Genomic DNA, 55,053 nt, shown 5'->3' on the forward strand with positions numbered 1-55,053 from the left:
ATTTGCTTGGTTATTTGCCATGATTGGTTAAGAAATTAGTGTTCTAAAAATTTAGCTATAACAAATATAGTAGGTTTTTACCTCAAGATAATGTCTTGGTTAATTATAAAAAGACTCCTCTTTTAACAAATTTGAAAATTTACTTCTTAATAGCTAAATTGATTAAGCATTTCTTTAAGCTCTCTTTCCAATGAGGAATAGCAATTCCTAAAATATCTTTAATCTTGGTTTTATCTATAACGCTATATAAAGGGCGGTTAGCTGAGGTCATAAAGTCTTTAGCTTTAACAGGTAGAATCTTAGTCTTAATATTGCTATAATCAAAAATAGTAATCGCAAAATCAAACCAACTTGTAATACCTTCATTACTATAATGGTATAACCCAAAGGCTGTCTTTTTTTTCTCTATGATAACTATGACAGCTCTTGCTAGGTCTCTGGCATACGTAGGAGTGCCCATTTGGTCTGAAACAACCCGTACTTCATTTTTCTCACTAGCAAGTCGAAGCATTGTTTTAAAAAAATTATTCCCATATTCTGAATAGAGCCATGAGGTTCTTATTATAAAATAGTCTTCTAATACCTCAGCAACTACCTTTTCGCCTTTGAGTTTTGTTTCACCATAAACATTTAAAGGTTTGGTCTCATCCGCTTCAGTATAAGGCTTTGTTTGTTTTCCATCAAACACAAAGTCCGTTGAAATATGAATTAGAATAGCTTTATGCTTCTTACATACATTTGCAAGATTTTCCACTCCATGAATATTGAGCGCCTCAGCAGCATCTTTATCTGTTTCTGCTTTATCTACCGCTGTATATGCAGCACAATTAATACAATACGAAATAGAGTTGTTTTCGAAAAAAGCTTTTACATCCTCCTCTTTTGTAATATCTAATTTATTCTTATCTGTAAAAATGAAATTCAACTCTTTTGAACTTTGCACAACATCTTTAATACACCTCCCCAATTGCCCATTGCCACCGGTTACAAGTACGCTTTTCATAATCTAGCTTCGCTTAGAATAGGTAAGTTCAAATCTCTCTCTGAGGCTTTAATTTTATCCGGTTCAATTCTCCAATCAATATTCAAGGTAGGGTCGTTGTATATTATCCCTCCTTCACTACTCTTATTATAGTAATTATCACATTTGTAAAAGAACTCTGCTGAGTCTGATAACGTTACAAATCCGTGACCAAAACCTCTAGGAATAAATACTTGTTTCTTATTACTATCACTTAATTCTATTGCAATGTGTTGGCCAAAAGTAATAGAGTCTTTTCGCAAATCAACTACTACATCTAATACTTCTCCCTGCAAAACACGTACTAATTTTGCCTGTGCATGTTCGCCTATTTGATAATGGATAGCTCTAATGACTCCTTTTGTTGAAAAGGATTGATTGTCTTGTACAAAATTGATCTCAGCACCGATTCCTTCATCAAAAACCTGTTTGTTGTAAGATTCAAAAAAAGAGCCTCTTTTATCCTTAAAAACATCTGGTTCTAAAACGAAACACCCCTTCAGTTTGGTTTCTGTAAAAGTCATTTGTTCTTATTTAAAATACCTAATAAGCTTGCACCGTAACCACTTTTCGCTAAAGGCTTAGCCAAAGCTCGCAACTGCACTTCATTAATATAGCCCATCTCAAAAGCTGCAGCCTCTATTGCTCCAATTTTTAACCCTTGGCGCTCTTCAATTACCTCTACAAATTGGGAGGCCTGCATTAAAGATTGGAAAGTTCCCGTATCCAACCATGCAGTTCCTGCATCTAAAATGCTGACATTAAGTTTATTCTCTTCTAGATAAGCTTTATTAATATCTGTTATTTCCAACTCTCCTCTTTGGCTAGGTGAAATCTTCTTTGCAATTTCTACTACGTTATTATCATAAAAATAAATTCCTGGTACAACGTAATTGGATTTAGGATGCTCCGGCTTTTCTTCAATACTTATCGCTTTACCATTTTCATCGAATTCAACGACACCATACCTTTCTGGGTCATTAACACGGTACGCATAGATAACACCTCCATCCGGGTTAGTATTAGATTGTAAAAGTTTATTTAACCCAGAGCCATAAAAAATATTATCTCCAAGAATTAAGGCAACTTTGTCATTTCCAATAAATTCTTCGCCAATAATAAATGCTTCTGCCAGTCCATTTGGTTTCTCTTGAGCAGCATATGAAAATGAGCAACCATATTTTTCTCCATCACCGAGCAAGTCTCTAAACAATGGCAAATCTTTTGGTGTAGAAATTATCAAAATTTCATTAATTCCTGAATACATTAAAGTGGATAAAGGATAATAAATCATCGGCTTATTATAAATAGGCATCAATTGCTTACTTATTGATAAGGTAAGTGGATGTAACCGAGTTCCAGAACCGCCAGCTAAAATTATTCCCTTCATTTTTTACTTATTAAAACCTCTTTATTTTACTATTCCTATAAGTACATTTTTGAATAGTATTCTTGATACTCACCTGATGTTACATTCTTTAACCATTCTTTGTTTTCTAAATACCAATCAATTGTTTTTTCAAGGCCTTCCTCAAAAGTGACAGAGGGTTTCCACCCTAGTTCTGTGTTTATCTTACTGGCATCTATTGCATATCTTAAATCATGCCCTGGTCTATCCTTTACAAAACTTATGAGGTTTTGAGATGTCCCAGCAGGATTATTCAATCTACTATCCATCTTGTCACAGAGCAGTTTTACTAAATCTATATTCTTCCATTCGTTAAACCCTCCAATATTATAGGTTTCTTGGTTGGTTCCTTTGTGGAATACTAAATCTATAGCTTCTGCATGGTCTTCTACATATAACCAGTCTCTTGTGTAGTTTCCATCTCCATATACTGGCAAGGGTTTTCTTTCGATTATATTATTGATAAAAAGGGGAATCAATTTTTCCGGGAAATGATTTGGACCATAATTATTAGAGCAATTAGAGATTACATAAGGTAAGTTATATGTTTCTCCATAAGACCTAACAAAATGGTCTGAACTAGCTTTTGATGCTGAGTATGGCGAATTAGGATCGTAAGGTGTTTTCTCAGTAAAAAGACCTTCACTTTCTAAAGACCCATATACCTCATCCGTACTAATATGGTAAAAACGTTTACCTTCAAAATTGCTTTTCCATAAATCTTTTGCTGTATTTAAAAGATTTACGGTGCCAAAAATATTGGTCTTGACAAAAGCTAATGGGTCTTTTATAGAACGATCAACGTGAGACTCTGCAGCTAAATGAATTATTCCGTCAAACCTATATTTCTCAAAGACCTGGTTTACAAAAGATGTATCAACAATATCTCCCTTTATAAAAGTATAGTTATTGGCGCGCTCAATGTCTCTTAAATTTTCTAAGTTGCCCGCGTAAGTGAGCTTATCGAAATTAAAAATATGATACTGAGGGTAATTTTTTACCAGTCTTCTAATAACATGAGACCCTATAAAACCTGCTCCTCCTGTTATAAGTAAATTCATAAAAAAGATTATAGTGTTCTTAGAGTCTGGCCAAAAATCTCATTTTAAATCATAAACATAGACCGTGTTAGTTGCCGAACACTTGCTCTAAAATTTTATCCGTGATTAAGTAAGTTGGTTTTACTCCTGTGGTGCCAAGTCCTCCGGAGGCTAAAGTACTACCTGTCTCCAAAGGATTATCAGATGCATAGTACGCATATCTTACTTTGACCTCTTTACTTATGCTTTTCCGTATTTGGGAAGCCGATTGAATCGCTTTTTGGTAATGCACACCCTCCATTTCCAGTCCGATTACGTTCCAAGTGGAATCGTAAAAAAACTGCAGAATATCCTTATTCTGTAGAGAGGTTCCTAAAACGGTTACCATAGTACCTTCCAATACTTTTAAGCCATGCCCTTTAAAGTCTTCGGCACATAGTGCGTTCTTGAAGGGATAGTTATCTGCTGTGCCCTCAAAAATATGGGCGGAGGGAATCATCAAATCTCCTTTACCTCCTTCTAAAATACCCGCTTTACCCATTATAGAAACCGAATCAACGTTTAAAAATAATTTCTCGCCAGCAACTTCATAAGGCTTAAGCAACTCATCGATAGTTTCGTAAGCCTGCTCTCCAAAGGCGTAATCCATTACAAATATAACAGGTTTTTCTGCCTCAGGTCCGTCCTCAGAAAAATTGTAACAACAGGCTGCCTTTGCCACTTTTGCCATATCAAAAATTTGAACATCAATGTTTGCTCCAGATTTATCGTCAATATAAATCATTCCATTTTTAGTGGCCATTTGCGTCACTTTCTCCCTTAAATCTTTATTTGCAGAAGAACTAAGTGTTTCATAAATGTCGAGGGAATCGGTATTTGGAAACTCTTGTTTCAACGCCTTTTTGGCGAACAACGAATTCATAACACTGTGCATGTTGGCACTGATAATATGAAGCGGCCTATGGAATAATCCGTTTTTCTTAAGCGTTTCTTTTATGGTATCTGCCCATCTTTCACCATGAATATGATGTCCTATTCTTTCGCGAAGAAGCGGCGTAAAGGTAACTGTTCTCTTATCACCTGTCGTTTCTTCTTCTATGGCTAATTTACCCAACCAATACACAATATTCAAAAAGCGATCCGGTCGGCTTTTGGACTTTAGTTTATCATGGATATCAGAAACCTCATCAAAAGACCTTCCTAAAATATTGGCCGTATGGATAAGGGCAACTTCTCTTTCAGCATTCGTTTTTTCCGGTTTGAGAATAAATTCTACCAACTTTTCCCAGTCGCGTACGGTTGCTTTTCCATCCTCTATTAATACTCTGTCACAAATCTTACCAGATTCAACATAAAGAAAAGTCAAATGGGTAAGAATGTCGTAAATATCAGAACGCCCCCTGGTAATTTCTATATTCATTTGCTCATCATCGATACGATAGCAATTTCTTCTTCTTTTTGGAGGAACTATCGGTTTTAGATGCGATTTGGAAAAGCCTTCATCTGAAGTTAGATTGATGAAACGGCACTCTTCAATGCCTATCGGAAGTCGCTCTAAAACGTAAATAAGTCCGTTCAATTCTGCTTTTTCCTCAGCAATAGTGCCATAAATTTCAGGTCGTAACGAAAGTAAAGCATTGCGGAGTGCATTACCCGAAACTCCTGAAGGTTTATAAAAACCTCTATTGAGCAAATGGCGCATGGTAATGTACAAGCGCTCAATAGCGTTTGTGGATTCTTGAGCTCTAGTTGTTTCTTTGATTTTTGTACCCATATCGACTTCTTTACAAAAGTACATGGAAATTCCTTGAAAAGTAAATGGCTGACTTTAGTTTATGTTGTGAAGGGTTGAATTGCATCCGCTACTTTTCTATCGTTAGCCAAGCGTTGTACTTTATTTTGCCCCCCCAATTTGCCTAGTGTTTTCATATAATTTTGAAAACCATCTTTAGAAACTTGTGTTACTTTGAGTTGCTGCAGAATTTTACCGTCGATCAAATCAAAATAATAACTGTTCTGTTTTTGCATTGAAGTATCTAAAATGGAACAGAATTTTTCTAGCTGAGTGGGTGGTTTTTCAAACTCGACAAACCATTCATGATAAGGCAGGCCTTCCTTTGGTGTAGTTTGTGGTGCTACCGTGAATTCATTTACTTCGGCATCAGTTTCTTCAATGGCCAGTCGCATCGCTTCTTCTACTTCTTTAGCAATTACATGTTCGCCAAAGGCTGAAATAAAATGTTTAATCCTGCCAGAGACTACTATTTTATAGGGTTTTAAAGAAATAAACTGAACGGTATCTCCTAGATTATACCCCCATAAACCAGCGTCGGTGCTAATAATCATAGCGTAGTTAACCCCTAGCTCTACATCTTTGATAGTAAGACGTTGAGGATTTTCAGTGTAAAAATCATCTGCCTTTACAAACTCATAAAATATCCCTGAATTGAGTAAAAGCAACATTCCCTTTTCTTTTTGGGAATTTTGATAGGCAAAAAACCCTTCACTTGCGGGGAATAGTTCGATACTATCTACCTTTCGGCCAATCAAATTTTCAAACTTTGAGCGATAGGGTTCATAGTTGACACCACCATAAATGAACAATTGAAAATTTTCAAACAACTCGCCTACCTTTTTACCAGTTTTTAAATTTAACTTTTCAAAATACATCTGAACCCAAGATGGTATACCGGCTATAACGGACATATCTTCCTTTTCGGTTTCCTTGATTATCTCATTGACCTTGGTTTCCCAATCTTCAATACAGTTGGTTTCCCAACTGGGCAGTCGGTTTTTCTGCAGGTAGCTCGGCACATAGTGCGCCGATATGCCCGAAAGCCTCCCTAATTTAATGCCGTTCTTATCTTCCAGAACCGGACTGCCTTGCAGAAAAATCATCTTACCATTAACAAAATCTGCGTTACCCGTTTCATGTATGTAATTTAGAATGGCATTTCTGGAAGCTTCTACCTGATTCTTAATAGATGATTTGGTAATGGGAATATATTTAGCGCCAGAAGTGGTACCGGAAGTTTTTGCGAAATAAATAGGCTTACCCGGCCAAAGCACATCTTCTCTGCCTTCTATAATTTTTTCAACATAAGCCTTAAGCTCCTCGTAATCTCTTATCGGCACCTGCCTTGTAAAATCTTCATAGGTTTGAATAGATTCAAAATTATGGTCTTGGCCAAACTGAGTGGTTATGGCAGCACGTATAAGATGATCAAAAACCTGTTTTTGGGCTTTATGCGGATTTAAAATCCAATCGGTATTTTTTTTTGCTATTCTTTTGGCGAAGAGCTTCGCGGCAAATGCTTTAAGCGACATAGGTATCAATTAAAGTCGATATAATCTTGCGGATTCAAAGGTTTTCCTTTCTTCCAAAGCTCAAAATGTAAGTGAGGCCCCGTAGTTAGTTCGCCCGTATTACCAACACCGGCAATTACCTCTCCTGCTTTTATGATATCACCTTGCGATTTGCTCAGCGAGCCATTATGCTTATACACAGAAATTAAATCTTCTTTATGTTCTACAATAATAACGTAGCCCGTATCTGAAGTCCATTCGGCAAAAATAACGGTGCCGTCCGCTACCGCTTTAACGGGGGTATCCTTTGTGGCTGAAATATCGGTAGCATAATGTTTTTTCTGTAAATCATACCCTTGGGTTACCGAGCCGTTTATAGGTGAGAAAAGAACTTCTCCAGCATTTCCGGTATTTCGTTCAAAAAGGTTGTATTTATCTTCAAGCTCCACTTGTTCCCGCAGGGCCAAGTCTTCTCGAATAGGCTTTAAATCGATTGTAGAGGGGTCGAGCTTAAACTGTTCAAACAAAGAGTCTCTATTGATTTCGTTATTCTCAATATCACCACGTAGCACGAGCCGAACGTTTTCTAAATACTTATTGGTATATTCTAAAACTGCTACCAAAGAATCGGTTTTATAGGTCAGCTCCGTTGCCTGCCTTTTTAGACGTGTAGAAGAATAGCCAGGAATGTACTCTCTTAAAGGCGTAAATGCCACTAAGAGCGTTGTTAGCCCAATCAAAATAATGATAAACAATGTGCCAGTGACGAACACATTTAGCCTGCTTAATTTGAAGGATATTTTCTCTTCAAAAGTACTTTCGTTAAGTATCACCAAGCGGTACTTATGCAGTAGCTTCCGTTTTATTTCTTTGCCTTTTTTTTGCTTTTTGGCCATAATACACAAATATAATCTTAGATTTTAACATGGGCAGTATCCATCTAAAATTGTGAAATCTTTAGCAAATCTCTAAAAATCAATGAATACTGCAATTCTTAACGTAATTTTACGTTATCAAAAATAGGTGCATCTTCTTTTTTTGTACTTTTGAAATCTATTTAAAATTTAAATTCATGATTGCTCAAAATATATTTCTTGGTTTAGTTGGTCCTTGGCAGATAGCCATTATTGTTTTGTGTATTCTTTTACTTTTTGGAGGAAAGAAAATTCCTGAATTAATGCGCGGACTTGGTAGCGGTATCAAAGAATTTAAAGACGCCTCCAAAGAGGACGAAAAACTTGAAGACAAAACGAGCGAAAACTCTTAAACTTCAAGCTTCCCAAGTATACTCTAGATACACTATTTTGTGGGTAACATCGATTGAAAACATCTTTAAATCAAGATTCACCCCGTAAACCTTCGTTTTCACAACAAAAACTAATTCCTTTAAGCATGATAGCGTACTTTCGACGTTATTACTACAAGACTTTTGTGTTAAAATCACAAAAAAATGCAGTAGTCGAACTAAAGTGAATCATGATCAGAATTAATTTCATATTTGTTTTCTTGATAACATTTGCCCTTAATGCGCAAAAATTATCGGAAGACACCCTTGCCAGCATCCAAACAGATACCACAGACCAAATCGTGTCCGAAGGTGAAGATGCTAACCCCAAAACCATTTCTGATACTAAAGAAAAAAACAAGCTTGTTAGAAAAGCCGATGGCCTTTTTGATAAGATGTGGTATGCCGAAGCAGCCAAGTATTATGATCTGGCCATCGAAGAAAGTGAAGGAGAACCATCGCAATACTTACTTTCAAGAGCAGGAGATTCTCACTATTTTAATTCGAACATCAAACAAGCTTACGAGTGGTACAATAAGCTTTACAAGAACTACGAGAATGAAATCTCAGATAATACCCTTTTTAATTATGTACATACTTTAAAAGGCACCGGAAGAAAAAGAAGGGCAAATCGCGTAATGGCCGTGCTCAACAAAAAAAATGAACGAGAATTAAGAGAAGATGCCGCAAGCCTAAAAGAAACACTTGAAGAAGATTCAAGATTCGACCTTAAGAATCTTAACATAAATTCTAAATACTCTGATTTTTCGCCAATGTACTATGGCAAAGACAAATTGCTATACACTTCTGCTAAGGACACCTTGTTTTTAAATACCAGAAAGTACAGATGGGACAATCAGCCTTATTTAGATCTCTATACAGCAAAAGTCGATTCTGCTAAAAACGATGCTTCAGGCACCTATCGCTTTTCAAAAAATGTGAACACCAAATATCACGAGGCATCTGCCTGTTTTTCTCCTGATAAAAAAACCATCTTTTTTACAAGAAATAATTACGGAAAGAAAAAGAAGATTAGAAGGGATAAAAAAGGGGTAAATCACCTAAAGTTATATATGTCAAAAGAGATAGATGGCGAATGGACAGAAGCGGTAGAACTCCCTTTCAATAGCGATAACTATTCTACAGGCCACCCTGCATTGACCGTAGATGGCAAAAAACTCTATTTTGTTTCTGATATGCCCGGAGGCTACGGTGGAACTGACATTTATGTCGTAGATGTATTGGAAAACAACACTTTTTCTGAACCTCGAAACCTAGGATTAGCCGTAAACTCTAACAGAAAAGAAATGTTCCCCTTTATTACGGATGAGGCGCTATATTTTTCTTCGAATCGAACAGAAGGCTTAGGAGGTTTGGATATCTATAAGTCTGATTTTAGTGCGGAAGGTTTTGACAAAGCTGAAAACCTTGGCGCTCCGTTTAACAGTACAAGAGACGATTTTTCGTTGATTATTGATGAGAATACGGAAAAAGGCTATTTTGCCTCAAACCGCCCCGGCGGAAAAGGAAAAGATGATATCTATTCTTTTACCCCCACACGAAAAGAAATGCCTAACTTAAATGAAATCTCTGGATATATTGTTGATAGAATTACCGGAGATTCATTGCCAAATGCCATGGTATCATTATATGACAACGAAAATGTGCGTATTGGTGAGATTAGAACCAATGAAAACGGAAGTTTCCGATTTAACAACCTTAAATCAACAACAGATTATACCCTACAGACCATTTTAGACGGTTATTTTGAACAGACTACACCTATCGTCACAAAAGACAACGAGGTAATAGATTTTGTACAGCCTATGAAGCGCCTTCAAGAAATGATTGTGGTTGAAGAAGGTGTTAAGAAGTTGAAAACTGAAATGATATTCTTTGACTTTGATCGCTTCAATATCAGAACTGATGCATCAAAAGAACTTGACAAGCTGGTTGAGGTCATGACCGAATATCCAAGTATGGTTATAAAAATTGAATCTCATACCGATGCCATTGGTAATGCGGCATACAATAAATACCTCTCTGGCAAGCGTGCAACATCTACCAGAGAATACCTTATCTCACAGGGTATTGATGCCTCAAGAATTGAAAGTGCTATCGGTTATGGTGAAGAAAGGCTACTTAACGACTGTGGCGACGGGGTACGATGCGGTAGAGACAAACACCGACTCAACAGACGATCTGAATTCATTATCGTAAAAATGTAAAAACAATAGAACACCTTTATAAACAAAGCCACCTAAGCAGGTGGCTTTTTCTTTTAAACTATTAGAACAAGTCCTTTTCTAGAAGAAAATCATTTTATCGAAGAAGACCATCGTTGAACGGCATTGCGAAAGAATCCTCTTGACGATGCAAAATACCCATTCATCTATATGTTAAAAAGTGCCTTGTATTTTATCCTAGTTTAAGTTCGTTTTGTCTTTTTAGTTATACTAAAGTTCATGGTTAGTCTAATCTTTGTGTTGTACACGAACATAAAATGACTACTTATGAGAAAATTATTACTTATTAAAGAGATTTACTTAGAAGGATTTAGAAATTTAGGAAGCATTATGGTCAAGCACTATTTCAAATTGTTTTCTTGGTTTTGCTTTGCCATGTTTTTTGTGGTACTATATGCTTTCATATATAGAATACTAACTGGTTTCGCCTTTCAATAGTAAAGACAAGATTTTTTATCATGTTAAGGTAACGTGAGTTAAACGCAATGTTTAGCTACGACTGGTTATTTTCAAATTTGAGGGTTTTTATAATGGCCTCCAGTTCCAATAAATCATCGCGTTTATTGGCAGAAGGCGCGAAAATAAAACCTTCGAGTATCAGTTTTCTTTTATTGGCCTCATCGTTGATGATATAAGTCAGAAAAGGGCCCGCCATTGGGTATCCGCTAATTTCCCAAATACCTCTAACTTCGGCAGCTTTAAAGCCATTCACTTCTGCCGGGAAAACGTATGGGGAAAAGGCCTTTTCCGTTATCATAAATGTGCCATCATATGGGCCAGGCACATATTTCTTGCCTATAGAATCACGCATTTGTACGATATCTTGAACAAATGTAGAGTCGTTGCTAAAAGCATTCCAAGGCATGGCGTATGCAATAATATTCATATTGCCTTTTAAGATCTGTCTATCGATCCAAACGAAGTTTTCTTCATGCTTTCCTACGCGATATACCGAAGGTATGTCCAATTGAATACCAAGTTCATCTTTTAGGTCGGTTTCGTTGTTCAAAGACTTTTTAAAACGCCTTTGTGCCTCGCTTATCTCATTGTTTTTAAAAGCCGCTACCGCCTTTTGAGCCACCGCTTCTATGTTTAAAAGCAATTCGTCATTGGTTCTACCCTTGACTACCGCTACTTTTTGCGGTACCGAGTATACATTGGACTTTACATGACCAATCGATAAAGTGTCTTTCTGTACGAACAATACTGATCTTGAATGACTAGTGGCCCCTCTAAAAACCTGAGGAGGTATCTGTGTAAGAGAGAAAATCGCTTCACTTTGCGGAACGGCCAATACGCGATCTGCAAATACTTCACGTACTTTATCGCCAACTTCGCCTTGCCAAAGGTTATTGTCCATTACAACCATTAACGAGTTTACCGCTCCGGTAGAAGGTGGCAGGTATCTTTTATTCTCTGAATTATTTTTGCAAGAAGTGAATGCCAAAAGGGCAAACAATAGCACTGTTCCTAGTTTTTGCATCATAATTCTAAAATAATCAATTTATACAAACCGATTGTATTAGAATGAGTGTAATGCACTTTTTAGTGAGTATTAGGAGTAAATTTCCTTGTTTAATATAAATCGTTAGTTCGAACCTTTCTCAAAAAGGGAGAAGTATCAAAAACAGGTTTTCATCTTCCAAAATTCTATTCTCGATACGATTTTTTTTTCATTTCATTCTAAAGATCACTCGAATTGACGAATTCCATCAAAATGTTCTAATTCAATCAAGATGAGCAATTACACAACCTCAGCTTTGTGCCCGGCTTGAGATTGTTGCCCGTAAGACCGTTCCACTTTTTAAGATTATCGATTGAAATTCCGGGATACTTCCTAGAAATGGTCCAAAGAGAATCTCCGGATTGTACTACATGGATCTTAGAGGGGTCTTTTGGTAATGCCCCAACAGGTTGAGCTGCTGCCTGTTTTGTTGCAGTACTCGCCACTTTGGTCGTGACCGGCTTTCTGGGATAAATCGTTAGGCGTTGACCGACCCTTAGGTTATTGCTTCGAAGGCCGTTCCAGCCTTTGATCTGGCTTACCCCTACACCATAGCGTTCGGCTATTTTACCTAGATAATCGCCACTTCTTACTTTGTATCGTACCCTATCATTACTTGTAATGAGTTGAGGCAGGGGTTTCTCTACGGTTTCCAATTCTTTTTTGGCATAGGCATAAATAGCCTCCTCATTGTTTACAAACTCGCCAACATGCTTCATTGGCAAGCGTAAAGTGTATGTTTTGCCTTCAACTTTAGGAATTATATTTAGTTTGTAAGCCGGATTCAAAACCACTAATTCTTCAACCGAAATACCGACCATTTTTGAAATTTGGTCAAATGTAATCGTGTTCTTTACATGTACAGTATCGGTTTCAAAATAGGCGCGGTCTGCTTTTTTAGCTTTTAGCCCGTGTTCTTCGGCATACTCAAAAAGATACATTGTTGCCAAAAAGGCTGGCACATAACCTGCGGTTTCACGAGGTAGGTTCTGTCTAATGTTCCAATAGTTCTTATACCCCCCTGAACGTCTTATGGCTTTGTTTACATTGCCCGGGCCGGAGTTGTAGGCCGCCAGGGCCAAATCCCAGTCATTGAAAATATCATATAGCTTTTTCAAATATTTGGCCGCGGCAGTGGTCGAGTTGATAGGGTCACTACGCTCGTCGACATAGCTGCTTACATCTAGCTTGTACATTTTGCCCGTGCCGTACATGAATTGCCAAAGCCCAGTAGCACCGACCCTAGATTTTGCTTTTGGATCCAATGCAGATTCTACAATGGCCAAGTATTTCACCTCTAAGGGTACATTATAATTATCCAATTCTTGTTCAAAAAGCGGAAAGTAGAACTGACTTTTTGTTATCATTCGCTCCATAAGGCCCCGCTTTCTTGAGAGAAAAGACTTGATAACACTTTCTAAGGAAGGGTTATAGGCAATATTAAAAGGTGTTTTTTCATTAAGCCTTTTTAGACGGGCTTTTAAGGTGTCCGTAGATAATTCGGTTATATCCTCGTCAGCACTGTTTGGATTGGTTACCTCAGCATACATTTCATTAAAATGCGATGCGTTTTTGTATAGCTCATCCATCCAAAGGCTATCATATCTATAAGCCTCTTCCAGGTCTTGAAGCTTACTTTGTTCTGATTTATCTTCGACCGCCGGAATATTCAGCACGGTCTTCGCCGTTTCCTTTTCAGCAATGGGTGCTTTTTTCTCAAGATTTGCCAAAAGAGAGTCAACTGCTTTAACCGCAGTTGTATCTGTTTGTTGGGCATTCACTGTTATCGCAGTCAAAAACAGTAAGACCCAAAAATGAATTTTAATTCGTTTCATTTCGGTCATAGTTTGTTCGGGACTAGCGAAAATGCAGTTTTTTATTGAAAAAATAAAGGATTATGGGCAAAACCATCAAAATTTAGGATAAAGTCCGTTAATCGATAAGGTCTTTACTAGCCTAATATTGCGGCGATACCGGGTAGTGTTTTACCCTCTAAACTCTCTAACATTGCCCCGCCACCAGTAGATACATAACTTACCTTGTCTTCAAAGCCGAATTGTTTTACCGCAGCAACCGAATCTCCACCACCAACAAGTGAAAAAGCCCCATTTTGGGTGGCTTCGTCAATAGCGTTACCAATGGCAATGGTTCCTTTTGCAAAACTTTCCATCTCAAAAACACCAACAGGGCCGTTCCATAATATCGTTTTTGACTTTAGAATCACTTCTTTAAAGTTTTCTAATGTGGCCGGCCCGGCATCTAAACCTTGCCAACCATCTGCGATAGTGTCTACAGGGCTAATCTGAGTATTTGCGTTGGCGTCGAACGCATCGGCCGCTATAACATCGACGGGCAAATGGACTTCTACCCCTTTTTCGGCGGCCTGTTTTAGAATGTCAAGCGCTAATTCCATTTTATCATCTTCACAAATAGAATCACCCACTTTTCCGCCTTTCGCTTTTACAAAAGTATAGGTCATTCCCCCTCCAATAATTAGGTGGTCTACTTTGTCCAATATATTTTCGATAATGGTAATTTTAGAAGACACCTTAGCGCCACCCAAAATTGCAGTAACCGGTTTTTCGCCAGTGGCCATTACCTTTTCGATGGCTTTGATTTCTTTGGCCAATAAATACCCAAAACACTTATTTTCGGCAAAATAATTGGCAACTACCGTTGTTGATGCGTGTGCTCTATGCGCCGTGCCAAAAGCGTCGTTCACATACACATCTCCATATTTAGAGAGCTGTTCTGCAAATTCAGCATCGCCATTGGTTTCTTCGCCATAAAAGCGAAGGTTCTCTAACAATAAAATTTCGCCACTTTCTAAATTAGCATACGCTTCATCTACTTTTTCACCAACGCAGTCATCGACAAACTTTACTTGTACCCCAATGATATCAGAAACAGTGTTGCAGATATGGCTCAAAGACATATCCTCGTTCCGCTGTCCTTTTGGCCTGCCTAAATGACTCATTAAAACAGCGCTACCACCATCTTCTAAAATCTTCAAAATTGTAGGCTTTGCCGCTTCTATTCTACTAGTATCAGTTACATTAAATTCTGCATCTAAGGGAACATTGAAATCTACACGGGTCAGTGCTTTTTTATCTTCAAAATTGAAATCTTCCAGTGTTTTCATGAGTTACTCGGTTTGAATGCCAAAAGTAAAGATTTCTTTAGGCTTTATGATGTTAGCAAATCACTAAATTTTCTCGTTTTTGTGGTTTTTTACATACGTTCAATTGAATTCACTTTTTAGCTATTAACAATCCAAAACACTGAAATTGAATGGCTTTTGTTAAAATGAAGAGCCTATTGCCTTATATTTGATGCTAGCACTTCCCCAACAATCAACCAAAAACCAATGTTTAAATTCTTCTGCGGAATTCAAGAAACCATACTAAGTCATTTCGATATGAGGAATCCCGATAGCTATCGGGAGACGATTGAGAAATCCAGATTTCTCACGTTGGCAAACTCGGTTCGAAATGTCCAAAATAACCAACTAACCATATGCTAAAATTCTTTAGAAAAATCCGTCAAAACATGCTTTCAGAAGGTAAAACTACCAAGTACTTTAAATACGCCATTGGCGAAATACTATTGGTTGTCATGGGAATCCTTATAGCACTACAAATTAACAACTGGAATGAAAACAGAATAAATTCTAATAAAGAAACTGCGATTTTAGCAAACATTCATAAAGAGTTTCAACAAAACCGAAAACAGTTAGATTCTGTTGTAGCTCAACATAGAATTTCACATAACAATAGTACAAAGATTATAAAGTTATTTCCAATAAAATCAAAGCCTAAACCTGCAGTTTTAGATTCCTTAAGTTTTCAACTATTTTGGTCATTTGCAGGCGCTACTTTTAATCCTTCACAAACGAGTATTAACGCACTTGCGAGCACCTCATCTTTTGATATCATTAAAAATGAAACCTTACGCGATTTATTGATTTCTTGGAATGATTTGATTACTGATTATCAAGAAGAAGAATTACGCTCAAGAGATTATATAATAAATCAATATGACGCATATATGTCTAAACATTTTGATTGGAATTATAATTTTAAAGATGAGCGAAATAATTTTGATGCATTACAAACTTTAGAGTTTGAATATTTAGTAAAAAATAATCACGATTTAGTTAATCAAATATTAGTTTCTAGTGGAGAATTGAAAAAAGTACAAGAAACATTAGATAACATTATTGAGCTTTCAAAACCCAATAGTAATGATTAAACTCTTCCGAAAAATCCGACAAGAACTGCTTCAAGAGAACCGGTTCAGTAAATACCTCATCTATGCCATTGGTGAAATCGTTCTTGTCATCATTGGTATACTAATAGCACTTGGTATCAATAACCAGAATGACCAGAGGAAAAACAATGCATCAGAAGCTACTTACTATTGCAAGCTCTTAGCGGATTTTGAAGCAGATATAATACTTCGTGAAGAACTTAATTTAAAGGCAGACGAAAGGGTTAAACTTAGTAAGGAACTTATGCTAGAATTAGCATCAGGAGAAAAGGACAAGAGCTTTTTGGTTAATAAATTTTTGAAAGCGTACAGAACAGACACCTACTTGCCCAGAAATATTACCTATCAGGATTTAGTGTCTTCAGGAAACATTAAACTATTAAGAGATGAGCGCATTAGGAATAGCCTGCTTGAGTTTAATAGCCAATTAGACGACAAGCTCATCATTCTTAGGGAAAATAGAGAAGAACTAATTAATGAGATTTTTAAGCTCATAAACACATCCATTGATTTTGGCATTTACGAATTTGATTATGTCAATGACTTAATTGGTGCTGAAGTTGTGGCTACTCTTCCAAAAAATGATTGGCACAAAGACCCAAGTAGTGGCTATTACAAAAACTTACAAAAGGTGTTGATTTTTAATGTTGCGATTGCAGATAGGCAAAAACAGCATTTTGAAATTATAAATACGCTAATGGAAAAACCTTACAAGTTATTAAGTGCTAAGTGCGATGCAGAATAAAACAATCCATGATTAAATTTTTTAGAAAAATCCGTCAAAACATGCTTTCAGAAGGTAAAACTACCAAGTACTTTAAATACGCCATTGGCGAAATTATACTAGTAATGATTGGTATTTTACTAGCCTTACAAGTAAACAACTGGAACCAAAACCGCATCGAACAAAAGGAAGAAAAAGAGGTGATTGCAAAATTGCATGCTGATTTTAAAGAAAATAAAAAGGTTTTAAAAGATTTTTTGACTGAAATTAAAAGTCAAGCGAATACTGAAAAGAAACTAATGAGTTTAATTGGAGTATCAAAAGAAGAACTTTATAAACATAATTTAGATAGCCTATTCTATGTAGTTTTTAGTGCAAGTGAATTTGCTTTTGCTGATAATACTATTAAAAACATTATGCAAAGTGGAAAATTAAACCTTCTAAAAAAAGATACTATTACTGACTTACTTTATAAATGGAATACACTATCTGAAATTAGAAAAACACGCATGGGCAAATTAGATGCTTGGGCAAATGAACAGTTTATACCTTACTTATTAGACAAAGTATCCTTTAAGCAAATGGATATGAATAGTAATTATTCTTGGTCTGGAAAATCTAAAGTAAAACCAGATTACTATCCATTGTTTCAAGAAATAGAATTTGAAAACTATTTAGATAATCATCTTTGGTTTAATCAACAAGTTATAGAACGTTGTGAAGAAACAGATAAACTTATTGACCAAATAATTGATGCTACAAAACAAAAGGCCAATGATTAAATTCTTTAGAAAAATTCGCAAAAAATTATTGCAAGAAAATCGATTTTCTAAATATCTACTTTATGCAATAGGCGAGATTATTCTCGTGGTGATTGGTATTTTGATTGCATTACAAGTGAGCAACTTTAACGAACAAAGAAAACAGCAAGAACAGGCAATTCAACTTAAAAAAGCCTTGCAAAGCGAATTAAAGGCAGATATCGAATTGATGAATCTTGATTTAGAATATATAGAGAAGGAACTAGATTTAAGCAATTCTTTAGCGAAAAGGTTATCTAGTGCCACTGCTACTTCAGACACATTGATACAAATTGTTAGACACGAATACAGAACGGGCTTCAATGGTTCGAGAACATTAGACAAAACAACATTTAATTCATTAGAATCAACCGGTAAGATTAATTTGCTTAAAAATGAAATAGCAAATGAAATCCAAAAATATTATAGAGACAGGGACTTGTTTATCGGCGTTAATAATACCAACGTAGATATTTACTACAATCTACTGGAATCTTTTATGCTCAAATTCCCTGACGACTCTTCTGCTATTACAGGGCCACTTCAAGATGTATATTGGCAGAGTGTAGATACAAAAGCACTTAATAGTATGTTTAATGGTTTATTAACATGCAGGTTGTTCAATTTAAATGTAAGAAAACAGATTCTAAATAAGTCCTTAGAAAAAACACAAAACCTAATTAATCAATTAGATTAAGACATACCAATGATTAAATTCTTTCGGAAAATTCGTCAAAACCTGCTCATGGAAAACAAAACAGGTAAGTATTTTAAATACGCAGTTGGCGAAATTATCCTCGTAGTAATTGGTATTCTTATTGCGCTACAGATTAACAATTGGAATGAGGATAAAAACCAACAAGGTGAATTAAAAATAGCCCTTGCACAAATTCTGAATGACCTTAAGCAGGATAAAGTTCAATTAACCGGATTTCAAAAAGGCGACACAAAAAGGTTCAACTATCTTACAAAACTTGCCAAAAAAGAATATGGGACTATTGGTTTAGATTCTGTTTTTTTGATTTTAGATAATTATTTCTACTTCTATAAAAGCAATAATTCTTACTCAGGTTTAAAAAATAGTGGACTCTTTGCTTCCATGGCTAATCATGAATTAAAAGCTGATATTACTAGCTATTATGAGCAAACATATGAACGGCTTCGTGTATGCTCGGAATATGGCGAAACATTCACAAATGATAATGTAATTCCCTATATGCTAAACTGCAATGTTGACCATGATATGGCTATGAGGGTAGATGGGACAACAATAAAAAATGAACTAGACAATCCGGTACTTATTAAATTGATAAAATACCAACGAAATGTAAAACTATTTGAGCTTAATCTTTTAAAAACTGCCATTGTTGAGAATGATGGGTTACAAAGAACCATTGAAATTGAATTAAAAGAACTTTAAACACATTTATGCTAAAATTTTTCCGTAAAATCCGCTCAAATATGCTCCCCTCCATGGAGGGGCCGGGGGTGGGTTTTGAATTCAGTAGTATTGATACCCACACCTTAATCTGCTTCGATATACCCAGCCAACGCCTCCCAAGAGGGGAAAACTTAGAACTATGATCACACTCTTTAGAAAAATACGCCAACGCTTACTTTCAGAAGGCAAAACAGGCAAACCTGCCTTGCCGGCAGGCAGGTACTTTAAATACGCTATTGGTGAAATAGCACTTGTCATGATAGGTATTCTTTTAGCGTTACAGGTAAATAATTGGAATGAAAAAAATTTACAAGCTAAAAATTTTGACCTTATACTCGATGCGCTCGAAAATGAGCTCATAGAGAATATAGAAGAAGCAAATTTTGAAATACCTCTTTTTAGGGCTTCTCTCTTAAAAATGGATAAAATCTTATCAAATGAAGTAACCAAAAATGATTTTATGATGGATTCTGGTTTAAGAAATTTGATAAGAGAGGACAAATTTGACTTTAACTTGGATGATATTAATGCTTTAGTTAAAAATCAAGAAAATTTCCCAGAAAAATTTAAAGTTTTAATACCAAGTTTAAAGAAGATTTTGAAAATTGAAAGGCGTCATAATATTTTTGAAACACAATATCAAAAACAATATTCAAATTATACACAATTTCTTATTACCAATCAGTCTTGGTATGGTAAAATTTCAAATGAAAGAATTGATTCTCTCCAATTAAAAGAAGAAGTCGAATTTTACCTAAACAATTTCTCATACAAAAATTATTTAAAAGCATATAAATGGAACATGAGTGATTTAGTAAGAGAAGGTATTAGTATAAAAAATGCATGTCTTACCATTCTTGCAGAAATAAAAAGGATAAGGGAAAATTATAAAAAAGATGAGATAGTTAAACTATTTACCAAGTATAATATGCTTCCATTTAAAGAAAAAACGTGTAACCATCCTAAAAACAATGATGAGTATGAAAGACAGGTTCATCTTCCCTTTTACAACAGCACAAATAGAGAGATTGAATTGAAATGGCAAAATTACGATAATAACGTTGTTAGTATTTTAAAGTTGAAACCCGGAGAATTAATGGTTAATGCTGCAAAAAATAGAATTCGAGAAAAAGTTGTGGTGGAATTACTTGTTGAAGGTAATTGTATTAAAAAATATGAAGGTATCGAAAATGGTTTCATACTAATTGAATAGTATTATAATGATTAAATTCTTTAGAAAAATCCGTAAAAACCTGCTTTCAGAAGGCAAAACAGCTAAATACTTTAAATATGCCATAGGCGAAATTGTGCTTGTGGTTATTGGGATTATGATTGCGTTGTCAATCAACAACTGGAATGAGGACAGAAAAGAAAGGGCTCAAGAGCAAGAATTACTTACCCAGTTACAATCAGAATTTAAAAGTAATCTAGAGCAATTGGACCAAAAAATTGAGATGCGCAAACAGAAGATTTCCGCGTCATTAAAATTACTTCACAACATTGACTATCCAGAAACTCGAGATACGGATTCTATTATAATATACATAGGACATACAGCAGTAAGTCCAACCTTTGACCCCATTGTTAATGATATTAATAGCTCTGGAAGAATACAGTTACTGCAAAATAGAAATCTAAAAGAGCGTCTGGCTCGATGGACGAGTGAAGTCATTCAGGTTACCGAAGAAGAGCAGGCCTGGATGCTTGTTAGAAATAATGAATATATGCCTATGCTAGCTCAAAAAGGTATTTTAAGAAATCTTTTAAATCGATATTGGAAAGACAATGTTCTCGCATCTTTCCATTTAGATAAAGGCACAAAAACAGAGATTGATTTAGGAAATTCTGCAAAGAAAATAGAGGTGTCAAAATTATTGGATGATGAACAATTTGAAAGTCATATTGCGCAATGTGCTTCTTATGCAAAAATAGCCAATAGTCAGGCAATGAGTTTACGACAGCGTATTGTAGAAATGCTTGATTTAATAGAACAAGATTTAAACGAATGATAAAATTCTCTCGCAGAATCCATCCTATTAAATTCCCCTCTTGGGAGGGGACAAAGGGGTGGGTACAACGATGAGAAAAATCATCCCATACAACCCCAAACTTATTGCCTACGCTAAAGAACTGCGCAAGCATATGACCCTTGGCGAAATTGCCCTGTGGTGAAACATAAAACCGATTTGTCATTCCTGCGAAGGCAGGAATCCACAAAGAATAAATAAGTATAATGCATAAAAATGTTCATCAGTATTACTTATACATACTATCAAATAAGTATAACGGAACATTATACATTGGAGTTACTAACGATTTAGAGCGTAGAATGTTCGAACATAAAAACAAACTTGTTGAAGGCTTCACTAAAAAATATAGCCTTAATCGATTAGTTTATTTCGAAACCTTTCAATACGTCAATGATGCGATTAAAAGGGAAAAGAACATGAAAAAATGGAAGCGTCAATGGAAAAAAGATATAATTGAAGCAGAGAACCCTACTTGGAGCGACTTATCAAAAGATTGGCCTAATTTTAAAGATGTATAAAATGGACTTGCAAGTGGATTCCTGCCTTCGCAGGAATGACAAAAACACTAAACTATGATTAAATTCTTTCGGAAAATCCGTCAAAAACTACTCTCTGAGAACAAGTTCTCAAAGTACCTACTCTATGCTATAGGTGAAATCATTCTCGTCGTCATTGGTATTATGATTGCTTTGCAGTTTAATAATCGTAATGAACAACGCAAACACGTACAAGTTATTAACGAAACCATTACAGCCATTGAAGAAGATCTTGTCTATAACTTTAAAAATACTACGCGTACACTTGAATTCTATAAAATTCAAGATAACATACAAAAAAAAGTACTGTATAAGCAGTACACCATAGATGACTACAGAGCAAATGATTTAATAAGTACGGTTACTGCCAATTGGAGGGTACATTCACCTAAAACTGAGAATATAGAAGCGCTTTTAAATAAAGAGGAATATGCATCAAAAGAATTCATGCCTATAATTGATGCCGTAAAGCTACTTGTAACTAGAAAAAATTTTGCAGACCAGGCTTGGGAAACACTTTATAGCAATCTCGACAAAAATGTTGAAATACTTACCCAACAAGTTTCTATGGTCAAACTCGATAGTGTATCATTTGAACAGCGTTGTAACTATATGTTAAACAACACTGAATATCAAAAAATAGTAGAGTTAAATTGGGTGCGTACTCAGGAATATTATGATTTACTCTCAAGGTTTAGAGTCCAGAATGTTGCGCTTTTAAGTACCATTAAGATGGTTAGAGAAAATTATGGATGTCAAGAATTAGCGCGTTTATATAATTCTTTAGGTATGAAACCCTTTAAAGAGGTTGATTGCAAAACACAAAATATCACAAATAATAATGAACTAAGAAGAGGCTATTTAATAGGAAATTTAAGTGATAAAGAAATTACGATAAAGGTCATGAATGCTGGTAAGGTCGGTGATTCCAAAACTTTAAACCCTAATGAATTTTCAGATACCAGACCAGAATATGCTGGTTTAAATGGTGACTATACTATAATTATAGAGCAAATAGATGAAAATGATACATGCATCAACAAGTATATAGCCGTAAACAAAGGCTATTTATTAATTGAATAGATGATCAAGTTCTTCCGTCATATTCGTCGCTCACTAATCCAAAAAAATCAAATGGGAAAATATTTTAAATACGCCATTGGCGAAATTCTATTAGTGGTCATTGGGATTCTCATTGCCTTACAGATTAATAATTGGAATGAAAACAGAAAAAATGAAACATTTGAAAACGAGATTCTGACTCAAATAAGAGCAAATCTCATTAAAGATAAATTAGTATTAAATAACTATACTACTAATGCCGAAAACGCAGTTTCATCACTTGATAAAATTTTAGCAGAAGATTCATCAATAACAATTAACGACAGTATTAAATATTGGCTAGGTGATGTTGTACGGTTCGATAGATTTAGGGCATTAACCAATGCTTACGAAGTACTTAAATCTAAAGGCATAGATAAAATATCCAATAACCAACTTCAATTTCTCCTCGGTATGTATTACGATGATCAAGCGGTTGCGGCTAATATAGCATGTTATGACCTAGAAAAAATGTTCAATAATGATTGGATACCCATTCTCAAGAAAAATGTGGTAACACACAATTTTGGAAAATTAGTCGATTTACAAGATTACTCAGAGTTAAAAATTGGTGGCGAAATTAGAAACCTTTTAATCCTAAATCGAGATAACTGGAGTGGCAGTAATGGCAGACTCATAAAAGTCTCGACCCTAATAGACAGAATTATAGAAATTATAAACAACGAGTTGAATGATTAAATTCTTTAGAAAAATCCGTCAAAACCTACTCATGGAAAACAAAACAGGCAAGTATTTTAAATATGCCCTTGGTGAAATTATCCTTGTGGTTATAGGTATTCTTATTGCACTTCAGATTAATAATTGGAATCAAAACCGGATTAACAATAAACAAGAACAACAAATTTTATTACAACTAAAAAGTGAGTTTGAAGAAAACTTAGAAGAATTAGGCAGAAAAGACAATATGCGTGAGAAGATGATTAATTCTGCGGAGCAGCTCTTCAAAATAAAAACAGAGAATAGTCTTTCTGAATTTCCTCTCGATACTATTAGATTTTATATAGCTTGGACCTATAATACCCCAACTTTTGACCCCGTATTGGGAACAACAAATGAACTTTTATCCTCTGGAAAGCTTTACCTCATTACTAATAACGAATTAAAAACAAGACTTACCAATTGGTCTGGTCAAGTAGATAGATTAAGAGAATATGAGCAAGATTTGAGACAATATAATATTAATAATTACGACCCTTTTTTAACGCAAAACTTTTCTATTAAAGATTTATTTGAAGGTGTTTGGCAGGAAAAACAATACTTTTTCAGTAAAGAAAATAGAGTTAAATCAGTCCATGAATATATTAAAAACCAAGAGGTTGATGACTATATTTTTAACATCCTATCTCTTTGTGAATGGACCAAAAAAGAATCAAGGGTAGTTAGAACTTACACAAATGAATTTTTAAACTTAATAAGTCAAGAGCTTTCAAAATGATTAAATTTTTCAGACATATTCCCAAAGCCCTCTCCTCCTTTGAGGAGAACCAAAAGAGGTGGGTAAAACAAAATTTGATGACTCTTTTAGAACCCACCCCTTAATCCCCTCCCAAGAGGGGAAAATTTAGAACTATGATTAAATTTTTTAGAAAAATTCGGCAAAACCTCCTTTCAGAAGGCAAAACAACCAAGTACTTCAAATATGCGCTTGGTGAAATTCTACTTGTGGTTATTGGGATTCTTATTGCCCTTCAGATTAATAACTGGAATGAAGTTAACAAAAAAGACGCTGAAGAGCGAGAGTACTTGGTGAATTTATTAAGTGAATTTGAAGCGAATCAAGAAGAATTAAAAAGAATTAATTCCTATCACAGATTTGTAAAATTAAAGACAAAAGAACTGTCAGATTTAATAAATCCTGATCCGAAACAAATTTCTTTAAGTAAGCTTGATACTTTGATGTGGGCAGTAGCTTTTATACCAGAATTTAAAGCTCTTAACGCAATGATATCTTCAGAAAAACTTGAAACGATTAATGATTATCAGCTCAAAAATGAAATTGCAAATTGGAGATTAACTTATGAATTGTATAGCTATAGTTTAAAGTTAACTTATGACCAATTTAATAGTCATATTTATCCATTTTTGACAAAAAATTATCAATCAAAAAATTTCAAGCATTCTATATTAAAAGATGACCAAAGCTATTTTCCAGTTAATCAAAAATCAATTTTATCAAATCCAGTTTTTGAGAATCAAATTAAAATAAGGAATATAAATGCAGAAATGATTTTTCAACGGGCAACAAAATTAATTGATATACAGCAAAGTATAATTAATGATATTGAACGGAAATTAGAAAAATAACAAAAGTACGACCACTAACTAATGATTAAATTCTTCCGCCATATCCGTCGTTCACTAATTAACCAAAACCATATATTTTGTCATTCCTGTAGAGCTATGACACTGAGCGGAGTCGAAGTGAAAGCGACGAGGAATCTCATTTGAGATTTCTCATATCCATTCGAAATGACAAAAAAAAACAAAGATCATGATTAAATTCTTCCGTAAAATTCGCAAATCACTACTTGACCAAAACAAAACAGGCAAGTACTTTAAATACGCCATTGGCGAAATTGTGCTTGTGGTTATTGGGATTCTGATTGCGTTGCAGATTAATAATTGGAATGAGAACAGGAAAGCCAGACTAACTGAGGTTACTAAACTCAACAAACTTCTCGAAGATCTTAAACTAGATTCTATTGCTTTCGACTCAAATCTTAAAGTGCTATCAGAAATAAATAGCTTACACCAACAACTTTATAATATTGGTTACAAAAACTCTAATGAGCCATTAACTGAAAACCCAAGAAGCATTAGACGTTACGTAACTTTTGAAGCACCGAGTTTAAAAACGTCATCATTATTAGTAAGTCAATTAAATAATGAGACGATTAGAAAAGAACTTATTGATTATAATGAAGATTTAAACTTAGGAGTAATCGAAATGAATGAGTTTATTAGTATCGTTAAAGATAAAATTAGACCCTATTTAGGGCTAAAGGAAGCTTATAATTTAGAGAGCCAGTTTGAGACTCTAGATGCCGACAAAGTAAATATGATAAGTAAAGAAGATCTTATAAAAATTAGCAAGAACACTGATTTTCAACAAATTTTATTTGAAGCAAATTTTAAATTAAAATCCAACATAAACGGAATTAAGAATAGAAGTTTAACACTTAATAACAGCCTACGAAATTTAATAGAAACTGAACTAAAAGCCTATTAATGATTAAATTCTTTCGAAAAATCCGTCAAAACCTTCTCATGGAAAACAAAACAGGCAAGTATTTTAAATATGCCCTTGGTGAAATTTTACTTGTGGTCATTGGGATTCTTTTGGCACTTCAAATAAACACCTGGAACCAACAGCGGATTGAAGACAAAAAAGAAATAGAATTACTGACTAGTTTAAAAGAAGAATTCCAATATAATTTAACTTCGTTGGACGAATCTATCAAGGTTAATAATAAAGTCAATCAATCTTGTGCTGCTCTTACTCAAATCATACGATTAAATTCATTGGAAGAAAATCCTGACTTGGTCGATGAATTATTGATTAACATTGGTGCTTTCAATTCTTTTGATGCCATAACTGGGGTTTCTAGTGAAATAGTGAATTCGGGAAAATTAAGCATTCTAAAAAACGGGGCAATCCGGGAACAATTGGGTAATTGGTTGACCTTAATTATTGACTGCGAAGAGGATATTCTTTTTAGATCAGATAATTACACCATGAATTTAATGCCATTTTTGATGGAGCGGTTTCCCCTGGCCAATGGTGAGCTCACCAAAAAATTGCCTTTTGATAAGAATAACTATTTGAAGACTTACAAAGAAAAATCACCTTTCAGGTTTAATTTACCAAAAGAAGATTTAATGGAATTCGAGAACCAAGTATGGCATCATAAGCATAATCACGATTATGTAGTCATTAATGAACTGAACCTAAAAGATTTTATTTTGTCCACCATAACTATGCTTGAAAAAGAGCTGGAAAAACAATAACCGTAACCAAATTCTTCTCTAAAAACCTGTTACACTAAAACGTATATTTGCTTTATGCAGTTTAAAGAGGTCTTAGGGCTTGGCCATTTAAAAAAACACTTGACCACAACGGCAGAAGCTGGCCGCATACCGCATGCACAATTGTTTGTAGGTGCAGAAGGGACAGGAACACTTTCTTTGGCTATCGCCTATGCGCAATATGTTCTTTGCCAAAATACCAATGGTGAAAACGATGGCGAAAATCAAGTGTGTAACGCCAAATGCGCTTCTTTAACCCACCCTGATCTGCATTTTGCTTTTCCGGTATCTAACTCCGATAAGGTGAAAAGCCACGCTGTTAGCGACCACTATCTAGAAGAATGGCGCAAGTTTGTAAAAGAACAACCTTATGGAAATCTATTCGATTGGTACCGTGCTATCGGCATAGAAAAAAAACAAGGCCAAATTGGGGTTGATGAAGCCCAAGATATCGTTAAAAAACTTTCTTTAAAATCGTACGAAGGAGGCTATAAAATTCTCATTGTTTGGATGGCCGAGAAAATGAATATCGCAGCATCAAACAAGCTTTTAAAACTCATTGAAGAGCCACCAAATAATACGGTTATCATTTTTATAACGGAAGATCAAGAGCAAATCATAAATACCATCAAATCTAGATGTCAAGTCATTCATTTTGCTCCGCTACCACAAAGCATAATAGCAAGTGAATTAATGAAAAAAGGGCTTGCCGAGGCAGAAGCAAATCGTTTGGCACACGAGGCAAACGGAAACTTTAATAAGGCTCTCGATTTAATGAACAACGATTCCGAAGATTTGGTTTTCGAAAAATGGTTTGTGCAATGGGTACGCAGTGCTTTTAAAGCTAAAGGAAATAAAGCTGCTATTCATGAGCTTATTAATTGGAGTAATGAGCTAGCCAAACATGGTCGCGAGGTTCAAAAAAAATTTTTACACTATTGTATAACCATCATGCGCCAGGCAATGCTAATGAACTTTAATGCTAATGAACTAGTATATGCCAAGATACATATGGACGGATTCGATCTAAAAAAGTTTGCCCCCTTTGTGCACGAAAACAATATTCAAGACATCACAACAGAATTGGAAGAGGCTATTTTTCACGTGGAACGTAACGGAAATGCCAAAATAATTTTTACCGATTTATCTATAAAACTAACTCGGCTTTTACATACCAAAGCTGCATAAAAACCAACAACTATGGATTTGCATTTTTATAAAAACGCAACAGAAATTGTATTGCTTATTTTTTTAGTAATTACTTTTTTACAAAGTGGAATTGATAAAGTCAAAGATTGGAAAGGCAACCTTTCTTGGTTAACAGGTCATTTTTCTAAATCGCCATTTAAAAATTCTGTGCCTTTATTACTCGGTATTATTACTGTTGTTGAAATAGCAGCTGGAATTCTTTCTATAGCAGGAATAATTCATTTACTACTTCATGACAATAAAGTTTTTGCCCTTTATGGAGCTTTAACCTCTTGTTTGGCATTGTTAATGCTTTTCCTGGGACAACGAATTAATAAAGATTATGTGGGGGCTCAAACTATTGTTATCTATTTAGTGCCTACTGTTTTTCTATTGTTTTTGTTGCAGTAGCATCTTTGTGTCGTCATTCCTCCATGTCACCCTGAGCGAGGCCATTGAGCCTGTCGAAATGCAGTCCAAGGGAAAATGGAAACGAAATAAAAAAGCCCCAACATTTTGTTGAGGCTTTTTATGCTTTTGCGAAGTCTTTTACTTCTTGTAATTGTCGTTTAAAATCTTAAGGATTTCATCCGTAAGGTCTTGTGCATCAGTTCCATAGAGAACGCTTCCTCCATCACCACCACCTAAAATATAAGTGTAGCTGTTGGCTTTTCCATATGCCTTAATTTGTTCTTTTACTTTGCTCACAACAGTGTCCATTTCTACCTGGCCGGCTGCTTGCATTGCTTGTTCTTCTTGCTGCAATTGCTGCCCCATAAATTGACCTCTTTGTTGAATTAAGCCATACTCTTCTTGTGCCTTCTTCTGAGACATGCTCTGAGCTTTGGTTTGGAAAGCTTGAACCTCTATTTGAAAAGCCTGAGAAATACTATCCCTTTTTTTAGTTAATGCATCTGCTTTAGTTTTAAACTTAGCCTCAATGTCTATCTTTTCTTGATAGCCATCCATTAACTTTAAGTTATCTACATAACCTATTTTATTTTGTTGACATGCAGCCATTAAAACAACAATTACAACTACTGCTAATTTTTTCATCTGTCTGATTTTAGATTCGGCAAAAATATAAAAAGCGATTTCAAATTCTTGAAAGTTTATGATTTTATTGTTTTTGCTCTAAAATAGATTTTATCTATTTCTTTTTTAAATTATAATTTATTCTGCCTATTGATTTTTGACTTATTAAACAGGCCTATTTTGCATATAATTTTATTTGACATAGCAATAAGTGCCCATAATAACAAAGCGCTCTTAAAAGGCTTTAAACGTCTTTTTTAAGGATATAAATATGTGAAGAGTATTCTTTAGAGCCATTTGCCTTAAGGTTAGATTTAAGACCGATCCAAAAAGCCTTTATCATGCGCTGTCTTCCGGATTTGTATTTTTCAGAAAGCAGGGAAACATAAAACGAATCAAATAACATTGGCTTACTTTCTATAAGTTGTAATCCGTGAGGCTTAAAAAGTTGCTCGATTGATTTTTTAGAAAAATGCCAAAGATGTCTTGGCACATCAAAAGCCGCCCAAAAATTACCATAATATTTTGCATCGTATGATTTAAAATTGGGCACGGCAATTACCATAGTTCCGTTTTCATCTAAAAAAGAAACAATGTCCTTGATTTGTTTCTCAAGATTGGGTAAGTGTTCCAATACGTGCCAAAGGGTAATCACTTCAAAACTTTTACTTTTTAGTTGCTCTAGGTTAGAATGAAGATGTATTCCTTTTTCCTTTGCTCTAGCCCTAGCATTTGTATTTGGTTCTACTCCTTCAATTTGCCAGCCATGATTTTTTGCAACGACAAGAAAATCTCCAGTTCCCGCTCCAATATCTAAAAGTGTTTTTTCTGAACTATTAAAAGAATTTAATAACGAAACCTTTTTCTTTAAACTATAGCTTTTTACAATTTGATAAAGCTTATCAACTAAAGTCTTTTTAGAATCTGTATGAGAAATATACGCCTCGCTTTCATAATACTTTTCTAAGTCTTTAGGCTCAGGAAATGTAACCAACATATCGCGCTCTTCATCATGGCGTAATTCAAACTCTTCTTGAGAAACAGAATAGTCTTTAGTTTTTAAATAAGGTTTCATTATAATTATGCGTAGAAAGGTATTCCTCTTTTATCGCCCGAAGATAAGATAAAACTTCGGCTCTTGAAGGGGAGTTTTCATGTAAACAATCCTTCTCCGTAGCACTAAAAACCTCAATAGCGATATACCAATTGCCATCTCTTGTTGCATAAGAATCTGATAACATGGGCTCACTATCTGAGGCTACCAAAGCGACATCTACTGCCATAGTCAAAAGATTCAGTGATTTATCTGGTATCTCTACCTCGTAAAATGAAAGAAAGTATTCGTTATCATCAATCTTAAATGGCACCTCTACATCAACATAGTAATCTTCAAGTTGATACTTGATGTTAATATAGTTGTAGAAAGCGTCGGCATCTTTTGGGTCTTCAAAAGCGAACACTGTTTTTTCGGGCAGACCTTTTTTAAAGCGCTTTCCTTAGGTCAATTTGTAATCAGAAATCGTTGGTGCAATACGCAGCGGGATGCAGGCGTTAAAGAACACCAATCCTAACACTATGGCGATGGCTTTTCTCATTTTGGTTTTTTAATTAGTTGAAATCACTAATATCAAAAACTAGACCAAAACAATGTTCCACGTGGAACACCTCTTGATTAGAAACGAGTTTCTACACCAAGAAGCTCGCCCAAATCATTGGCCTTGGTTTCTGCCAAAGACCTAGATTTCGTTCTTAATAAGGTAAAATACTGCCTGCCTCTAAAAATTCTTACGACATAATTTTGCTCGCTTAATTTGCCGTTCATCGCTGCAACCGGACCCCAATCTGAACCTTTAGAACTGCTTGTAGAAAATACCGTCACATATTCTGGTTCAATACAATGCAACTTCCATTTAAATAGGCTCAAGCCAAACAACTTGAGATGTTTTTTGTGAATATAATCTTGCCTAATTTCAAAAGAAATTGAATACGATAGCAAAATTAAACTGATGCAGGCCATCGTAACAACGGGCTCTAATTCGTTTATGTTTTCCATGGCTGCAAGCACCGCTAATACGCCAAAACTTATGCCCAGTATTTTCACAGTAAGCGGTTTCTGCTGCCTAAAAAAGATACTGTTAATCATCTGCCCAAGAAAACCAACAAGACACTGATATCGGATGGTGAAACACCACTTATCCGCGAAGCTTGAGAAATCGTAACCGGTCGAATTGCCTCTAACTTTTCACGAGCTTCGTATGACAATGATTTCAATTTTCTATAATCAAAATCTTCTGGTATTTTAATATTTTCTAAGCGCAATAATTTATCTGCGTTGTTTTTTTCCTTGGCAATATATCCTGAGTATTTTACCTGTACTTCTGCTTGCTCCAAAACCTCGGTGTCCAAATTATGTTCAGCCACAAAATTGGAAACAGCATCTAATCGCAGCATATGGTCCATAGTCACATTAGGTCGTGAAAAAACCTTGAACATTTTATCAGATTGCTTTACCGGAGAAGATGAAACCTCTTCAAGAATTGGATTGATTTCCTCTGGAGTAAAACTCGTGTTTTTAAAAAACGCAACAAACTTATCGGAGTTCTTTTCCTTTTCTTCCATCCTTCTAAGACGTTCTTCTTTGGCCAAACCTAGCTCATAACCCTTTGGAGTCAATCTTAAATCTGCATTGTCTTGACGTAACAAAGTTCTATACTCGGCTCTTGAGGTAAACATACGATAAGGTTCTTCTGTGCCCTTTGTGATTAAATCGTCTATTAAAACCCCTATATAGGCCTCATCCCTTTTAAGCATAAAAGGCTCTTTCTCATTAATCTTTAAATGGGCATTGATGCCTGCCATCAAGCCTTGAGACGCCGCCTCTTCATAACCAGTTGTTCCATTAATTTGACCTGCGAAATACAAGTTATTCACCAACTTCGTTTCCAAAGTATGTTTTAATTGGGTGGGTGGAAAATAATCATATTCGATAGCATAACCTGGTCTAAAGAACTTTACATTTTCAAAACCTACGACAGATTTCAAAGCTTTATATTGAACATCTTCTGGCAAGGAGGTTGAAAAACCATTTACATAAACCTCAACAGTATGCCATCCTTCCGGCTCTACAAAGATTTGATGTGAACTCTTATCCGCAAATCGATTAATTTTATCTTCTATGGAGGGGCAATATCGAGGGCCGATACTTTTAATCCTGCCATTAAACATTGGAGACCGGTCAAAACCTTCGCGTAATAAATCATGCACCAATTGACTCGTATGGGTCATGTGACAGTCGCGTTGTTCCTTTAATTTTGGTGTCTCTAAATAAGAGAATTTTTCAGGATTATTATCGCCCGGTTGAAGAATCATTTTAGAATAATCCAACGACCTTCCATCAACTCTTGGTGGCGTGCCTGTCTTCATACGACCACTTTCAAAGCCAAAATCAACCAATTGTTCTGTTATTCCTGTAGCCGCCTTTTCGCCTGCCCGGCCGCCACCAAATTGTTTTTCTCCAATATGGATTAGTCCATTTAGAAAGGTTCCGTTTGTCAACACAACCGCCTTTGCTCTCACATCTATCCCTAAAGAAGTTCGGACCCCAACAACTTTATCCCCTTCGACCAGCAAGCCGGAAACCATCTCTTGGTAAAAATCCGCATTTGGGGTATTCTCCAAAGCCAGACGCCACTCTTCAGCAAAACGCATTCTATCATTCTGGGCCCTTGGACTCCACATCGCCGGACCCTTAGATTTATTAAGCATCTTAAATTGTATTGCAGACTTGTCGGTTACAATACCACTATATCCCCCTAATGCGTCAATTTCCCTAACTATTTGTCCTTTTGCAATTCCGCCCATAGCAGGATTACAGGACATTTGCCCAATAGTCTGAAGGTTCATGGTAATCAACAAAGTTTTTGACCCCATATTGGCAGCGGCGGCAGTTGCTTCCGCACCTGCATGACCTCCACCAACTACTATTACATCGTATTCTTTATCAAACATAATTCTTATTGTTCCACGTGGAACAATTCTATCATTTCACTTTCCTTATTTCGCATTTCAGCCTTCTCTTCTTCTCCCTTGTCATTGTAGCCTAGTAAGTGTAGAACGCCATGACTCATCACTCTCAATAACTCCGTTCTAAATTCAACCTTAAAGCCTTCGGCATTCTCTTTCACACGCTCTACAGATATAAAAACATCACCAGATATGGTATTGTTTTCTGTATAATCAAATGTAATAATATCGGTAAGCGTATCGTGGTTTAAATACTCTAGGTTGATGTTACTTAGGTACTCATCATCGCAAAAAATATAGCTCAAATTACCCAATGATGAATTCTCCTTTTCTATAATCCTACTTATCCAATCGGAAAACTTTAAACTATCTTCTAACCTAAAATCTACTTCGTAGTGAAAATCAACCTTCATCTTTAAAATAGTTCTTAACCTTTTGCTTATAATTTTGCCGCAAAGGTAAGGCTTGTCTATTTAAAATCTCAATGGTATTGCTTTTGTTGTTCAATAAGGCCGGTTTTGTCAAAATGGGATTTTCAAACTGGTTTACATTTGTTTTGCTTTCTCGCTCTTTTTTCTCCCCTTGCTTCAAAGCCGCATTTTCTAATTTTAACAACTGTTGTTGAATTCTATTCATCTTATTCACCGTGCGCTGCGTTATTCCGTTTTCTAACAAATCATTTTCGAAATCTTCCATTTGTTGAACCAACTTTTTTGCTAAGTCCTGTTTATCCCGTTGTAGAATATTCTTCAACTGCTGTTCCAGTTTATTGCGCAAAACTTGCTGTTCCTTATAAATTTCAAAGATTTCTCTTAACTGTTCTTCAGATTGTCCATTACCTCCTTGGCCTTCACTATTTCCCTTTCCATCACCCTTTTTTCCATTTTTTCCTTCACCATCTTTGCCATTTTCACCATTATTCCCTCCATCACCCTCTTTTCCAGAACTACCTTCTTTACCTTCATTTCCTTCTTTTCCACTTTCGCCATCTTTACCTTTTTCGCCTTTTCCTTCTCCACCCTGTTTTCCTTGTTTACCAGATTGCCCCTGTTGCCCCATCTTTTCTTGTAAGCTTTGTTGTCCTTTGATAATATCTGGCAACTGTGAATCATCTCCTTTACCCTGGCCAGAACCAGACTGCATACTCTTCTGCATATTGTCCAGCAGCTTGGCCAAAAAATCCGCTAAGGTGTTCGACGCTGTCAATACATACTGCTGATATGAAGCCCCTTGGTACATTTGATTTTCCGCTATACTCTCCAAAGATTTATCTATATTATAATACACCTCCGTTATCTGCTCATTAACCACTTCTGAAAGTTCGGCCCTACGTAATGATAAGGCAAAAAGACTGTCATCTACATGCTCAAAAAGTCCACGTAATTCTTTTTGTTGACGTACCGTACTTGAAAACTCAGAAATATTACCTCTAGCTTCTTGAATATTATCAAATAACTTTTCTTGCTTAAACGAAAATGTAATAAGATTGTCTAAAATCTGTCTCAGCATCTCAGCATCCTCTGCAATAGATGAACCGCCTCCGGATGAAGATGAACTTTGCTCCAAACTTTTGCTCATCTCTTTCATTTTTTGTGCGGCCGACTTTTGCTTTTTTGAAGCGTTATTCTCGGCATTTCGTTTTTCTTCACTCTGGGAAGACTCCTCTATGCCCTGATGCTTGTTTATTTCTTCTAAAGCGTCTTGCTGATCCTTTTTAACCGCTTCTTGTTTTTGTTCACTGATGTCAATATCCAATGGCTTTTTTAAAGCTTGATTATCTTTTTGGAGTTCACATAACTCTTTGGAAATTTCTTCAAATTTCCCATTCAACCGTTCTTGCTGTTCATTAGAAAATTCTTCACCAAGTTTCAGCTCCGATAGTAACCTCTGTCGTTCAGCCAGTTTGTCCAATTCTTTTGCCAACTGTGAAGCTTTCTCCGTTACATAATACCGTTTGGTCAATTCTAAAAGCTGCTCTAAATTACGTTCACTGTTACTTTGTTTCTTGCTGAGCTCTTCCAATCGTTTCTTTAAATCTTCTTTATTAATCTTATCGGCAACTTTATTTAATTCTTCTAAAAGCTTTTTGTTCTTTTCTGCCTCCAATTCTTGACGCTCTAAACGCTCTCTTAACAGTTCGTTCAACTCATCATTATTCTCACTCTTATTCAGATTATCTTTAAGTTCTTTGCTGAACTTTTGCATCATCGATTCTTGACCCTCCTGCTTTTGTAAATAATCCTTTATCTGATTCTGTTCATTGAAATTAAGATTACTGTTCTCCTTCTGTCTGTCGTTAATTTTCTGTAGCTCTTCTTTTTGCTCCTTGAAATTCTCCAAAGACTTATCTAAGTTCTGCAAAATTGACTTTTGAGACTCTAACTCCTTGTTTTTCAATTGATTATCATTCAATACAGTAGTGCTAAACACTTGACTTTTAGTAGATTTGCCATTTCGTAGGCCGTCATTATCCACCACCTCGAAGTATAAATCATAATCCTCACCCTCTTGTAAGTTTATGCCTGACGGAAATGTATAATAGAACTGTTCTACATTGCTTTTGGTCTGAAGCAAAACCACTTTTTTACCAAGCTGTGGTTTGTTTTTAGGATAATAGACCAAGCTAATACTCTTCAACCCAATATCATCAGCAGCCAACCCGGCATAATAGGATAGATTCGGATTCAAAGAGTCCAACGTTTGTTCGACTTTAACCGAAGGGTAAGCATCTTTAACAACCTCTAGTTGGTAGCCCAAAGTTTCGTAAGCCTTCACATTAGCGTTTGAAGTGACCAACTCATAATCTAAATCCGAATAAATCGATTTTGAAAGCGTGAATCGGGAATAATCCTTTAGAAAACCACGTATTGTGTCTGTTGTTATCAAATCTAAGGCATCAGTGTGTGCGCCAATAATACTCCAAGTAACTTTTGTTCCTTCAGGAATTGTGGCATTACCCGTACCCTTTAAAACTTCATTTCGTTTACCAAGATATCCTGGGTAGGCCAAGTTCATTTCAAAATTTTGAATTGCTGGAACTTTTCCCACAATAACGTTATACACTTTAGAATCAAATCCGTTCGCCGAAAAGTAAAAATCAGTTGAGCTAATTGGAGCCTGAAAAGTAAATTGAAACTGTCCGTCCACTTCTTGCATAAATAGTTCTTTTCCATCAATAACTACTGCAACGTTTTCTGGTTTTACCTTTCCTTCAGTAATTAAATTTAGTGTGAGAGCCTCATCCTCTAATACATTTAAGTTCTCATTGAGCAGTTGAAAAGAAAATGGCGCAGGCGGTTCATAGGCCACGTCATAATTTACTACCCGTTTATACGAGCCAAAAAACGCCGCGATATTACCAGAAAACCATATCAACCCAAACAACAAAACAGGAATCAAAACGTACTTCGCATATTTAAAATTCTCATTAAAATCAACAGCTTTCACAAAAGGGATTGGTCTCATTTCTTGAGAGCGTTGTTCTATTGCCGCAACAAGCAAGTCTGACGCTTGATTGCTCTCAGCCAAATCTAAAAGGTTAACCAGCTTGTCGGCCACATCAGGAAAATGCTTTCCGATTAACAAAGAGGCCTCTCTTTTTGAAATGCCCTTTTTTACCTTAAATAGATAAAACAAAGGGGTCAAAATAAAACGATAAAGAAGAACCAACTCGATGCCAACAAAAACCAATAATAATACAAGACGTAAGGTAGACCCCAACCAAAGAAAATACTCCACAGCTGTTATGATCAAGAAAAAAAGTAGCCCAAGGGTTATAAATAACAGAAGCCCTTTTACCAAAAGTTTAGTGTAATACTTTTTGGTAAAGGCGTTTAGCTTTTCAAGTATACTATTAAAACTGTCCAAAATCCGCTATATTTAATACCAAGATACCCGTTGTTTCAAAATGGGGCTGAAAATTTTATGTTAAAATAGACGATATGAAGGATTTAAAGTATCTAGCGGCCTTAACGATACCAATCTCTGCTGCAATCAGCATCTATTTTAAAGGATATATGAGTTTTTTTACTCCTTTTTATGCCTTTGTTATTATTCCCGTACTTGAGGTTATGTTGCCTCATGATGCTTCTAACCTAGAGGTTGAAGAAGTTGAAATTAAATCGAAAAACAAGCTCTTTGATTGGATGCTCTATCTAAATATTCCTATAGTATTTGGGTTTATGCTATTTACCTTATGGGATATTACCCAACAATCTTATGCACTTTATGAGTTTATAGGGCTAGTATTTTCCATAGGCATCGTATTTGGCGTAAACGGTATTAATGTAGCCCATGAATTGGGGCATAGGCAACAAACCTTTGAGCGCTACTTGGGCAAACTATTATTGCTGCCGTCTTTTTATATGCATTTTTATATTGAACATAACTTTGGGCACCACGCCCATGCCGCTACAAAAGAAGACCCAGCCACCGCACAGTATAATCAATCTGTTTATTCGTTTTGGTTTACCTCAACACTGCGGCAATATCTAAACGCATGGAAAATTCAACACAAACTCTTAAAGACTGAAAATAAAAATTTCTTCTCTTTAAAAAACGACATGTTTTTCTATACCCTTATTCAGCTTGCTTACCTTGTTTTTGTCTTCATATTTTTCGGACCACTAGGCGCCTTATTCGCTTTAGCCGCCGGTGTAGTCGGTTTTCTATTACTAGAAACTGTTAACTATATTGAGCATTATGGTTTAAGACGTTTCAAATTGCCTTCAGGCCGTTACGAAAGAGTGAGAGAATGCCATTCATGGAACAGTAATCACATCATCGGTAGAATTGTGCTTTACGAACTAACAAGGCACAGTGACCATCACTACAAATCTTCAAAAAAATACCAAACTTTAGATTATCATGATATCTCTCCGCAAATGCCCTATGGGTATCCTACATCTATGGTTTTATCTTTTATTCCACCGCTTTGGTTTAGCATTATGAACAAGCGTATTCCAAAAGAAATGAGACTGACTATATAGTCGATTCAGCTTAAAAGAGTTCATTACCTTTGTGGCTCAATTTTTAATAATGAGTCAAAAAGTTCGGGTTCGTTTTGCCCCAAGTCCAACAGGGCCACTTCATATAGGTGGTGTTCGCACGGCATTATTCAATTATTTGTTCGCCAAAAAACATGGTGGAGATTTTGTGTTGCGCATAGAAGACACAGACCAAAACCGTTATGTAGAAGGCGCCGAAGACTATATCATTGAAGCTTTGAACTGGTGCGGAATACCTTTTGACGAAGGCCCTTCGACTCCGCTCAAAACAGGCCCGGGAAAAGAAAAGCGTTTTGGTCCATACCGCCAAAGTGAGCGAAAAGACCTATATAGTCAGTATGCCTTAGAATTATTAGAAAAAGGACATGCCTATTTTGCCTTTGACACTTCTGAACGATTAGATTTTCATCGCAAAGACCATGAAGCCAAAGGCAAGACCTTTATTTATAATTGGCATAATCGCTTAAAGTTGGATAACTCCCTTTCGCTGTCTGCGGAGGACACAAAATCAAAACTGGATTCTGGTGAACCCTATGTGATTCGTTTTAAGTCTCCACAAGATGAAAAATTGCATTTAAATGATATCATCCGTGGTGATATTGAAATCGACACGAATGTTTTAGATGATAAAATTCTCTTTAAAAGTGATGGCATGCCCACCTATCATTTAGCTAATATTGTAGATGACCACCTGATGGAAATTACCCATGTTATTCGTGGTGAAGAATGGTTGCCCTCTTTGGCATTACATCAGTTATTATATAATGCCTTTGGTTGGGATACGCCCAAATTTGCACATCTACCATTGATTATGAAACCGACCGGGAAAGGGAAACTGAGCAAGCGCGATGGTGAAAAAGGAGGGTTCCCTGTTTTTCCATTGTCTTGGAACGAGTCTGAAGGCTACCGAGAAGCAGGTTATTTTTCAGAAGCCGTCGTTAACTTTTTAGCGATGTTGGGCTGGAATCCTGGAACGGAACAGGAGCTCTTCTCCCTTGAAGATCTTGTTCAAGAATTTAGTTTAGAGCGTGTAAATAAATCTGGAGCTCGCTTTGACCCTGAAAAGACCAAATGGTATAATCATCAGTGGTTACAGCTCAAAAGCAGCGCAGAATTGGCTGAATTGTTTAGTTCGGTGTTGGCCGAAAAAGAGATTTCTCGCGAAGCTCGAAATGACAGCTATGTTGAAAAGGTAGTGGGATTGATAAAAGAAAGGGCAGACTTCCCCTCTGATTTTTGGGAATTGGGCAGCTACTTTTTTGAAGCACCAACTACTTATGCCGAAAAACCGGTAAAAAAACAGTGGAAAGAAGACACCCCACAAATTTTGCATGATGTGGCAAAAATTATTAGAAATACTTCTGATTTCAACTCTAAAAATTTAGAGACCAAAATCAAAGAATGGATAAGCTCTAACGAACTTTCCTTTGGTAAGGTCATGGGACCACTACGCTTGGTAATCGTGGGCGACTTAAAAGGCCCCCACCTCTTTGATATTTTGGCAATGATAGGTAAAGAAGCGTGTTTGGTTCGTATAGAGAACGCAATCAAAACTTTGGGCTAGGCACCTAATCCAAGTCCTCTAACAATATCTCAAACTCGTACTTAAAAAATCGTTTGGAAGGTTCACTGGATTTCCAATCCCTTACATTGTAGATGTTTTTGCCAGGACTATCTTCCTTGTAAACTTTCAGTACTTCACCTGCTTGATTTTTAACAACAATGGAGTCAATATCAATAAATGTAGGCTCTAAATAGGTGCTGCCAATATCAAAACCTTCTTGAAAACGTTGTGTTTGATTAGGTGCTACCTGTAAAATTGTATCTAATTCCACTATTGCGGAAACAACGTCTATAATCAGGGTTTGGGAAGTTAGGTTCTCAATATCCGCTTCCATATCCGAAACTGGGTCACAGCCCAAAATGCTTAATGCTCCCAACAAAATAAAAGTAAGTCTTCTCATTTTCCAGTGTTTTATGTATAAACAATTTAAAGGCACTTTACCCTAATCTAGAACCTGTTATAAATATGTTAAATGCCGGAGTTTAAGTTAAGTAGCCCCAACAATAGTTCTTTGATGTTTTAGCCAAATCAAACTCAATGCATAACTTTAAAGATTCTGAAAGCACAAGTTCATCGTTCATCCAAATTCCTATGGGGTTTCATAACTCATTTAAAACGACTACTTATCTAAACGATGTTTCTTATACTTTAAAATAAGCCCTTCAACAGCGCGAAGCATCATTGGCTCGGCACGGGTTGTCCAATTAAGGGCGCCATCTTTGTCCAATTCAGAATGGCTTTCGGTATCTATTGCGTTTGCATTTGAAGAAGATATAAGTGTTCCGCTTTTTAAGTCGTATATTCTAATTGCCACTGAAGACCTATTACTTGTTGCATAACTAGAACTACGGTTGTTCCTATAAAAGCTGCTCGCATTATTTGATATAATTTCTCCTCTTACATTGATTAAAAAATCAGAGTCAGAATTTCTATGTAGTTCCTTTAGCTCTGATGGAGTGGGTTCGAACTTTATATCTGGTCCGACTAGTGAACTGTTTCTCAAGGCTATTAAATCGATTAAAGAATCACCTAATATTTTTTTAAACTCTTCATAGGATTCTTCATATAGCTTTTTGCTATATCTGATTTTTGAATTGGACTGCACATTATTAAGAATCCATTTGCCCGTGCTAAAATCAAGCTCTTTTCCGGAATCAAACTCATAGGTATATTTTCCGCCAACACAAGATGAACCTAGAAACATTATCAAAATACCAATTACAAACATCCCGTTTTTAAGTCTCATATAAACTGTTCTATGTCTAACTCATTACTTTTTGCCAAATATTATAGTCAACCAAGATAACAAATCTTCATATGTGCTAGGTTGCCCAAAAGTCATGCCATCTGCTATTTTGTAACAATTCTCTACTAAAAGCTACTAACCTATTACTCTCTTTTGTATTTTAAACACATAAACTAAAAACACTATTACTATGGGCAGTTATATTTGGATTCCTTTGGCATTTTTTATCGTTTTGACAATACTTTCGGGTGTATTTATTGTAAAACAACAGACCGCCGTTATTATTGAAACCTTCGGTAAGTTTACCAGTGTGCGACAATCGGGTATTCAGTTTAAAATTCCTTTTGTGCAACGCATTGCGGCAAGGGTCGGTCTAAAGATTCAGCAATTGGATGTTATCATTGAAACCAAAACTTTAGATGATGTATTTGTAAAACTCAAGGTTTCGGTACAATATGTAGTTATCAAGAGTAAAGTTTACGATGCCTTTTATCAGTTAGAATATCCTCATGATCAAATTACCTCTTACGTGTTTGACGTGGTACGAGCAGAAGTGCCTAAAATGAAATTGGATGATGTCTTTGTAAAGAAAGATGATATCGCCATTGCGGTAAAAGGTGAGTTGCAAGATGCGATGTTAGAATACGGTTACGATATCATCAAAACCTTAGTGACCGATATTGACCCTGATGCACAAGTAAAAGAAGCGATGAATAGAATTAATGCTTCGGAGCGTGAAAAGATAGCAGCGCAGTTTGAAGGTGATGCCGCACGTATTTTAATCGTTGAAAAAGCGAAGGCAGAAGCTGAAAGCAAAAGATTGCAAGGGCAGGGTATCGCAGACCAACGACGTGAAATTGCCCGTGGTTTAGAAGAATCTGTTGAAGTATTGAACAAAGTCGGTATCAATTCTCAAGAAGCTTCGGCGCTAATTGTGGTAACACAACATTATGATACTTTGCAATCAATTGGTGAGGAGACCAATACCAATTTAATTCTTTTACCTAATTCTCCTCAAGCTGGTAGTGATATGTTGAACAATATGGTGGCTTCTTTTACAGCAAGTAATATGATCGGGGAACAAATGAAAAAAACCAACCCAAAGAAAAATGGTTAAATCATGCTTGATTTTCTTGATGTTACCAGTAATGGCCTTAGGTCAAGAAAATCCTTTTTTTAATCCCGGCGGCTATTTTTTAAGCCTCGGTTCGGCAGAAATTAGAACCGCTTCCATAGCTACTGGTGATGTGGATAGTGATGGCGACTTAGACGTAGTTACCGCAGAAGGTAGGCACTGGCCGGCTCCCAACAGTATTTTTTATAATGTGGGAAATGGTGTGTTTAGGACATCCCGCGTATTGGATAGCGAGTGGTCTTCATGTTATGCTGCAGAATTGGGGGATTTAGATGGTGATGGCGATTTGGATATTGTAACAGGAAATGACATGCATCCTAATATTTGGTACAGAAATAATGGAAAGGGTCTATTTGAGCGTGCTGGTTTAGTTGGTGGGAAAACTACCCCGACAAGAAATGTTGCATTAAGTGACATTGATGGTGATGGCGATTTGGATGTTCTCTTTACCAATAGGGGAAGCGCCAATGAAATCGCTATTAACGATGGAAGTGGAAATTTTAACACGATTGTTCCCTTTGGCTCAGATGAAGATTCTACCATAGACATTGTAGCTGCTGATATGAACCAAGATGGTAAATTAGATTTAGTGCTGGCAAATCGTGATGAGCAGCAGAACTATGTATATCTGCAAGAAGGCTCTCTTGTATTCAAGGAAAAAATTCCATTCGGTACAGGTAAAGATGAGACCCGTTCTGTAGCAATTGGTGATATCAATAATGACGGCTATCCAGATATCGTAACCGGAAACTTAGTTGGTTCAAACTATGTGTATCTAGGTAACGGAAAAGATTTCAAGAATACGATCCCTTACGAAAAGGAAGACTTGGCAACTGCGAGCGTCAAAGTTGCAGATTTAAATAACGACGGTTTTATAGATATCGTCAACGCAAATGGAGACGAGGTAAATTACGCATATATCAACACGGGGAAAAACTCTTTTGAAAAAATTCCGCTTAATCCGGAAATTAAGATGGACACCTATGATATTCACCTTGCAGATATTAACGGTGACAATTACTTAGATATTTTGGAAGCGAACTCCGGAGATTTGAACCTCTATTACCTTAATAGGTGCGGGAGAATAAAAAAAGACAAATAAGGCTATTTCCAAGAGCTTCTATACCAACATGGACATTTGGTTGAGCAATTAGATAAAGGGCCTTTAATTAGCTCAAAAGCCCTCGTTTTTTATAGAAAATACCGATTGATATATTCAATCAAATAGGATTTTCTTATACGAAGATTATTCTTTCAAAATCCTAACTATTAATTCTTCTGTTGAATTTTCGCCCAAGTATCCCTCAAAGTAACCGTACGATTAAAAATCAAATTTTCGGGCTTTGAATCGGTATCAACATTAAAATATCCTAAACGCTGAAATTGAAATTTTTCTCCAACCTTGGCGCTTTTAAGATTAGGTTCCAAATATCCGGTAATTGTTGTCAACGAATCCGGATTTACAAAATCCATAAAATCTTTGTCCTTATGTCCATCGGGGTTTTCGTCATTGAACAAACGATCATACAATCTTACCTCTGCGGTGATAGCATGTTTAATCGAAACCCAATGCAGGGTTCCCTTTACCTTACGTAAACTTTCTTCTGTTCCACTACCGCTTTTACTTTTAGGGTCATAGGTACACTGCACCTCAATAATATTCCCATCGGTATCTTTTGTGCATGACTCCGCTTTAATAATATATCCGCTTTTCAATCGAACCTCACTACCTAATTTCAACCTAAAGAATTTTCGATTGGCTTCTTCCCTAAAATCCTCCTGTTCTATATACAGCTCTCTAGAAAATGGTACTTCTCTCGTACCTGCACTTTCATCCCCTGGGTTGTTTTCGGTTTTCAATAATTCCTCCTTATCCTTAGGGTAGTTCGTAATCACCAATTTTAAGGGATTTAGAACCGCCATTACTCTTGGTGCAATCTCATTTAAATGTTCACGAACGTGAAATTCCAATAATGAAACATCAACAAGGTTATCGCGTTTTGCAATACCAATGGTATCTGCAAAATTGCGGATAGATTCCGGTGTGTACCCTCTTCTGCGCAATCCGGAAATCGTAGGCATACGAGGATCGTCCCAACTCGAAACAACACCATTTTCTACCAACTGGAGCAGTTTTCGCTTGCTTACTATCGTGTGACTCAAATTTCTACGCGCGAATTCCCGCTGTTTGGGTCTCAGCTTATCAGAAGATACCAATTGGTCTAAACACCAGTCGTAGAGTTCTCTATGTGGCAAAAATTCTAAAGTACATAGCGAATGTGAAACTTGCTCCAAATAATCGCTTTGCCCATGTGTCCAATCATACATTGGATAAATACACCAATCGGTATTTGTTCTGTGATGTGCTTTATGTAAGACGCGATACAAAATAGGGTCGCGCATCAACATGTTTGGCGAAGCCATATCTATTTTGGCCCTAAGCACATGTTTCCCTTCATCAAACTCGCCATCCTTCATTCTTTGAAACAGTTGTAAATTCTCTTCTACAAATCTATCTCTATAAGGTCCGGCAACCCCAGGTTCTGTGGGGGTTCCTTTCTGTTTTGCCATTTCCTCGGAAGATTGGCTATCTACATATGCCTTCCCTTCTTTGATCAATTGAATGGCCCAATCATAAAGCTGCTGAAAGTAATCTGATGCATAACATTCTTTATCCCACCTATACCCAAGCCATTCTACATCCCTTTTAATGGCATCAACATATGCCTTTTCTTCTTTCGCAGGGTTTGTATCGTCAAAGCGCAGGTTTACCGGGGCATTATAGCTTTCACCAAGCCCAAAATTTAGGCAAATTGAGCTCGCATGGCCCAAATGCAGATACCCATTTGGTTCGGGTGGAAAACGAAAACGTAAATCGTCTCGTTTATAATTATTTGCTAAATCTTCTTCAACAATATGTTCAATAAAATTGAGGGCTTTTTCGGCCTTTTCCATCAGAATTAATTTGTAAGCGCAAATGTAGGAAAAATGCGGTGTATCGTACGTTTTTCGAGCCTACTCCAACAAAAAAATCGAATTCACAACATATTTAGGGGTGTGTACAACAATAAGTTTCCATTGCCCCTAATATCAATCATATTTGTATATAGAATACCGTATTACCATCTGAGCCAGTGAAATACACTGTCTCAAAATCTTAAAAAGCAAGAAAAGCGACCCCAAAGCTAAACCATTGCCTTATGAAAGATGTAAACCTATGTAGAACACTTATGCTGACCGTATGTATTGCGCTGTTCACCAGCACAATAGCAATTGGTCAAGTATTGAACAAACCTGAGCCTGCACCAAATGCGAACATCGGAGCGACCTCTCCGTGGACCGCTGCATGTGCCTCTGCCGATTTCAACGAATACTTTATGAACTTCACTTGGAGCCCACCATTAGTGGACTCTGCCAATGAATTCATACTTGAGCTTTCCGATGCTTCGGGAAATTTCGATGCGCCAACAGAGTTGGATAGGGTAAGTGACAAGAATACTAATTTTGATTTCGATTTTAGCTTTTCCCTGGCAACTGATGTGCAAGGCGATGGATATCGCTTTCGTGTGAGAAGCACAAGTCCTGCACTTATGAGTCCAGAGTCAGACGCCTTTTCGATGTATTATATTGGGTATAATAACCCTATTCTTATCAGTAAAGATGGTAGTGGAAACATTCCTCCTGGAGGCGTCATTGAAAACTGTAATAGTGGAAACATTACGCTTGCAACGCATAATGTGACTACGCCACAAAACTACAACTACAATTGGTACCGAAGCGGAACCTTATTAAGCGAAAAAACAAACTCCATTACGGTGACCCAAGATGGAATGTATTTTGTGGAAATCGATTATGGACCTAATTGTTCCGGTTCTGCAAATACTTTATCCAATACGATAGAGATTCAAACAGGTGCTTCTTCCGGAATTGCCATTGCTGCTTCTTCTGGCACTACTTTATGTGCGGGGCAGACAGTTGACTTAGTTGCAAATATAGATGACCCTACTTGGACCTATACTTGGTACCAAGATGGTGCGGCAGTAACATCACCAACTTTAGGCGACAGTTCATTTACAGTGAATAGTTCCACAGCAAACTTTGAAGGAGACTACACCCTACAAATTGAGGGTAGTGGTGTATGTACAGAAACCACAAACGCAATCACCATTTCTAATGCCGGAAACTTTTCTGTTTCCTTAGGTAATGATACCAATATCGTTTTACTTCCAGGCCAAACAAGAACCTTAAGCGTCTCTTCTACAGCTTCAAGTGCAACATACCAATGGTATAAAGATGGAAGCCCCCTCGCTGGTGAAACAAATACGACATTAGAAATTTCTGCTGTAGGCGTTTATTTTGCGAGAGTAACCGAAAATGGTGGTGCATGTTCAGGAAACACAAAAGATTCTGAAAACACTACTGCAGTGTTACCAGCCAGCTTTGAATTTACTATTGATTTTTCAAGTACCTATACTTCTTGTGAAAGCACAAGCGCAGTATTGGCTTTAACACAAATCAACGCGGTTGCAACGGACGGCACTAGAACAGATGTGACTGCGGACCTATCAGCTGACTTCTCTTATCAATGGTTGAAAGATGGCGTATTGGTAGCCGGTGAAACAAGTAATACCATTTCTTTGGCCTCTGCGGCTGAAAACGGCAACTACACATTAGAAGGTAGTTTAGATTCTTTTAGTCCGAACTCCAATGAAAGAAACGCTACATTGGCTAGCGGAGAAACTGTTACTATTAGCAGTACGGACTTAGCCCTTTGCGATGGCATCAATAGTGTTACCCTTATGGCAGACATTGATTTAGCGAATGAAACATTTACATGGACAAGGGATGGCAATACCGTCTCAACAACCGACCGTTCACTTACCACTAGTGAAACTGGGGTTTATGAATTAGAGGTCCAACGCACTGGTTGCCCGGTTAGATCCAATCAGGTTACAATTATTCAGTTTGATGAATCTATTGTTACTGTAGATGCTGATGAAAACATCATCTTTCAAGAAGGTAGTGCCCAAACTATCGCTGCCTCAGGAGCCCAGTCTTACGAGTGGTACGATGAAGGCAACACCAGAATATCAAGTACTGACTCGGTCTCTTTGAGCGAAGAAGGAACCTACCTTTTGGTAGCTTCAGTAGGCAGCTGTCAAATAACAAGAACCTTTACCGTTTCTTTTAGGGACAATTTTGCAATACCCAATGTAATCACAGCAAATGGGGATGGCATAAACGATTTATGGGTATTACCTAATACCTTTTCGAGAAAACCCGACGTGACGGTTATTATCTATAATGAAAATGGTGAAGAGATTTTAAATCAACCCGATTACCAAAACAACTGGCCACAATCGTCAACAGCATTTACCAAACAAAACATGATTTTCTATTACCGAATTCTTAATGGCGGTAAAACATTAAATCAAGGAACCATAACAGTTATTCGCTAAGCTCATCATGAGAAAGATTCAAGTACTTAGTATTCTTATAGTCACACTTATATGTTCAGGCATGTATGCACAAGAGGAAAATCCTTTTTTAACATACGAAGCCCCATCACAGAACTTGATTAAGTTTAACAGGTTTTTAATTAACCCAACATTTTCGACGGTAAGAGAAGATAAGTCCTATATTAATCTTTTTCATAGAAACCAATCGGTATCTTTTGATGACAACAATCAAACCTACTATCTAAGTTATAGCGGTAGAATAGGGGATAGGAGTGGTCTTGGACTAAGTCTTTATACACAGCGTGAAGGCCTTTTTAGCAATCTTGGCTTATTGGCCAACTACGCCTATGGAATTAAATTAAGTGAAAAAAGCAATTTCACTTTTGGTGCCAATTTCTCATATTACACAAGTGGTTTTGATGAAGGTCGTGCAAACACCCTAGACCCCGATGATGTTGTCTTAAATAGTTTGGATGACAGTTCTTTAATATCTTTTCAACCTGGTTTTAATATTTCTTACGGGCAATTTGATTTTGGTGTTTTTGCAGAAAATCTTTTTGATTATAATCTAAAAACAAGTGAGTCGAATACCGAGTTTAACGAGAAAACATATTCTGGTCATTTACAATATACCCATCAGTTTAAAACTACTGAAGGTATTTTTGAAAGTGGTCGTCTTATGCCTCTAGCAAGAGTTAAAAGAGTGGGCGAAGACGGTTATACCCTTGGTGGCAATCTTATTCTTGACCTTCCAAAATTAGGGTGGCTACAAGCTGGATATGATGATTTTTATGGCGCTGCAGCCGGTATTGGTTTTAATCTAACAAAGAATATTTCGTTAGGGTATACCATTGAAAAAGGTTTAAGCGAACAAGCCCAAAATTTTGGGGCCACCCATGAAATTTCGTTGGCCTATTCTTTTACTCCAAACTTGACGGAAGACCGTGTAATGCTTGAAAAAGATTATGAAGACCTTGTTGTAAATGAAGAGCCAGAAGTAGAAGAAATCTCCATAACCGAAAAAGACGCCTTGATAGCTGACTTACAACAGAAACTGGCCGAAAACGACGCCATTCTTGATGAGTTGTTGCTTCGTCAAGATTCTATTGAGCGCACTAGGGAGTCCGATTTGGAACGTAGGTTCAATATGGTGATGCGAATGGTGCAAAGAGAAACCAATGGCAATCCTAATTTAAAGAACAAAGCCCGAAAGGCTTATTTTCAAGACGCGGATAGTATGGGCATCGCCAGTAATGTTAAAACTGACAACCCTATTTCGAATCAGGGCATAACCAGTTCGGCTTCTACAAAACAGGGCATAGCCTTAAAGACGGCTCCAAAAACTTCTCGTATTTCTAATAACGAGATAAAGACCTCTTCTAAGAAAGACGCAATTTCATTACAAAACAATATCAAAAAGAATGCTGGTGTAGCAGCTACTACAAACACTCCAAGTGCTGTAGTAAAAGATAAGATTTACCGACCAGCTACGGCCAAGCCTTCTAAGAAGATAAACAGTAGGCTAAAGGCCTTCAATATTCCTGATGTAGAGAGCGGTTATTACATTGTAGCCAATGTATACAATGGCGAAAAATACATGAACACTTTTTTAGAAGATTTAGAATCTCAGGGTGTTGATGCAGATTATATAGAAAATCCACGTAACGGACGCAAGTATGTCTATTTAAAGAAGTTTGCCAACAAACAAGAAGCCATGACCGCCTATGCTTCAAAAATGGGCGGAACTTACAATAATGATATGTGGGTAATGAAAGTGAAAGGCACAGATGATTATACCAATGACATCGCCGCTACTACTGGCACGTCTAAGTACGGGGCCAATACCCTTCAAAAGAATATTGTTGAGAACAACAAACAAAACCCAAATGAAGTAACTGCAAAAACCTATAACCTGAACGGAGTTGGTAGCGGGTACTATATCATCGCAAATGTTTTTGCAAACACCTCAAATGCAAATCGCTTTGTGAAAAAACTAAATGCGCAAGGTTTAAATGCGGGTTACTTTATAAATCCAGAGAACAACTACAAATATGTGTATTTGAAAAAACACGAAACTTGGAACAACGCACTAATATCTTATTATGATAGGTTAGATGATGCCTATGATGATAAAATGTGGATCATGCGTGTTAAGCCTAATAAAATAGCTTAGGTCAAGTTGTTTTGTATGCTTTAAAACTCATTGCGCCCCTCGAACGTTCTCCGGTTCTCACTTTTATTTTCTCTAAGATCAGCCGATTTTTCTGTTACCAACTCATATAGAAACATATTCTTCTCTCAAATTAACATATGTCTTTATCTTAAAAACACACTGTTCATCTATGCTCTCTTATTTGTAACCCCATTAAAACTAGGGCTTACCATGAGAAATCCTGCTTTCACAACAGAAAGTAACCCTGCTACAACAATAAGTTTTCGACCTCAGTTTTAAGGCTAATCTTTGTTATTGGATAAGATTGGAGTAGCCCTATTTCAAATAGACAAATAGCTTAACTCTATCACTAAAACAACGCCAAGTCGCCCCCGGTTTGGCCCAGTTTTATTAAACCGACGAACTAAATGAAACTATCTTTTAGGATACCAAAACCTGCTTTTCTTTTTTTACTTTTCATACTCTGCTGTGTTGGTATAGCATCTGCACAAGAATACAATACTTTCGAAGTTAGATACCAGAGTAATTTAAGGGGTGACCTTACTTTTATTGGCAACAACATTCTTAATAGGGACAGTGGCACTAGTGGCGAAGGCCCGAACGATGCCTATAATAATCAGCGCAACAACAATAACGGCTCCACCAACAATGATAACAGCGGTTTTTACAATTACAATGATTTTAAAAATATGCAGTACATTGATGTAGATAGTGATCCATCTACATTTAGTTCAAGTACTTCAACATTTACATTTGAACAGGCCGATTGTAATTTAATTCGCTATGCCGGGCTATACTGGTCAGCAACCTACCCCAGTGCAACGGCGAATGGCTCTTATAATAGTTCAGGCTATACCCCCAATACCGTAGCTGTCGGAACAGGAAGAGAAACCGATTTTAACCAAGTGAAATTTAGGGTTCCTGGAGGGGCTTATGTAGATATTACTGCTGATGAAGTATTGTTCGACGGATTTAACAGTACCGATAATACTGTAAGACAAAACAGTCCGTATGCCTGTTATGCCGACGTAACTTCTATGATTACGGCATTGGCCAATCCCGAGGGAGATTATACCGTGGCAAACATCAGGGCAACAACTGGGGGCTTGACTCCTGGGGGCGGTTCAACCGGCGGTTGGACCCTTGTAATTGTTTATGAAAACCCAACGGTAACCGGTAAGTTTATAACCACATTTGATGGTTTCGCAAGAGTAAACGGAACAAACACTATCGATATCGATTATAGTGGTTTTGAAACTATTCCTACAGGACCTGTGGAAGCTGACTTAGGTGCCGCTACACTTGAAGGGGATTTTAGAATAGATGGTGATGGTTTAAGCATTGAAGCCTCAAGCAATTCAGGTTTTACCGCAATAGGCAACGCCACCAATCCAACAGATAATTTCTTTAACAGTAATATTACCTTAGATGGGGTCGTAACTACCAATAGAAACCCGGCAAGTACAAATACGCTGGGCTACGACACCGATATCTTCCGCCTAAATAATGCGGCCAACTCCATAATACCAAATGGTGAAACGGCAGCAACATTTCGGTTTTCTACAGATGGGGACCAATATTATCCCTTCTTTAATTCCTTCAATGTTGAGGTTATTGAACCCAATATTGTTCTAGAGAAAAGGGTAGAAGATATTGCTGGAAATGATATTACTGGCGCAGGTGTAAACCTGGGCCAATTTTTAGATTATGTACTCTCTTTTCAGAATATCGGAAATGATAATGCGACAAACTATACAATACGTGATGTTTTACCGATTAATGTCACTCTTGATGAAACAAATCTAATCTTACCTGCTGGGGTTACCTATGTTTATGCGCCAGCTACAAGAGAAATAACTTTTACAATACCCAATAATTTAATCGAAGAAAACGATCCTGCCTCTAGCATTAGAATGCGGGTAAGGGTAGCTGAAAACTGTTTTGATTTTATTGATGCCTGTACCGATCAAATTCAAAATGTGGCATTTTCTACATACCGAGGCCAAATCAATACAGCACAAATAACCGATGACCCCAGTGTTAACGATTTTGATTCATGTGGTTTTGTAAATGCAGGTGCAACTAACTTCTTGCTAGATGACTTGGATGCCTGTGATTTTTCAAGAACGGTTCAATTGTGCGGTGATAGTGTGGTACTTGATGCCGGTGATAATTTTGATGCCTATTTCTGGTATGTAGATGAAAATAATGACGGTCTAATTGATGCAGGTGACACCCTTATTTCGGGTGCTAATACAGATACCCTTCTAGTAACTGAAGTGGGGACATATATTGTTGACAAACAAGTTGCTGACCCCTGTAAAGGTTTTCAAGAAATCATAACCGTTACTTTGTTTGGCACAACCCAAAGCAATCCGATAACAGCATTGATAAATGATACTTCCAACACTGTAGAAGGAGAGGTCGTCGTTTGTCCGAATGACGGTGAAGAACTGCCGGAAATATTTCTTTGTGGACTTAATGACACTGAACTTATTCAAATTAATATCCCTGATGCAGATAGTATTGTTTGGGAGCAACTAGATGAGGCAAGCTGTACTGCTGCTACTGAAGACTGTGCCAATAAAAACAATACCTGTACATGGAATACGGTCGAAACCGGAGGTGATTTTACAGCATCGGATGCTGGTCAATATCGAGTAGTCATCAACTACGCCAACGGTTGTTTTTCAAGGTTTTATTTTAACATCTTCAAAAACCCTCTCGACCCACAATTCAACAGCAGTGATATCATCTGTAATACCCCTGGTAACATTACTGTCACCAATATGCCTTTAGATTATGAATTTCAACTTGTTGACGCTGCCAACGATGCCGTTTTAGTGCCATATAGTGCCAATAATGGCCCTAGTTTTGATATAGCGGCCAACGGTGCTTATCGCGTTGAAATGAGACAACAAGGCATTGTAGATGGTTGTGTTTTTATACTTGACAACATAGGTATTCTCGATAGAGATTTTCAAGTTGATGTTACAAGTAGAGACACAGATTGTAATGGTCTAGGTGAGATATCAATATCCGTACTTAATGTTGAGGCCCAATATTATTATGAAATATCTCAAGGAGGAACATCCGTTGATACTTTTGGCCCATCTAACGACAATAATTATACCTTTGAAAACTTAAATGATGGCGTTTATGATATTCTTGTAACTACCGATGACGGCTGTAACTACACAGAACAAGTTACAATTAACGACCTTTCCGATTTAGATTTAACAGCGAGGGTTTCTCAACATATTACGTGTAGAGAGGGAAATATTCAAATGGACTCCTCGGGAGGCCAAACACCTCATAACTATGCTATCTGGTCTTATGTTGATGATAACGGGGTTACTGTTACTTCCTATCCTACCGTTAATGATATTCCGGCTGGTGAGTTTCAGACCAGTGTGATTTTTGACATTCTTAATCCTGGAGACTATACGTTCGTTGTTGTTGATAGAAATAATTGTTTTGCTTTTTCCAATACCGTAAATATTGAATTTCAACCAGCAGCAGATTTCGACCCGACTTCAATTATTAATGTGTCTTGTTTTGGAGAATCTACGGGTTCTATAACTTATAATTTGGTCGATGATAATGGATTTAGACTGACCTATTACTTGTTTGATGGAGCGACAACAGATGAAAACAATTACGACATAAACAATGCGCTTGCGACCAACACTAATGGGTTCTTTCCTAATCTGCCACAAGGCGATTACTTTATAGTTATAAACCAAAGAAAGGGTAGTGCCGATTGTGATTATTTTGAAACTTATTCTGTTTCAGGTCCATCTGCCGCAGTTACTTCCAACCTTGCGCTAATTCAAGATTATACTTGTATCCAAGGCGGCATTATAGAAGCTCAACCAGCTACAGGAGGAACTGCGCCATATGCTTACAGTATTGACGGTGTAAATTTCATTCCAGATACGACACCAAACGCTAATCGCTTTGAAAATTTAACCGACGGCACATACACCGTAACGGTTAGAGACGCAAATGGTTGTTTCTTCGTCACCAATAGTTTAACTCTTGACCCTTTAAACCCCCCAACCGATTTAACCTTTACAGCTAGCGACCAGAACTGTCCTTCACTTACATCAGATGTGGTGGTAACTGTTGTAGATGGAAACACCCCTTTCAATTTCGAAATCATTGCTCCTAGTGCAATCGCCGCAACATCTATTAGCGGAAATACTGCAAATTTTGATGGATTGGCCCCAGACACTTATACATTTAGGGTTACCGACGACAAAAATTGTGTTTACGAAGAAAGTTTTACAATCGCTCCAGCGCCACAAATAACTGTTACTGGTCAGCTAATCAATAATATTTCTTGTTTTGGTTCGACCGATGGAGAGGCAAGGTTTGTTGTTTCGGATTTTGTAACCTCTTTTGATTATTCCGTTACAGGACCATCAGCTTTTTCAGGAACTGGAGAAACCAATGGAACTATTGACTTAAGTGGTTTAGATAATGGTACATATACGATTACGGTAACTGACAATGACACTAATTGCTCTGCTACTACAAGTGTACTAATTAATGCCCCGCCCGCAGCCCTGGTAATAACAGATTTAGATGTTACAGATTTAAGTTGCTCTGCTACAGGAACTGTTCCTGGATCCGTAACAATAACGGCAGAAAATGGCTGGGGAGGATATGAATATGAACTTGAAGATCCCTCTGGAACTGTCACAGGACCACAAGGAACGAATTCTTTTACGGGCCTTACCGATACCTCAGGAAACTACACCGTTACAGTTAGAGATGCCGGTGGTTGTGAGGTGACCCAAACCTTTGGCCTTTCGCCTACTATTTCGCCTGTGTTAGACGTAGTCGCAAACAATCTGTGTTATGATAGTAGTACAGGTTTAGAGCTCACAGCGAGCGTTACTTCAGGTGGTGTTGCTCCATTTCAATATCGTTTAAACGGTGGGGCATATCAATCAAACACAAATTTTACTAGTCTAGGGCCAGGAACATACACAGTTGAGGTAATTGATAGCAGAAATTGTACGGCTTCGGCAAGTATTACTGTTTTCCCTACCTTAAATGCCAGCGCTAACCTTGTTAAAGATTTAGATTGTAGCGCGACCCCCGATGCAGAAATTGCGATTTCCATATCAGGAGGAAACCCAACATTCACCTATGAAGTGTTTTTAAACGGAGCTTCTTTTCAAGCGAATACTCCTGTTCCTAGCACATCATTTTCATATTTTACTACAACTCCAGGAACGTATACCTTCACTATTACCGATAGTGAATCTTGTACGGTTACAACGAACGCTATTGTAGTTACCGATAATCCACTGCCAACCGTATCCCCCTTGGTAACGGATGTGCTTTGTAACGGTGACTCCAACGGTGCGGTCGACCTTAACGTGTCGGGCGGACTCGCTCCATACTCCATCGTATTCGACGGTAGTGCGCCTTCCACGCAACAAACCTACACGG

47 protein-coding genes (1 of these 47 only partly in view) are annotated in these 55,053 nt (G+C 36.8%); 26 read left to right on the plus strand and 21 right to left on the minus strand.

The window, feature by feature from the left end; all coding sequences use genetic code 11:
* The 8 genes from ACFSQJ_RS13880 to ACFSQJ_RS13915 all read right to left on the minus strand — a co-directional run.
* On the minus strand, positions 1-21 hold the start of the coding sequence (locus ACFSQJ_RS13880) for a hypothetical protein (protein WP_377767569.1). 966 nt of this gene lie to the left of the window's left edge; only the first 21 of its 987 coding nucleotides appear in the window; the start codon lies at positions 19-21; its stop codon lies beyond the left edge, outside the window.
* A 118-nt stretch (positions 22-139) separates the two neighbouring features.
* The gene (gene rfbD, locus ACFSQJ_RS13885) at positions 140-1,003 is read right to left on the minus strand and encodes a dTDP-4-dehydrorhamnose reductase (protein ID WP_377767570.1); all 864 of its coding nucleotides are present in this window, start codon (positions 1,001-1,003) and stop codon (positions 140-142) included.
* Positions 1,000-1,545: a dTDP-4-dehydrorhamnose 3,5-epimerase gene (gene rfbC / locus ACFSQJ_RS13890; RefSeq protein ID WP_377767571.1), complete on the minus strand. Its 546-nt coding sequence runs from the start codon at positions 1,543-1,545 to the stop codon at positions 1,000-1,002. Before rfbC ends, rfbD begins: the two co-directional genes overlap by 4 nt.
* Complete coding sequence (gene rfbA / locus ACFSQJ_RS13895) at positions 1,542-2,411, minus strand: glucose-1-phosphate thymidylyltransferase RfbA (RefSeq protein ID WP_377767572.1); 870 nt, start codon at positions 2,409-2,411, stop codon at positions 1,542-1,544. The genes rfbC and rfbA overlap by 4 nt, the downstream gene beginning before the upstream one ends.
* A gap of 35 nt (positions 2,412-2,446) precedes the next feature.
* Positions 2,447-3,490, minus strand: a complete 1,044-nt coding sequence (gene rfbB, locus ACFSQJ_RS13900) for a dTDP-glucose 4,6-dehydratase (RefSeq protein WP_377767573.1) — start codon at positions 3,488-3,490, stop codon at positions 2,447-2,449.
* Between the two features lie 67 nt (positions 3,491-3,557).
* On the minus strand, positions 3,558-5,243 hold the full coding sequence (locus ACFSQJ_RS13905; RefSeq protein WP_377767574.1) for a DUF6909 family protein: 1,686 nt from the start codon (positions 5,241-5,243) through the stop codon (positions 3,558-3,560).
* Positions 5,244-5,302: 59 nt separating this feature from the next.
* Positions 5,303-6,796 carry a GH3 family domain-containing protein gene (locus tag ACFSQJ_RS13910; RefSeq protein WP_377767575.1) on the minus strand — a complete coding sequence of 498 codons (1,494 nt, stop codon included), beginning with the start codon at positions 6,794-6,796 and terminating at the stop codon, positions 5,303-5,305.
* Between the two features lie 5 nt (positions 6,797-6,801).
* Positions 6,802-7,671 (minus strand): M23 family metallopeptidase, encoded by an 870-nt coding sequence (locus ACFSQJ_RS13915; RefSeq protein ID WP_377767576.1) that lies wholly within the window; start codon positions 7,669-7,671, stop codon positions 6,802-6,804.
* A 176-nt stretch (positions 7,672-7,847) separates the two neighbouring features.
* On the opposite strand from ACFSQJ_RS13915, the gene ACFSQJ_RS13920 reads away from it, so the two are divergent.
* From ACFSQJ_RS13920 to ACFSQJ_RS13930, 3 genes are all read left to right on the plus strand, one after another.
* Positions 7,848-8,042: a twin-arginine translocase TatA/TatE family subunit gene (locus ACFSQJ_RS13920; RefSeq protein WP_377767577.1), complete on the plus strand. Its 195-nt coding sequence runs from the start codon at positions 7,848-7,850 to the stop codon at positions 8,040-8,042.
* Between the two features lie 209 nt (positions 8,043-8,251).
* Positions 8,252-10,288, plus strand: a complete 2,037-nt coding sequence (locus tag ACFSQJ_RS13925; protein ID WP_377767578.1) for an OmpA family protein — start codon at positions 8,252-8,254, stop codon at positions 10,286-10,288.
* A gap of 285 nt (positions 10,289-10,573) precedes the next feature.
* Positions 10,574-10,744, plus strand: a complete 171-nt coding sequence (locus ACFSQJ_RS13930) for a DUF6747 family protein (protein WP_377767579.1) — start codon at positions 10,574-10,576, stop codon at positions 10,742-10,744.
* Between the two features lie 55 nt (positions 10,745-10,799).
* Here the strand turns inward: ACFSQJ_RS13930 and ACFSQJ_RS13935 are convergent, their stop codons facing one another.
* From ACFSQJ_RS13935 to ACFSQJ_RS13945, 3 genes are all read right to left on the minus strand, one after another.
* Positions 10,800-11,792: a DUF4837 family protein gene (locus tag ACFSQJ_RS13935; protein WP_377767580.1), complete on the minus strand. Its 993-nt coding sequence runs from the start codon at positions 11,790-11,792 to the stop codon at positions 10,800-10,802.
* Between the two features lie 245 nt (positions 11,793-12,037).
* Positions 12,038-13,654, minus strand: coding sequence for a LysM peptidoglycan-binding domain-containing protein (locus ACFSQJ_RS13940; protein ID WP_377767581.1), 1,617 nt, complete (start codon positions 13,652-13,654; stop codon positions 12,038-12,040).
* A gap of 107 nt (positions 13,655-13,761) precedes the next feature.
* Complete coding sequence (locus ACFSQJ_RS13945; protein WP_377767582.1) at positions 13,762-14,952, minus strand: phosphoglycerate kinase; 1,191 nt, start codon at positions 14,950-14,952, stop codon at positions 13,762-13,764.
* 374 nt (positions 14,953-15,326) lie between these two features.
* Between ACFSQJ_RS13945 and ACFSQJ_RS13950 the strand changes: the two genes are divergently transcribed.
* The 16 genes from ACFSQJ_RS13950 to ACFSQJ_RS14025 all read left to right on the plus strand — a co-directional run bounded on the left by ACFSQJ_RS13950 (position 15,327) and on the right by ACFSQJ_RS14025 (position 28,357).
* Positions 15,327-16,061: a DUF6090 family protein gene (locus tag ACFSQJ_RS13950; RefSeq protein WP_377767583.1), complete on the plus strand. Its 735-nt coding sequence runs from the start codon at positions 15,327-15,329 to the stop codon at positions 16,059-16,061.
* Positions 16,054-16,824, plus strand: a complete 771-nt coding sequence (locus ACFSQJ_RS13955; protein ID WP_377767584.1) for a DUF6090 family protein — start codon at positions 16,054-16,056, stop codon at positions 16,822-16,824. Before ACFSQJ_RS13950 ends, ACFSQJ_RS13955 begins: the two co-directional genes overlap by 8 nt.
* Before the next feature lie 8 nt (positions 16,825-16,832).
* On the plus strand, positions 16,833-17,585 hold the full coding sequence (locus tag ACFSQJ_RS13960) for a DUF6090 family protein (RefSeq protein ID WP_377767585.1): 753 nt from the start codon (positions 16,833-16,835) through the stop codon (positions 17,583-17,585).
* Entirely contained in the window at positions 17,578-18,300 is a 723-nt protein-coding gene (locus tag ACFSQJ_RS13965; protein ID WP_377767586.1) for a DUF6090 family protein, read from the plus strand. Before ACFSQJ_RS13960 ends, ACFSQJ_RS13965 begins: the two co-directional genes overlap by 8 nt.
* Before the next feature lie 48 nt (positions 18,301-18,348).
* Entirely contained in the window at positions 18,349-19,023 is a 675-nt protein-coding gene (locus ACFSQJ_RS13970; RefSeq protein ID WP_377767587.1) for a DUF6090 family protein, read from the plus strand.
* A 160-nt stretch (positions 19,024-19,183) separates the two neighbouring features.
* Positions 19,184-20,257 carry a hypothetical protein gene (locus tag ACFSQJ_RS13975; protein WP_377767588.1) on the plus strand — a complete coding sequence of 358 codons (1,074 nt, stop codon included), beginning with the start codon at positions 19,184-19,186 and terminating at the stop codon, positions 20,255-20,257.
* A 7-nt stretch (positions 20,258-20,264) separates the two neighbouring features.
* Positions 20,265-21,053 (plus strand): DUF6090 family protein, encoded by a 789-nt coding sequence (locus tag ACFSQJ_RS13980; RefSeq protein ID WP_377767589.1) that lies wholly within the window; start codon positions 20,265-20,267, stop codon positions 21,051-21,053.
* Positions 21,054-21,277: 224 nt separating this feature from the next.
* Positions 21,278-21,592, plus strand: a complete 315-nt coding sequence (locus ACFSQJ_RS13985) for a GIY-YIG nuclease family protein (protein ID WP_377767590.1) — start codon at positions 21,278-21,280, stop codon at positions 21,590-21,592.
* A 54-nt stretch (positions 21,593-21,646) separates the two neighbouring features.
* Positions 21,647-22,693 carry a hypothetical protein gene (locus ACFSQJ_RS13990; RefSeq protein ID WP_377767591.1) on the plus strand — a complete coding sequence of 349 codons (1,047 nt, stop codon included), beginning with the start codon at positions 21,647-21,649 and terminating at the stop codon, positions 22,691-22,693.
* Between the two features lie 51 nt (positions 22,694-22,744).
* On the plus strand, positions 22,745-23,410 hold the full coding sequence (locus ACFSQJ_RS13995) for a DUF6090 family protein (RefSeq protein WP_377767592.1): 666 nt from the start codon (positions 22,745-22,747) through the stop codon (positions 23,408-23,410).
* Between the two features lie 31 nt (positions 23,411-23,441).
* The gene (locus ACFSQJ_RS14000; RefSeq protein ID WP_377767593.1) at positions 23,442-24,167 is read left to right on the plus strand and encodes a DUF6090 family protein; all 726 of its coding nucleotides are present in this window, start codon (positions 23,442-23,444) and stop codon (positions 24,165-24,167) included.
* A gap of 134 nt (positions 24,168-24,301) precedes the next feature.
* On the plus strand, positions 24,302-25,036 hold the full coding sequence (locus ACFSQJ_RS14005; protein ID WP_377767594.1) for a DUF6090 family protein: 735 nt from the start codon (positions 24,302-24,304) through the stop codon (positions 25,034-25,036).
* Between the two features lie 187 nt (positions 25,037-25,223).
* Complete coding sequence (locus tag ACFSQJ_RS14010; RefSeq protein WP_377767595.1) at positions 25,224-25,961, plus strand: DUF6090 family protein; 738 nt, start codon at positions 25,224-25,226, stop codon at positions 25,959-25,961.
* Positions 25,961-26,740, plus strand: a complete 780-nt coding sequence (locus tag ACFSQJ_RS14015; RefSeq protein ID WP_377767596.1) for a DUF6090 family protein — start codon at positions 25,961-25,963, stop codon at positions 26,738-26,740. Before ACFSQJ_RS14010 ends, ACFSQJ_RS14015 begins: the two co-directional genes overlap by 1 nt.
* A 54-nt stretch (positions 26,741-26,794) precedes the next feature.
* Entirely contained in the window at positions 26,795-27,946 is a 1,152-nt protein-coding gene (locus ACFSQJ_RS14020) for a DNA polymerase III subunit (protein ID WP_377767597.1), read from the plus strand.
* A gap of 12 nt (positions 27,947-27,958) precedes the next feature.
* Positions 27,959-28,357, plus strand: a complete 399-nt coding sequence (locus ACFSQJ_RS14025; protein WP_377767598.1) for a DoxX family protein — start codon at positions 27,959-27,961, stop codon at positions 28,355-28,357.
* A 138-nt stretch (positions 28,358-28,495) separates the two neighbouring features.
* Here ACFSQJ_RS14025 and ACFSQJ_RS14030 read toward each other — a convergent pair whose 3' ends face one another.
* The 7 genes from ACFSQJ_RS14030 to ACFSQJ_RS14060 all read right to left on the minus strand — a co-directional run bounded on the left by ACFSQJ_RS14030 (position 28,496) and on the right by ACFSQJ_RS14060 (position 36,871).
* A complete protein-coding gene (locus ACFSQJ_RS14030) occupies positions 28,496-29,002 on the minus strand; it encodes an OmpH family outer membrane protein (protein ID WP_377767599.1) in 507 nt (168 codons plus the stop codon).
* A gap of 223 nt (positions 29,003-29,225) precedes the next feature.
* Positions 29,226-30,056 carry a class I SAM-dependent methyltransferase gene (locus ACFSQJ_RS14035; RefSeq protein ID WP_377767600.1) on the minus strand — a complete coding sequence of 277 codons (831 nt, stop codon included), beginning with the start codon at positions 30,054-30,056 and terminating at the stop codon, positions 29,226-29,228.
* Positions 30,034-30,441: a hypothetical protein gene (locus ACFSQJ_RS14040; RefSeq protein ID WP_377767601.1), complete on the minus strand. Its 408-nt coding sequence runs from the start codon at positions 30,439-30,441 to the stop codon at positions 30,034-30,036. The genes ACFSQJ_RS14035 and ACFSQJ_RS14040 overlap by 23 nt, the downstream gene beginning before the upstream one ends.
* A gap of 212 nt (positions 30,442-30,653) precedes the next feature.
* Complete coding sequence (locus tag ACFSQJ_RS14045; RefSeq protein ID WP_377767602.1) at positions 30,654-31,124, minus strand: hypothetical protein; 471 nt, start codon at positions 31,122-31,124, stop codon at positions 30,654-30,656.
* Positions 31,121-32,989, minus strand: a complete 1,869-nt coding sequence (mnmG, locus tag ACFSQJ_RS14050) for a tRNA uridine-5-carboxymethylaminomethyl(34) synthesis enzyme MnmG (protein ID WP_377767603.1) — start codon at positions 32,987-32,989, stop codon at positions 31,121-31,123. The genes ACFSQJ_RS14045 and mnmG overlap by 4 nt, the downstream gene beginning before the upstream one ends.
* Positions 32,990-32,994: 5 nt before the next feature.
* The gene (gene ybeY / locus ACFSQJ_RS14055) at positions 32,995-33,417 is read right to left on the minus strand and encodes an rRNA maturation RNase YbeY (RefSeq protein WP_377767604.1); all 423 of its coding nucleotides are present in this window, start codon (positions 33,415-33,417) and stop codon (positions 32,995-32,997) included.
* Positions 33,407-36,871, minus strand: a complete 3,465-nt coding sequence (locus ACFSQJ_RS14060) for a hypothetical protein (protein WP_377767605.1) — start codon at positions 36,869-36,871, stop codon at positions 33,407-33,409. The genes ybeY and ACFSQJ_RS14060 overlap by 11 nt, the downstream gene beginning before the upstream one ends.
* A 74-nt stretch (positions 36,872-36,945) precedes the next feature.
* Between ACFSQJ_RS14060 and ACFSQJ_RS14065 the strand changes: the two genes are divergently transcribed.
* Entirely contained in the window at positions 36,946-37,992 is a 1,047-nt protein-coding gene (locus tag ACFSQJ_RS14065; RefSeq protein WP_377767606.1) for an alkane 1-monooxygenase, read from the plus strand.
* A 49-nt stretch (positions 37,993-38,041) separates the two neighbouring features.
* Positions 38,042-39,574, plus strand: a complete 1,533-nt coding sequence (gene gltX, locus ACFSQJ_RS14070) for a glutamate--tRNA ligase (protein WP_377767607.1) — start codon at positions 38,042-38,044, stop codon at positions 39,572-39,574.
* Between the two features lie 4 nt (positions 39,575-39,578).
* Here the strand turns inward: gltX and ACFSQJ_RS14075 are convergent, their stop codons facing one another.
* Both ACFSQJ_RS14075 and ACFSQJ_RS14080 read right to left on the minus strand, forming a co-directional pair.
* Positions 39,579-39,974 (minus strand): hypothetical protein, encoded by a 396-nt coding sequence (locus tag ACFSQJ_RS14075; protein WP_377767608.1) that lies wholly within the window; start codon positions 39,972-39,974, stop codon positions 39,579-39,581.
* Positions 39,975-40,193: 219 nt separating this feature from the next.
* Complete coding sequence (locus tag ACFSQJ_RS14080; protein WP_377767609.1) at positions 40,194-40,820, minus strand: hypothetical protein; 627 nt, start codon at positions 40,818-40,820, stop codon at positions 40,194-40,196.
* 190 nt (positions 40,821-41,010) lie between these two features.
* Between ACFSQJ_RS14080 and ACFSQJ_RS14085 the strand changes: the two genes are divergently transcribed.
* Both ACFSQJ_RS14085 and ACFSQJ_RS14090 read left to right on the plus strand, forming a co-directional pair.
* Positions 41,011-41,937: an SPFH domain-containing protein gene (locus tag ACFSQJ_RS14085; RefSeq protein ID WP_377767610.1), complete on the plus strand. Its 927-nt coding sequence runs from the start codon at positions 41,011-41,013 to the stop codon at positions 41,935-41,937.
* Positions 41,930-43,057 (plus strand): FG-GAP repeat domain-containing protein, encoded by a 1,128-nt coding sequence (locus ACFSQJ_RS14090; RefSeq protein WP_377767611.1) that lies wholly within the window; start codon positions 41,930-41,932, stop codon positions 43,055-43,057. Before ACFSQJ_RS14085 ends, ACFSQJ_RS14090 begins: the two co-directional genes overlap by 8 nt.
* 167 nt (positions 43,058-43,224) lie before the next feature.
* Here the strand turns inward: ACFSQJ_RS14090 and ACFSQJ_RS14095 are convergent, their stop codons facing one another.
* Complete coding sequence (locus ACFSQJ_RS14095; RefSeq protein WP_377767612.1) at positions 43,225-44,910, minus strand: glutamine--tRNA ligase/YqeY domain fusion protein; 1,686 nt, start codon at positions 44,908-44,910, stop codon at positions 43,225-43,227.
* A 245-nt stretch (positions 44,911-45,155) separates the two neighbouring features.
* On the opposite strand from ACFSQJ_RS14095, the gene ACFSQJ_RS14100 reads away from it, so the two are divergent.
* From ACFSQJ_RS14100 to ACFSQJ_RS14110, 3 genes are all read left to right on the plus strand, one after another.
* Positions 45,156-47,414 carry a T9SS type B sorting domain-containing protein gene (locus tag ACFSQJ_RS14100; RefSeq protein ID WP_377767613.1) on the plus strand — a complete coding sequence of 753 codons (2,259 nt, stop codon included), beginning with the start codon at positions 45,156-45,158 and terminating at the stop codon, positions 47,412-47,414.
* 7 nt (positions 47,415-47,421) lie between these two features.
* Complete coding sequence (locus ACFSQJ_RS14105) at positions 47,422-49,587, plus strand: PorP/SprF family type IX secretion system membrane protein (protein WP_377767614.1); 2,166 nt, start codon at positions 47,422-47,424, stop codon at positions 49,585-49,587.
* A gap of 407 nt (positions 49,588-49,994) precedes the next feature.
* On the plus strand, positions 49,995-55,053 hold a 5,059-nt coding region (locus ACFSQJ_RS14110), incomplete at its 3' end, for a SprB repeat-containing protein (protein WP_377767615.1).

This window comes from Croceitalea marina, assembly GCF_042684265.1.
Taxonomy (GTDB): Bacteria; Bacteroidota; Bacteroidia; order Flavobacteriales; family Flavobacteriaceae; genus Croceitalea; species Croceitalea marina.

Excerpts from the sequence above, each read along its gene's own strand:
- ACFSQJ_RS14085 (WP_377767610.1), top strand. The coding sequence starts at position 41,011 with ATGGGCAGTTATATTTGGATTCCTTTGGCATTTTTTATCGTTTTGACA.
- ACFSQJ_RS14080 (WP_377767609.1), bottom strand. The coding sequence starts at position 40,820 with ATGAGACTTAAAAACGGGATGTTTGTAATTGGTATTTTGATAATGTTT.
- ACFSQJ_RS14030 (WP_377767599.1), bottom strand. The coding sequence starts at position 29,002 with ATGAAAAAATTAGCAGTAGTTGTAATTGTTGTTTTAATGGCTGCATGT.
- ACFSQJ_RS14025 (WP_377767598.1), top strand. The coding sequence starts at position 27,959 with ATGGATTTGCATTTTTATAAAAACGCAACAGAAATTGTATTGCTTATT.
- ACFSQJ_RS13905 (WP_377767574.1), bottom strand. The coding sequence starts at position 5,243 with ATGGGTACAAAAATCAAAGAAACAACTAGAGCTCAAGAATCCACAAAC.
- ACFSQJ_RS14000 (WP_377767593.1), top strand. The coding sequence starts at position 23,442 with ATGGAAAACAAAACAGGCAAGTATTTTAAATATGCCCTTGGTGAAATT.
- ACFSQJ_RS13935 (WP_377767580.1), bottom strand. The coding sequence starts at position 11,792 with ATGATGCAAAAACTAGGAACAGTGCTATTGTTTGCCCTTTTGGCATTC.
- rfbB (WP_377767573.1), bottom strand. The coding sequence starts at position 3,490 with ATGAATTTACTTATAACAGGAGGAGCAGGTTTTATAGGGTCTCATGTT.
- ACFSQJ_RS13950 (WP_377767583.1), top strand. The coding sequence starts at position 15,327 with ATGCTAAAATTCTTTAGAAAAATCCGTCAAAACATGCTTTCAGAAGGT.
- mnmG (WP_377767603.1), bottom strand. The coding sequence starts at position 32,989 with ATGTTTGATAAAGAATACGATGTAATAGTAGTTGGTGGAGGTCATGCA.
- ACFSQJ_RS14065 (WP_377767606.1), top strand. The coding sequence starts at position 36,946 with ATGAAGGATTTAAAGTATCTAGCGGCCTTAACGATACCAATCTCTGCT.
- ACFSQJ_RS14095 (WP_377767612.1), bottom strand. The coding sequence starts at position 44,910 with ATGGAAAAGGCCGAAAAAGCCCTCAATTTTATTGAACATATTGTTGAA.
- ACFSQJ_RS13970 (WP_377767587.1), top strand. The coding sequence starts at position 18,349 with ATGGAAAACAAAACAGGTAAGTATTTTAAATACGCAGTTGGCGAAATT.
- ACFSQJ_RS13985 (WP_377767590.1), top strand. The coding sequence starts at position 21,278 with ATGCATAAAAATGTTCATCAGTATTACTTATACATACTATCAAATAAG.
- ACFSQJ_RS13955 (WP_377767584.1), top strand. The coding sequence starts at position 16,054 with ATGATTAAACTCTTCCGAAAAATCCGACAAGAACTGCTTCAAGAGAAC.
- ACFSQJ_RS13960 (WP_377767585.1), top strand. The coding sequence starts at position 16,833 with ATGATTAAATTTTTTAGAAAAATCCGTCAAAACATGCTTTCAGAAGGT.
- ACFSQJ_RS13965 (WP_377767586.1), top strand. The coding sequence starts at position 17,578 with ATGATTAAATTCTTTAGAAAAATTCGCAAAAAATTATTGCAAGAAAAT.
- ACFSQJ_RS14005 (WP_377767594.1), top strand. The coding sequence starts at position 24,302 with ATGATTAAATTTTTTAGAAAAATTCGGCAAAACCTCCTTTCAGAAGGC.
- ACFSQJ_RS13925 (WP_377767578.1), top strand. The coding sequence starts at position 8,252 with ATGATCAGAATTAATTTCATATTTGTTTTCTTGATAACATTTGCCCTT.
- ACFSQJ_RS13915 (WP_377767576.1), bottom strand. The coding sequence starts at position 7,671 with ATGGCCAAAAAGCAAAAAAAAGGCAAAGAAATAAAACGGAAGCTACTG.
- ACFSQJ_RS14045 (WP_377767602.1), bottom strand. The coding sequence starts at position 31,124 with ATGATTAACAGTATCTTTTTTAGGCAGCAGAAACCGCTTACTGTGAAA.
- ACFSQJ_RS14010 (WP_377767595.1), top strand. The coding sequence starts at position 25,224 with ATGATTAAATTCTTCCGTAAAATTCGCAAATCACTACTTGACCAAAAC.
- ACFSQJ_RS13995 (WP_377767592.1), top strand. The coding sequence starts at position 22,745 with ATGGGAAAATATTTTAAATACGCCATTGGCGAAATTCTATTAGTGGTC.
- ACFSQJ_RS13940 (WP_377767581.1), bottom strand. The coding sequence starts at position 13,654 with ATGACCGAAATGAAACGAATTAAAATTCATTTTTGGGTCTTACTGTTT.
- ACFSQJ_RS13990 (WP_377767591.1), top strand. The coding sequence starts at position 21,647 with ATGATTAAATTCTTTCGGAAAATCCGTCAAAAACTACTCTCTGAGAAC.
- ACFSQJ_RS14015 (WP_377767596.1), top strand. The coding sequence starts at position 25,961 with ATGATTAAATTCTTTCGAAAAATCCGTCAAAACCTTCTCATGGAAAAC.
- ACFSQJ_RS14100 (WP_377767613.1), top strand. The coding sequence starts at position 45,156 with ATGAAAGATGTAAACCTATGTAGAACACTTATGCTGACCGTATGTATT.
- ACFSQJ_RS14105 (WP_377767614.1), top strand. The coding sequence starts at position 47,422 with ATGAGAAAGATTCAAGTACTTAGTATTCTTATAGTCACACTTATATGT.
- ACFSQJ_RS13920 (WP_377767577.1), top strand. The coding sequence starts at position 7,848 with ATGATTGCTCAAAATATATTTCTTGGTTTAGTTGGTCCTTGGCAGATA.
- ACFSQJ_RS14090 (WP_377767611.1), top strand. The coding sequence starts at position 41,930 with ATGGTTAAATCATGCTTGATTTTCTTGATGTTACCAGTAATGGCCTTA.
- ACFSQJ_RS13980 (WP_377767589.1), top strand. The coding sequence starts at position 20,265 with ATGATTAAATTCTTTAGAAAAATCCGTAAAAACCTGCTTTCAGAAGGC.
- ACFSQJ_RS14020 (WP_377767597.1), top strand. The coding sequence starts at position 26,795 with ATGCAGTTTAAAGAGGTCTTAGGGCTTGGCCATTTAAAAAAACACTTG.
- ACFSQJ_RS13945 (WP_377767582.1), bottom strand. The coding sequence starts at position 14,952 with ATGAAAACACTGGAAGATTTCAATTTTGAAGATAAAAAAGCACTGACC.
- ybeY (WP_377767604.1), bottom strand. The coding sequence starts at position 33,417 with ATGAAGGTTGATTTTCACTACGAAGTAGATTTTAGGTTAGAAGATAGT.
- ACFSQJ_RS14075 (WP_377767608.1), bottom strand. The coding sequence starts at position 39,974 with ATGAGAAGACTTACTTTTATTTTGTTGGGAGCATTAAGCATTTTGGGC.
- gltX (WP_377767607.1), top strand. The coding sequence starts at position 38,042 with ATGAGTCAAAAAGTTCGGGTTCGTTTTGCCCCAAGTCCAACAGGGCCA.
- ACFSQJ_RS14035 (WP_377767600.1), bottom strand. The coding sequence starts at position 30,056 with ATGAAACCTTATTTAAAAACTAAAGACTATTCTGTTTCTCAAGAAGAG.
- rfbC (WP_377767571.1), bottom strand. The coding sequence starts at position 1,545 with ATGACTTTTACAGAAACCAAACTGAAGGGGTGTTTCGTTTTAGAACCA.
- ACFSQJ_RS13975 (WP_377767588.1), top strand. The coding sequence starts at position 19,184 with ATGATCACACTCTTTAGAAAAATACGCCAACGCTTACTTTCAGAAGGC.
- ACFSQJ_RS13910 (WP_377767575.1), bottom strand. The coding sequence starts at position 6,796 with ATGTCGCTTAAAGCATTTGCCGCGAAGCTCTTCGCCAAAAGAATAGCA.
- rfbA (WP_377767572.1), bottom strand. The coding sequence starts at position 2,411 with ATGAAGGGAATAATTTTAGCTGGCGGTTCTGGAACTCGGTTACATCCA.
- rfbD (WP_377767570.1), bottom strand. The coding sequence starts at position 1,003 with ATGAAAAGCGTACTTGTAACCGGTGGCAATGGGCAATTGGGGAGGTGT.
- ACFSQJ_RS13930 (WP_377767579.1), top strand. The coding sequence starts at position 10,574 with ATGAGAAAATTATTACTTATTAAAGAGATTTACTTAGAAGGATTTAGA.